This window comes from Microcoleus sp. S13_C5, assembly GCF_036700845.1.
Classification (GTDB): domain Bacteria; phylum Cyanobacteriota; class Cyanobacteriia; order Cyanobacteriales; family Microcoleaceae; genus Microcoleus.
This window is the reverse complement of sequence record NZ_JAUBPR010000021.1, coordinates 1-57,215: the sequence shown is the minus strand read 5'-3', so window position 1 is coordinate 57,215 and position 57,215 is coordinate 1. Positions and strand designations below refer to the sequence as shown.

General features: G+C 45.6%; 55 protein-coding genes (1 of these 55 running past the window's edge). 31 read left to right on the top strand and 24 right to left on the bottom strand.

The annotated features are described in order from the left end of the window. Positions 1–542: the 3' portion of a ribonuclease III gene (gene rnc, locus QUA04_RS08725; protein WP_333255761.1), read on the top strand. Its footprint begins 172 nt before the window's first position; only the last 542 of its 714 coding nucleotides appear in the window; its start codon lies beyond the left edge, outside the window; the stop codon is at positions 540–542. Positions 543–782: 240 nt separating this feature from the next. Continuing rightward, the gene (locus tag QUA04_RS08720) at positions 783–1,211 is read left to right on the top strand and encodes a DUF1824 family protein (protein WP_333255759.1); all 429 of its coding nucleotides are present in this window, start codon (positions 783–785) and stop codon (positions 1,209–1,211) included. A gap of 250 nt (positions 1,212–1,461) precedes the next feature. Here the strand turns inward: QUA04_RS08720 and glgA are convergent, their stop codons facing one another. The 4 genes from glgA to hemC all read right to left on the bottom strand — a co-directional run bounded on the left by glgA (position 1,462) and on the right by hemC (position 5,469). Further along, entirely contained in the window at positions 1,462–2,889 is a 1,428-nt protein-coding gene (gene glgA, locus QUA04_RS08715) for a glycogen synthase GlgA (protein WP_333255757.1), read from the bottom strand. Positions 2,890–2,930: 41 nt separating this feature from the next. Beyond that, positions 2,931–3,125 carry a hypothetical protein gene (locus QUA04_RS08710; protein ID WP_333255755.1) on the bottom strand — a complete coding sequence of 65 codons (195 nt, stop codon included), beginning with the start codon at positions 3,123–3,125 and terminating at the stop codon, positions 2,931–2,933. 187 nt (positions 3,126–3,312) lie between these two features. Beyond that, positions 3,313–4,140, bottom strand: a complete 828-nt coding sequence (locus QUA04_RS08705; RefSeq protein WP_333255753.1) for a S1C family serine protease — start codon at positions 4,138–4,140, stop codon at positions 3,313–3,315. 357 nt (positions 4,141–4,497) lie between these two features. Next, entirely contained in the window at positions 4,498–5,469 is a 972-nt protein-coding gene (gene hemC / locus QUA04_RS08700; protein ID WP_333255750.1) for a hydroxymethylbilane synthase, read from the bottom strand. A 212-nt stretch (positions 5,470–5,681) separates the two neighbouring features. On the opposite strand from hemC, the gene QUA04_RS08695 reads away from it, so the two are divergent. Beyond that, complete coding sequence (locus QUA04_RS08695; RefSeq protein WP_333255748.1) at positions 5,682–5,846, top strand: hypothetical protein; 165 nt, start codon at positions 5,682–5,684, stop codon at positions 5,844–5,846. Positions 5,847–6,033: 187 nt separating this feature from the next. Here QUA04_RS08695 and QUA04_RS08690 read toward each other — a convergent pair whose 3' ends face one another. Continuing rightward, on the bottom strand, positions 6,034–7,038 hold the full coding sequence (locus QUA04_RS08690; RefSeq protein WP_333255746.1) for a hypothetical protein: 1,005 nt from the start codon (positions 7,036–7,038) through the stop codon (positions 6,034–6,036). 145 nt (positions 7,039–7,183) lie between these two features. Beyond that, positions 7,184–7,744 (bottom strand): hypothetical protein, encoded by a 561-nt coding sequence (locus tag QUA04_RS08685; protein ID WP_333255744.1) that lies wholly within the window; start codon positions 7,742–7,744, stop codon positions 7,184–7,186. A gap of 190 nt (positions 7,745–7,934) precedes the next feature. Here QUA04_RS08685 and QUA04_RS08680 point away from each other — a divergent pair, with 190 nt between their 5' ends. Both QUA04_RS08680 and QUA04_RS08675 read left to right on the top strand, forming a co-directional pair. Beyond that, positions 7,935–9,020, top strand: coding sequence for a T4 RnlA family RNA ligase (locus QUA04_RS08680; RefSeq protein WP_333255742.1), 1,086 nt, complete (start codon positions 7,935–7,937; stop codon positions 9,018–9,020). A gap of 170 nt (positions 9,021–9,190) precedes the next feature. Continuing rightward, positions 9,191–10,039, top strand: a complete 849-nt coding sequence (locus tag QUA04_RS08675) for a phosphatase domain-containing protein (protein WP_333255740.1) — start codon at positions 9,191–9,193, stop codon at positions 10,037–10,039. A 226-nt stretch (positions 10,040–10,265) separates the two neighbouring features. On the opposite strand, the gene QUA04_RS08670 is transcribed toward QUA04_RS08675, so the two are convergent. Next, a complete protein-coding gene (locus QUA04_RS08670; protein ID WP_333255737.1) occupies positions 10,266–11,801 on the bottom strand; it encodes a mercuric reductase in 1,536 nt (511 codons plus the stop codon). A 16-nt stretch (positions 11,802–11,817) separates the two neighbouring features. After that, positions 11,818–12,549 carry a TVP38/TMEM64 family protein gene (locus tag QUA04_RS08665; RefSeq protein ID WP_333255735.1) on the bottom strand — a complete coding sequence of 244 codons (732 nt, stop codon included), beginning with the start codon at positions 12,547–12,549 and terminating at the stop codon, positions 11,818–11,820. Positions 12,550–12,635: 86 nt separating this feature from the next. Between QUA04_RS08665 and QUA04_RS08660 the strand changes: the two genes are divergently transcribed. Together QUA04_RS08660 and QUA04_RS08655 are read left to right on the top strand one after the other, a co-directional pair. Further along, positions 12,636–13,664, top strand: coding sequence for an isochorismatase (locus QUA04_RS08660; RefSeq protein WP_333255733.1), 1,029 nt, complete (start codon positions 12,636–12,638; stop codon positions 13,662–13,664). 170 nt (positions 13,665–13,834) lie between these two features. After that, entirely contained in the window at positions 13,835–14,323 is a 489-nt protein-coding gene (locus tag QUA04_RS08655; RefSeq protein ID WP_333255731.1) for a hypothetical protein, read from the top strand. Positions 14,324–14,558: 235 nt separating this feature from the next. Here the strand turns inward: QUA04_RS08655 and QUA04_RS08650 are convergent, their stop codons facing one another. Beyond that, on the bottom strand, positions 14,559–15,581 hold the full coding sequence (locus QUA04_RS08650) for a cysteine peptidase family C39 domain-containing protein (RefSeq protein ID WP_333255729.1): 1,023 nt from the start codon (positions 15,579–15,581) through the stop codon (positions 14,559–14,561). A gap of 545 nt (positions 15,582–16,126) precedes the next feature. Between QUA04_RS08650 and QUA04_RS08645 the strand changes: the two genes are divergently transcribed. Beyond that, on the top strand, positions 16,127–17,485 hold the full coding sequence (locus tag QUA04_RS08645; protein WP_333255726.1) for a CHASE3 domain-containing protein: 1,359 nt from the start codon (positions 16,127–16,129) through the stop codon (positions 17,483–17,485). 259 nt (positions 17,486–17,744) lie between these two features. Further along, positions 17,745–17,918 carry a cation transporting ATPase C-terminal domain-containing protein gene (locus QUA04_RS08640; RefSeq protein WP_333255724.1) on the top strand — a complete coding sequence of 58 codons (174 nt, stop codon included), beginning with the start codon at positions 17,745–17,747 and terminating at the stop codon, positions 17,916–17,918. A gap of 92 nt (positions 17,919–18,010) precedes the next feature. On the opposite strand, the gene QUA04_RS08635 is transcribed toward QUA04_RS08640, so the two are convergent. Continuing rightward, positions 18,011–19,546, bottom strand: a complete 1,536-nt coding sequence (locus QUA04_RS08635) for a leucine-rich repeat domain-containing protein (protein WP_333255722.1) — start codon at positions 19,544–19,546, stop codon at positions 18,011–18,013. Positions 19,547–20,241: 695 nt separating this feature from the next. Here QUA04_RS08635 and QUA04_RS08630 point away from each other — a divergent pair. The 4 genes from QUA04_RS08630 to QUA04_RS08615 all read left to right on the top strand — a co-directional run bounded on the left by QUA04_RS08630 (position 20,242) and on the right by QUA04_RS08615 (position 25,816). Next, positions 20,242–21,642, top strand: a complete 1,401-nt coding sequence (locus QUA04_RS08630) for a CmpA/NrtA family ABC transporter substrate-binding protein (RefSeq protein ID WP_333255720.1) — start codon at positions 20,242–20,244, stop codon at positions 21,640–21,642. A gap of 64 nt (positions 21,643–21,706) precedes the next feature. Continuing rightward, positions 21,707–22,552 carry a nitrate ABC transporter permease gene (gene ntrB / locus QUA04_RS08625; protein WP_333255718.1) on the top strand — a complete coding sequence of 282 codons (846 nt, stop codon included), beginning with the start codon at positions 21,707–21,709 and terminating at the stop codon, positions 22,550–22,552. Positions 22,553–22,776: 224 nt separating this feature from the next. After that, a complete protein-coding gene (locus tag QUA04_RS08620) occupies positions 22,777–24,777 on the top strand; it encodes a nitrate ABC transporter ATP-binding protein (protein WP_333255716.1) in 2,001 nt (666 codons plus the stop codon). Positions 24,778–24,970: 193 nt separating this feature from the next. Next, positions 24,971–25,816 (top strand): nitrate ABC transporter ATP-binding protein, encoded by an 846-nt coding sequence (locus tag QUA04_RS08615; RefSeq protein WP_333255714.1) that lies wholly within the window; start codon positions 24,971–24,973, stop codon positions 25,814–25,816. A 599-nt stretch (positions 25,817–26,415) separates the two neighbouring features. Here QUA04_RS08615 and QUA04_RS08610 read toward each other — a convergent pair. Both QUA04_RS08610 and QUA04_RS08605 read right to left on the bottom strand, forming a co-directional pair. Then, positions 26,416–27,576: a DUF6745 domain-containing protein gene (locus QUA04_RS08610; RefSeq protein ID WP_333255711.1), complete on the bottom strand. Its 1,161-nt coding sequence runs from the start codon at positions 27,574–27,576 to the stop codon at positions 26,416–26,418. Next, positions 27,563–27,856 (bottom strand): hypothetical protein, encoded by a 294-nt coding sequence (locus QUA04_RS08605; protein WP_190661966.1) that lies wholly within the window; start codon positions 27,854–27,856, stop codon positions 27,563–27,565. The genes QUA04_RS08610 and QUA04_RS08605 overlap by 14 nt, the downstream gene beginning before the upstream one ends. Positions 27,857–28,116: 260 nt before the next feature. Here QUA04_RS08605 and QUA04_RS29920 point away from each other — a divergent pair, with 260 nt between their 5' ends. After that, complete coding sequence (locus tag QUA04_RS29920) at positions 28,117–28,245, top strand: DUF6888 family protein (RefSeq protein ID WP_445242302.1); 129 nt, start codon at positions 28,117–28,119, stop codon at positions 28,243–28,245. Continuing rightward, positions 28,245–28,451 (top strand): DUF6887 family protein, encoded by a 207-nt coding sequence (locus QUA04_RS08600; protein ID WP_333255708.1) that lies wholly within the window; start codon positions 28,245–28,247, stop codon positions 28,449–28,451. The genes QUA04_RS29920 and QUA04_RS08600 overlap by 1 nt, the downstream gene beginning before the upstream one ends. Before the next feature lie 59 nt (positions 28,452–28,510). Here QUA04_RS08600 and QUA04_RS08595 read toward each other — a convergent pair whose 3' ends face one another. After that, complete coding sequence (locus tag QUA04_RS08595) at positions 28,511–29,092, bottom strand: Uma2 family endonuclease (protein WP_333255706.1); 582 nt, start codon at positions 29,090–29,092, stop codon at positions 28,511–28,513. A 146-nt stretch (positions 29,093–29,238) separates the two neighbouring features. After that, a complete protein-coding gene (locus tag QUA04_RS08590) occupies positions 29,239–32,094 on the bottom strand; it encodes a diguanylate cyclase (RefSeq protein ID WP_333255704.1) in 2,856 nt (951 codons plus the stop codon). 531 nt (positions 32,095–32,625) lie between these two features. On the opposite strand from QUA04_RS08590, the gene QUA04_RS08585 reads away from it, so the two are divergent. The 7 genes from QUA04_RS08585 to QUA04_RS08555 all read left to right on the top strand — a co-directional run bounded on the left by QUA04_RS08585 (position 32,626) and on the right by QUA04_RS08555 (position 39,468). Next, complete coding sequence (locus QUA04_RS08585) at positions 32,626–33,309, top strand: class I SAM-dependent methyltransferase (RefSeq protein WP_333255702.1); 684 nt, start codon at positions 32,626–32,628, stop codon at positions 33,307–33,309. Between the two features lie 318 nt (positions 33,310–33,627). Further along, positions 33,628–34,173, top strand: a complete 546-nt coding sequence (locus QUA04_RS08580; protein WP_333255699.1) for an RNA 2'-phosphotransferase — start codon at positions 33,628–33,630, stop codon at positions 34,171–34,173. A 71-nt stretch (positions 34,174–34,244) separates the two neighbouring features. Then, positions 34,245–35,453, top strand: coding sequence for an AAA family ATPase (locus tag QUA04_RS08575; RefSeq protein ID WP_333255698.1), 1,209 nt, complete (start codon positions 34,245–34,247; stop codon positions 35,451–35,453). Positions 35,454–36,023: 570 nt separating this feature from the next. Beyond that, on the top strand, positions 36,024–38,234 hold the full coding sequence (locus QUA04_RS08570; RefSeq protein ID WP_333255696.1) for a PAS domain S-box protein: 2,211 nt from the start codon (positions 36,024–36,026) through the stop codon (positions 38,232–38,234). A gap of 26 nt (positions 38,235–38,260) precedes the next feature. Further along, positions 38,261–38,554: a TIGR03792 family protein gene (locus tag QUA04_RS08565; protein ID WP_333255693.1), complete on the top strand. Its 294-nt coding sequence runs from the start codon at positions 38,261–38,263 to the stop codon at positions 38,552–38,554. A gap of 45 nt (positions 38,555–38,599) precedes the next feature. Further along, entirely contained in the window at positions 38,600–38,857 is a 258-nt protein-coding gene (locus tag QUA04_RS08560) for a hypothetical protein (protein ID WP_333255691.1), read from the top strand. Between the two features lie 290 nt (positions 38,858–39,147). After that, complete coding sequence (locus tag QUA04_RS08555) at positions 39,148–39,468, top strand: hypothetical protein (protein WP_333255689.1); 321 nt, start codon at positions 39,148–39,150, stop codon at positions 39,466–39,468. 120 nt (positions 39,469–39,588) lie between these two features. Here QUA04_RS08555 and QUA04_RS08550 read toward each other — a convergent pair whose 3' ends face one another. Together QUA04_RS08550 and QUA04_RS08545 are read right to left on the bottom strand one after the other, a co-directional pair. Further along, positions 39,589–39,723: a hypothetical protein gene (locus QUA04_RS08550; protein WP_333255687.1), complete on the bottom strand. Its 135-nt coding sequence runs from the start codon at positions 39,721–39,723 to the stop codon at positions 39,589–39,591. A gap of 144 nt (positions 39,724–39,867) precedes the next feature. Continuing rightward, the gene (locus QUA04_RS08545; RefSeq protein WP_333255685.1) at positions 39,868–40,035 is read right to left on the bottom strand and encodes a hypothetical protein; all 168 of its coding nucleotides are present in this window, start codon (positions 40,033–40,035) and stop codon (positions 39,868–39,870) included. A gap of 143 nt (positions 40,036–40,178) precedes the next feature. On the opposite strand from QUA04_RS08545, the gene QUA04_RS08540 reads away from it, so the two are divergent. The 5 genes from QUA04_RS08540 (at position 40,179) to gmk (ending at position 45,074) form a co-directional block, all read left to right on the top strand. Continuing rightward, entirely contained in the window at positions 40,179–41,015 is an 837-nt protein-coding gene (locus QUA04_RS08540; RefSeq protein ID WP_333255683.1) for a hypothetical protein, read from the top strand. Between the two features lie 179 nt (positions 41,016–41,194). After that, on the top strand, positions 41,195–43,297 hold the full coding sequence (locus QUA04_RS08535) for a M3 family metallopeptidase (protein WP_333255681.1): 2,103 nt from the start codon (positions 41,195–41,197) through the stop codon (positions 43,295–43,297). A gap of 405 nt (positions 43,298–43,702) precedes the next feature. Continuing rightward, complete coding sequence (locus tag QUA04_RS08530; protein ID WP_333255679.1) at positions 43,703–43,846, top strand: hypothetical protein; 144 nt, start codon at positions 43,703–43,705, stop codon at positions 43,844–43,846. A gap of 313 nt (positions 43,847–44,159) precedes the next feature. Further along, positions 44,160–44,426, top strand: a complete 267-nt coding sequence (gene remA, locus QUA04_RS08525; protein ID WP_333166994.1) for an extracellular matrix/biofilm regulator RemA — start codon at positions 44,160–44,162, stop codon at positions 44,424–44,426. Between the two features lie 78 nt (positions 44,427–44,504). After that, positions 44,505–45,074, top strand: a complete 570-nt coding sequence (gene gmk, locus QUA04_RS08520; RefSeq protein ID WP_333255677.1) for a guanylate kinase — start codon at positions 44,505–44,507, stop codon at positions 45,072–45,074. Here gmk and QUA04_RS08515 read toward each other — a convergent pair. After that, positions 45,071–45,805: a hypothetical protein gene (locus tag QUA04_RS08515; protein ID WP_333255675.1), complete on the bottom strand. Its 735-nt coding sequence runs from the start codon at positions 45,803–45,805 to the stop codon at positions 45,071–45,073. The genes gmk and QUA04_RS08515 overlap by 4 nt on opposite strands. Before the next feature lie 236 nt (positions 45,806–46,041). Here QUA04_RS08515 and xseA point away from each other — a divergent pair, with 236 nt between their 5' ends. Then, on the top strand, positions 46,042–47,211 hold the full coding sequence (gene xseA, locus QUA04_RS08510; RefSeq protein WP_333255673.1) for an exodeoxyribonuclease VII large subunit: 1,170 nt from the start codon (positions 46,042–46,044) through the stop codon (positions 47,209–47,211). Then, the gene (gene xseB, locus QUA04_RS08505; RefSeq protein ID WP_333255671.1) at positions 47,208–47,435 is read left to right on the top strand and encodes an exodeoxyribonuclease VII small subunit; all 228 of its coding nucleotides are present in this window, start codon (positions 47,208–47,210) and stop codon (positions 47,433–47,435) included. The genes xseA and xseB overlap by 4 nt, the downstream gene beginning before the upstream one ends. Positions 47,436–47,660: 225 nt before the next feature. Here xseB and QUA04_RS08500 read toward each other — a convergent pair whose 3' ends face one another. From QUA04_RS08500 to QUA04_RS08475, 6 genes are all read right to left on the bottom strand, one after another. Then, positions 47,661–51,326: a CHAT domain-containing tetratricopeptide repeat protein gene (locus QUA04_RS08500; RefSeq protein WP_333255669.1), complete on the bottom strand. Its 3,666-nt coding sequence runs from the start codon at positions 51,324–51,326 to the stop codon at positions 47,661–47,663. Between the two features lie 319 nt (positions 51,327–51,645). Next, positions 51,646–52,509, bottom strand: coding sequence for a DUF1822 family protein (locus QUA04_RS08495; RefSeq protein WP_333255667.1), 864 nt, complete (start codon positions 52,507–52,509; stop codon positions 51,646–51,648). Next, on the bottom strand, positions 52,509–53,483 hold the full coding sequence (locus tag QUA04_RS08490; protein ID WP_333255665.1) for a hypothetical protein: 975 nt from the start codon (positions 53,481–53,483) through the stop codon (positions 52,509–52,511). Before QUA04_RS08490 ends, QUA04_RS08495 begins: the two co-directional genes overlap by 1 nt. 294 nt (positions 53,484–53,777) lie before the next feature. Next, entirely contained in the window at positions 53,778–53,987 is a 210-nt protein-coding gene (locus QUA04_RS08485) for a CsbD family protein (protein WP_333074046.1), read from the bottom strand. Positions 53,988–54,187: 200 nt separating this feature from the next. After that, positions 54,188–55,015 (bottom strand): PHP domain-containing protein, encoded by an 828-nt coding sequence (locus tag QUA04_RS08480; protein ID WP_333255663.1) that lies wholly within the window; start codon positions 55,013–55,015, stop codon positions 54,188–54,190. 218 nt (positions 55,016–55,233) lie between these two features. Next, positions 55,234–55,515 carry a hypothetical protein gene (locus tag QUA04_RS08475; RefSeq protein WP_333255661.1) on the bottom strand — a complete coding sequence of 94 codons (282 nt, stop codon included), beginning with the start codon at positions 55,513–55,515 and terminating at the stop codon, positions 55,234–55,236. A 474-nt stretch (positions 55,516–55,989) separates the two neighbouring features. Here QUA04_RS08475 and QUA04_RS08470 point away from each other — a divergent pair, with 474 nt between their 5' ends. Continuing rightward, positions 55,990–56,316 (top strand): hypothetical protein, encoded by a 327-nt coding sequence (locus tag QUA04_RS08470; protein ID WP_333255659.1) that lies wholly within the window; start codon positions 55,990–55,992, stop codon positions 56,314–56,316. 151 nt (positions 56,317–56,467) lie between these two features. On the opposite strand, the gene QUA04_RS08465 is transcribed toward QUA04_RS08470, so the two are convergent. Continuing rightward, positions 56,468–56,935, bottom strand: a complete 468-nt coding sequence (locus tag QUA04_RS08465; protein WP_015176387.1) for a hypothetical protein — start codon at positions 56,933–56,935, stop codon at positions 56,468–56,470. Positions 56,936–56,990: 55 nt separating this feature from the next. Here QUA04_RS08465 and QUA04_RS08460 point away from each other — a divergent pair, with 55 nt between their 5' ends. Further along, a complete protein-coding gene (locus QUA04_RS08460) occupies positions 56,991–57,155 on the top strand; it encodes a hypothetical protein (RefSeq protein ID WP_333255655.1) in 165 nt (54 codons plus the stop codon). Positions 57,156–57,215 lie beyond the last annotated feature (60 nt).

Here is a 57,215-nt window from a genome sequence, read left to right as displayed (position 1 = left end):
TCAGCGGCGAATATCTCTATCAGCGTCACCCAGAAATGGGAGAAGACCAACTGACTCGCCGACGTTCTGCATTAGTAGATGAAAAACAATTAGCCAGATTTGCTACTGAAATAGGTTTAGACTTAAAAATGCGGCTCGGAAAAGGAGCTTATCGAGAAGGTGGGATTACTAATCCAAATTTGCTCAGCAGCACTTTTGAAGCATTTATTGGCGCTTACTATCTCGACACGCAAGACATGGACAAAGTTCGCAACTTTGTGCAACAAATGTTTGATTCTGTTCCCGAAAATGTTGTGGAAACTCGATCGACTGTAGACTCAAAAAATCGCTTTCAGGAATGGGTACAAGCCAACGGTGACACGACTCCACCCAAATACGTGACAGTCCAAGCAGGAGGCACACCCCACAAGCCGGAATTTCTCGCTAAAGTTTATGTTGCAGAGAAACTTTATGGAGAAGGTAAAGGCAAAAGCAAAAAAGATGCTGAGAAAAATGCGGCTGAAGATGCCCTAGCAAAGCTGAAAAAACGCGGACTGATCTAAACTTGAAAACATTGGTAAAAACTACTAGCTTTTTTGTGCGATACGGGCGTTAGCGTTAGCGAAGCGATCCGAAGGAAAGCGCTCGAAGACGATCGCCCGAATTGATTGCCAGAGCACACAATCGGCTATAATCAGGACTTGGGCAAGTGTTACCGCCGTCGATCGAGGGTTGTAATGGCAGAAATTCGTTGACGAGTAGCCGAGTGTCGATCGTAATTTTGGGAAATATCAGAGCAATTCATGTCTACTCACAACCCGACTACCCTAACTGTTGAAGAAGCACAGCAAATCCTCAAAGATTTCACTTGTCTGGATATGCAATCTGTAGCATCGCCGCTGGAAAAACAGGCACTCCGTCAAGCGATTTTGCTGGTAGCAAGTTTGTCGGATTATCAAATGTTGGGAGTGTGCGCTTCTTCGACGGATGAGGGGTTTTTAGCTTTAGAAGCTTATTTAAAAGCTTTGGGATATCAAGCTGTTTTAGATCCCAATGCTGTCTCGACCTTTGCTGGTTCGGTTTATATTAAGTTCAATACTTTGAAGGGGTCGTATTATGTTGACGGCTATCCTGGAACTTACCGGGGCGTTTTGGTATCGTGTCAATCTTCCTTAGAAGGTGGAGTTAGTGGCACTTACGGTCATTTACCTCTCGATTTATTTGTTGATTAATTTGTCAGTAGTCAGTAGTCAGTAGTCAGTAGTCAGTAGTCAGTCGATCGATTAAATTGAATCAAAAACCGACTGAAAGCATCCAGGATACAAGCCCCCGAATTTATCCGTGGCGTCAATGCTTCAATCTAAAATCTAAAATCTAAAATCTAAAATCGATTGACTGACTGCTGACTAAGCTTTCGGGTGCGTCAGCCGATCGCCCTTCGATTCAGTCGAATCAAACACCGACTGACGCACCTTACTAAGATTAACCCTTACCAACGATCAATTCTGGCTCTTGTTCCGGTGCGATTCCTTCGGGTGGCAGTCCCAAAATATCGCTGTACAAGTTAACGTATTTCCGGGCCGAAATATCCCAGCTAAAATCTTCTCTCATGCCGCGCTGTTGCAGTTCTCTCCACTTATCTTTGTAGCGGAAACCTTCCCAAGTTCTGATCATGCAGGTGAACAAGTCGAGGGGTTCGTAGCGATCGAAACAGTAACCTGTACCGGTATTGTCGATCGGGTTGTTGTGGGAAACGGTATCGACTAAACCGCCGGTGCGGCGAACCATTGGCACGCACCCGTAGCGGAGGGCGAGCATTTGGCTGATGCCGCAGGGCTCGAAACGGCTGGGCATCAGGAAGCTGTCGCAGCCTGCGTAAACGCGCCGAGAGAGGGCCTCGTTGTAAAGTAGTTGGGTGGACATCCTACCGGGATAGCGGGCTGTCATTTGCCAGAGTTGGGTTTCGTAGTAGCGATCGCCCGTTCCGAGTACAATAAATTGAGAGTCGGTATAGGCCATGAACAGATCGAGCATTTGAATTATCAAATCTAATCCCTTCTGTTCTACCAGCCGCGTCACCATGCCGATCAAAAAAGCATTTTTATTCACTTCCAAACCGACTTCTTCTTGCAGCGCAATTTTATTAGCGGGGCGCTTTTCAATAGTATCAACACTAAATTGTTGATGGAGGTACTTGTCAGTGGCGGGGTTGTAAGATTCTGTATCAATTCCGTTCAAAATGCCCGATACTTTGCCACCGATGTAAGACAGCAGGCCTTCCAAACTTTCCCCATAAGCTGGGGTTTTGATTTGCTCGGCGTAAGTGGGTGAAACTGTATTTACTCGATCGGCAAACTGTACTGCGGCAGCCATTGTATTGTGACCTTGCATATACCAAGGACACCAAGTCATCTGCTCCAAACGCCAGCGCCACGGCCCTTGATAAGCTAAATTGTGAATAGTAAAAACCGTGCTGATATCGGGGTCTTGGCTCATCCAAACAGGTATCATCCCCGTATGCCAGTCGTGACAGTGGATAATTTGGGGTTTCCAATGATTCCAGGCAAATTCAGCCGCAGCATTGGCAAAGAAAGTGAACCTCCAATCTTCATCTAAACCGCCATAAACGCGGCGTGGCAAGAAAGATGGATGTTGTAATAAGTATAAAGGTACATCGGTTCCCGGCAAAACAGTTTCAAACACCGAGAAGCTTTGGAACATGGCAGACCCATCCCAAACAGGTTTTTTGGGAACGTCCATTTTGTCGGGAACGAAACCGTAGTAGGGCATGAAGATGCGGACATCGTGGCCCATGCGCCGCAGAAATTTCGGCAAAGCGCCGACGACATCGCCCATACCGCCCACTTTGGCGAGGGGTGCTGCTTCAGCGGATACAAATAAAATACGCATTATTTTTTTGTGTTCCTTGAGATTGTTACTCTAGATTAAGTTTAAATGGCGAGTGCCACAATATTAACGCGCCTTCCAAAAACAAGTATAAATCTGAGTTGCTGTAGCGATCGCAGTTTACTCAAGAATGCGATCGCCCTTTTTCCATCCGCGTCGCTGTGCGGTGAACAAAAGAGCGATCGCCCGGACTCCCCTCCCGTGACAATTCTCACGATATAATCAAATTTATATGTCACTTTCTGATTGACGGTAAACATCAAAAATGGTAGAATTTTGATAACCTTTACGCATTAGTAAAACTGAACGCAAAGCCATCAGTAGGTAATTCAGTATGTATGTAATTAAGGAAATAGCGATCGCCTTTTCTATCCTCTCTCAAAAAAAGGGCGATCGCCCCAATGACATATTACGGACAACTCCCGACTAATTCTGAGAATTGTCCTCAAAAGTCTCCTCAAATCCCGCTAGAAAATCATCCAAAGCTTCAGAGGCGATCGCCAAATTAATATTATCAGCATCTTCCCATCCCCACGTATTCACCCCAACCACTTGACCTGCCATATTAATCAGTGGCCCGCCGGAATTTCCCGGATTAATCGCCGCATCAGTTTGCAACACCTTCACCTCAGCAACATCATCTTCTTCATCGTCGCCTTCTTCATATTCCTCGGGTTCGCGAATTGCACTCACAATACCTTGAGTTACAGTTGAAGCAAACTGCCCCAAAGGATTGCCCACAGCAATTACTCTATCTCCCACTTTCACATCAAAAGACAACTCTAGGGGAGAATATTCTTGGGGAGAGTCCACTTGTTCCCCTGTGTTCGGGTCGAAGGTAAAATCGCTAATTAAGAGTAATGCTAAATCTTCTTCGGCATTACCAGTAAACACCACCTCTGCCAATCTCAACTTTCCGTCGTGAGTTTCCACTAAAACCTGTTCGACTTCATCTTCTTCATAGAAGTAATCTTCATCGGCAATATCTTCTACCACGTGATAGTTCGTGACAATTATGTCCGGCGATACAAAGAACCCGCTTCCTGAAGAAATCTCTTCTTCTGTATCCCAATCCATGACGTAAATTGAAACTAAGGAAGGCAAGACTTGCTCGACTACATCCGAAAAACTTCCTGCTTGAGTTTTGAACTCTTTCAATTGCTTCTGCAAAGCTAGTTGGTCTGCCTGCATTTTGCTATAGAGTTGCTGAACCTTTTTCAATTCCAGCTTTAATTGAGTTTCTCTAGCGCTCATAGTGGGCCTTTACCTGAAATAAATTGCTGATTAATTTTGGATGTTTGATTGTAGATTGTGGATGGGGATGTTAAGAATTATAGGACTTACGAAAAAAAACCGGTTTTTACCATAAATCTTGGGCTATACAGCGAGACTTACATCAGAAACCGGGTTGCTTAACACCCGTGCGGAGCGTCCTAAATTAGTCAGATATTTTTGAAATCTATCGCGCAAGTCCTACTTAAAATCCCATCAAAAATCTACAATCAGACTGCTACTCTACCTGTTTTGCCGAAGCAAACCGCCTGTTATTTTTATTTTCCAAAAGGCGATAAATCGCGTCTAAAAGCATTGACAAAGAGATGCGGATCGGTTTTAGGAACCACGTTGAACTTGGACAAATATTTCCTCCAAAATTTCACTAGCTCCCTGTTGGCGCAAGCGGTGAGCAAGGTCAATTCCGATCATTTCAGCAGTCTCAGCGGCGCCGGAAACACTATCTTTGACGAATCGCTGGCCGTCGAGACTCGATACCATTCCGGTTAAGGTTAATTGACCGTTTTCTATTTTGGTATTGACGCCGATCGGCACTTGACAGCCGCCTTCTAATTCCCGCAGAAATGCGCGTTCGGCATAACATCTTTGGGCGGTTTCGGAGTGTTCGAGAGCTTTAATCACTGACATGATTTCTGTGTCTCCGGCGCGGCATTCGATGCCCAAAGCACCTTGTCCGACGGCGTGAAGGGAGATTTCAGCAGGGATAATTTGGTGGATGCGATCGCCCATTCCCAATCTTTCGAGGCCGGCAACTGCTAAAATAATCGCGTCGTAACCGCCCTCATCTAATTTAGCGAGTCTAGTATTGAGATTGCCGCGAATATCTTTAAATTCAAAATGAGGGAAATGATGCCGAAGTTGAGCCAGCCGCCGCAGAGAAGAAGTCCCGATTACTGAACCTTCTGGGAGGGTGTCGAGTTGCTTGTCTTTGTGCTTGGAGTGAACTACCAAGGCGTCAGCGGGATTTTCCCGTTCGGTGACGCATCCTAAAATTAAACCTTCGGGCAAATTGGTAGGCAAATCTTTGAGGGAATGAACGGCAAAGTCCGTTTCATTGTTAATCATTCCCGTTTCTAATTCTTTGGTAAAAAGTCCTTTATCGCCAATTTTAGCGAGGGCGACATCAAGAATTATGTCCCCTTGGGTGGACATGGTGTGGACTTCAAAAGTGTGTTCCGGGAAGTGTTTCTGTAGCTGTTCTTGCACCCAGTGGGTTTGCACGAGAGCGAGTTGGCTTTTGCGGGAACCGATGCGAACGGTTCGGGAAGGGGCAGATGTGGTTGGGGACATAAGATCGATCGGAGGATAGCTTGAAATCAGCCAATATATTCACCTGATCTAGCGTACCGCAGGTGGGGACTTTAATTGCTGGTTGGGATAATTCGGGCGATAAAATAGAAATACCAGGTTTTGACCGCCTGTTGGAAAAAAAGACGCAACGGTAGGCAAGCTCCAAACCTTTACATAATAAGCCCTTGCCAATCAAAAATCAAAAATCAAAAATGGTAGGACTGCCACTAGCAGTGATTCTGGATGATGTTTCCCATCCAGCATTGCGCGTCGCTGGCATGGGGGCGATCGACATTCTGAAGCAAAGGCTGCAGGCTATGTATGATTTACCTGGGGTCGAGCCGGATGAAGCTGGTGGGCATGAGGAGTTAGCTTAGATGCAGCGAGAAAGAATTAGCTCAAAAGTTGCGAGATTTGGGCAGAGAAATGTAGTAGCGAGGGGAAAAGGGCGATCGTATTTATTTGTAGCAGCTTCGGTGACCAAAGGGCGATTCCCTACCCTTCGGGAACTCCTGCGGGAAAATAGCTTCGCTCGCGCGTACCTTTTCCATTTGCCAGCAAAATTTAACGTTGCCCTGCTTGAAGTGCAGAATTTGCTATCTCGACAACTTCTTGCTGCCGTGCGTTTTTCCTTGTGACTCGGTACAGCACCCCTAGCCTTTGCCACTCAACAAAAGCAGTGCAGTAAGCACCGCAATTATTGAAATAAATCCCCCTGAATCCGCCCGCCAATTCAACGCTTCTGTAAGTATCCTGCGGCAATTGCGAAGGAGGCGAAAATGGTTCATTTTTTTTAGCTTCGATTGTGCCGAAATAACAGGCTCCCGCACGGCATCCTTTGCCTAAATACATTCCCACAATGTAACCGTGGGCACCTGCTTGCACATCAAAATCAAGTTGCTGAATGTCAGATAAAGGAAGTCTACTCGGAAGAAAAACAGGCACTCGCGTTTTGCCTTTGATTTGCCTAAAAATGTCCCTCGCAGGAAAACGACTGTTAGCTTGGTTTGCACCTGAATTATCGGGGATTGGGGGGAACTTTTGCACAAAATTCCTCCACTGCACCACTCTATTTTTAGCAATGTTTAAAGTGGGAATAGAGTATTTTTCTAGCGCAAAAGAAGGGCGACCATTTTTCATGTTGAAGCTGCGGCGAATCACTGTAATTTCTGGTTTTCCTAACCCGTAAGCTGTGGCTATGGAACGGGCGAGATTGCAGCTAATTTTGAAGCGTCCCATCTCAATACTGCCATTTTCCGCTTGATAAGACCAATTGTAACCCTCAGAAGCACGATCGCGATCGCACAGAAAATGAGAAATCTCAAACATCTTGGCAATATGAACATCGTACAACCGCAACTTACCGCCGTTGGCAGATTTTGCAGTATTGCGATCGGGTACAATAAATTGTATCGGTTGCCAGCTATCTTCAGGGGAATAATTAAACCAGCGGATTTCTGTAATCGGGAGTTCAGTCCTTGCTAATGCTGAGTTTGGTGTCAAAGGTGCGATCGTAAAAGCAGTCACCACACCAGCAAAAATCGCCGCAAATAGCCATCTTCCCCTCATCCTGATTTCCCCCTAAGTAGGTAAGCGCAAAAAAATATAGCATCTTGTAAGAGGCGAGTGCGAGTTAAGATATATCATACAATAACGGTAGGGTGCGCCCTTACGCACCCTACATATAGAAGTTGTGCCTCCCAGACTGCAAAACTTAACGCTTCCCAGCTTGAATAGCAGAATTTCCTATTAAAATTAAATCAGATTCTCGTCCGTTCTTAATGGCGACGGTATACATAAAACCCTGAGTTTTCCACTGAAGAGTTGCTGTGCAGTAAGCCCCGCAACCGTTATGATAAACTCCTTTCACTCCGCCCGCAAGTTTGACATTTTTTAACGTCTTAGTTACCCCTTCTAGTTTTGTAGTAAACTCCCCGCCTTTTTGACCTATAATTGACCCAAAAGAGCAAACTGTCGTACCGCCGCAATCGGGTTTAAACTCGATTGAAATACTATAGCTGTTTGCTTGTGCTGTAGTTGGATAGTACATTTTTCCCGAAAGCGGAATCCTGCTGGGAATAAAAATAGGCACTTGCGTTTTGCCTTTTAACTTTTGCAAAATTTGATTTACCGGAACCGCAGTGCCTCCTTGAGCAATTTGTGTTGTTCCCGATTGTCGCTGCGACAATTGCGAAGAGCCAAAAACAACCGAGGGAGGTACTAAAGCAGTCAATACACAAGCAGAAGTAGCCAAAAGTAATAATTTCTTCTTCACGGTCTTTTCCCTTAATATTCCAATAGTTTAGTTGGGCGGCGAACCGCATTCACGTATGTACAACCATAATTCAAAATACCAAATTAACACTCGCTTTTCCGGGAAAAATGTTTTTTGACTATCTTGACAAGGTTGGCAGAATATGAAGTCATCTATAATATAGAGAAAGCGAGCAATTTAGGAGTCGATCGTGGAACTGCAAGAGTATTTGCGCCAGCACGGATTGGAAACTTTGTCCGAAACTTATCATATCAAAGTTACCCGCCACCGCCAATATCCCGATTTAGTCTGTCTGAAATACTCCCAGATAGAATCTCCTCTAGGCGAAAAGATAGTCCAGCAGTGCCGAGGCATTATTTTAGATTCATCTCAAAATTGGCAGATAGTTTCTTATCCCTACGACAAATTTTTTAATTACGGAGAAATTCACGCCGCTGCAATTGATTGGAGAAATGCCAAAGTTTATCAAAAACTAGACGGTTCTCTGACTGTAATGTATTTTTATAAAGGAGAATGGAGAGTGCAATCTAGTGGCACTCCCGACGCCGCCGGCGAAGTTAATGGTTTTGGGTTCAGCTTTGCGGAACTTTTTTGGAAAGTCTGGCAAGAATTGGGATATCAATTGCCACAAGAAACCGACCAGTGTTTTATATTTGAGTTGATGACGCCTTACAATAGAATAGTTGTCCAGCAACAAAACAATCAAATCGTGCTGCACGGGGTTCGCAACACTCAAACTCTGCTAGAAACAGACCCGAGTATTTGGGCAAATAAATACGGCTGGGAGTTAGTAGCATCCTATCCTTTAACTAGCTGGAAAGAAGTGGTGGAAGCGGCTCAACATTTAGATCCGATGGATTCGGAAGGGTATATTATCTGCGACGCTAACTTCAACCGAGTTAAAGTTAAGTCTCCGCAATATGTCGCGATTTCCCATCTGCGCGAAGGGTTTTCTACCCGCCGGATGATAGAAATTGTTTTGACTAATGAAGGAGAAGAGTTTTTAGCTTATTTTCCTGAATGGATTGGGTTGTATCAAAAAGTTAAGGATAAATATGAATTGTTAGTTCAAGAAATCGAGGAGGTTTACCGACAGCACGAACATATTGAAGTTCAGAAAGATTTTGCGTTAGCTGTAAAACATTTGCCGTATTCTGGGATTTTGTTTTCTTTGCGGGCTCGCAGAGTTGCGGGAGTGAAAGAAGCTCTCCGCGATGTTAATATGTATAAAATAGAGGAGCTATTGGGTTTAGATTACATCCATCTAGGTTTGTAGTAACGACTACAGTCCTTTCTTGAATGAGGACTTTAGTCGTCACTACTAGCGAAGATTAACATTATATTTTAGGTGGCAGAAGAAAGAAATGCACCTAATTAAACCTAAGATACAGCTAAAAAGCTTGCTGTACGAGCATTCTTCCTTCATCCTTCTTCTTTCTAATTACCATGAAAAGAGTTATTGTACTTGTCGGTTTACCTGCTTCGGGAAAATCTCAATTTGCTAGGGAATTGCTGCTGTCTGAACCTGCAAAGTGGGTGCGTAGCAATAAAGATTTGCTCAGAGAAATGGCTCACGCTTCTCATTGGTCGCCGGCAAATGAAAAGTTTATTTTGCAGTTGAGAGATACGATTATTTTGATGGCTTTGGAAAGCGGCAAGCACGTCATTGTTGATGATACTAATTTTGGGTCTCACATCGAGCATATCAAACAGTTGGTAAAAGGTAAAGCCATCGTCGAAGTTAATGATTCTTTCCTACAAGTTCCGGTTGAGGAATGTATTAAACGGGATTTGAAAAGGCTTAATTCTGTGGGCAAAGATGTGATCATGAAGATGTACAATAAGTACGTGCGGGTTCCCGTTGCTCCGCCGGAATATAACCCGGATTTGCCGGATGCAATTATTGTTGATATGGACGGTACATTAGCGCTTCTCAATGGCAGAAATCCTTTTGATGCTTCGACGTGCGATCGCGATTTGCCCAATCCGCCAGTTTTAGATACCGTTCGCAAGTGGCAGTCCAGCGCCCATATTATTGTAGTGTCGGGCCGCACAGATGATTGTCAGCCTCAAACTGAAAAATGGTTGCAGCAGTACGAGGTTAATTATGCGGCTCTTTATATGCGGAAAACCGGAGATATGAGGAAGGATGCGATTATGAAGGAAGAATTTTATCGGCAGCATATTGCAGGGAAATATAATGTTAAATTTGTTTTGGACGATCGCCAGCAAGTTGTTGATATGTGGAGATGCTTGGGATTGACGGTATTCCAAGTAGATGAAGGGGATTTTTAATGCCGGGTTTGTTGGCGCAGGCGCTCTCCTAACTCCTAATGCTAAAATCAAAGTAACCCGGAATTGCTCTAATTCATCTGCGTTAAGCGGTGTTAATCTGCCTATATCTGCGGTAAAAAAGAGAGAATGTATTAACCGCAGATAGCAAGGGATTGAGGCTGATTCGCGCAGAGGTCGAGAATAGAGATAGGAATAATTCCGATTAAACAAATTTGAGATTATTTACTTATCGCGTCCAAGCCAGCCAGCGATTAAACAAATTTTTCACAAACGGCGTCAAACGAGTGCGATTGTAAGCATCTCCGGCTTTCCGAATTGCATCAGCTTGTGTCGGATACGGGTGAATTGTGCTAGCAATCTTTCCTAAACCAATATTGTTAACCATTGCCAAAGTAATCTCGCTGATCATATCCCCAGCGTGGCGCGCTACAATAGTTGCACCTAATATTTTATCGCTGCCTTTCTTGACGTGAATTTTCACAAATCCTTCCTCTTCGCCGTCAATAATTGCCCGATCGACTTGACTGAAAGGAATTAAAAATGTATCGATATCAATGTCTTTTTCCTTAGCCTCGCGATCGCCCAATCCGACACGCGCAATTTCTGGGTTAGTGTAAGTACACCAAGGTATCGTCAAAGCGCTGAGCTTTTTGCGCCCGAAAAATAGAGTGTTTTGAATTACCATTCTCGCGGCAAAATCAGCAGCATGAGTAAATTTATGTTTCATGCAAATATCGCCGGCGGCATAAATGCGGGGATTAGTAGTTTGCAAATTTTCGTTGACAAATACACCCGTGTGTGTATCGTATTCAACGCCGATCGCCTCCAGATTCAATCCTTCGACGTTGGGCGATCGCCCTGTACTCACAATAATTTCATCTACTGTTACCGATGCTTCCTTACCTTGACATTTATAATAAATTACTTTGCCTGCATTGGTTTTCTCAACGCGCTCAATTTGGGATTCTAGTATTAGTTGAATTTCTTCGCGTACAAAAGCCTCCTGCACGATTTTAGCAGCATCCGCATCTTCCTTATCTAAAATCTGAGCATTTTTGTGCAGCAATACGACTTCCGATCCCAGCCGCCGAAAGGCTTGAGCCAATTCGCAGCCGATCGGCCCTGCGCCAATTACTGCCAAACGTTGAGGTCTTTCTGTCAGGTTAAAGACAGTTTCATTTGTCAAATATCCAGCTTCTTGTAAACCGGGAATTTGTGGTTGTAGCGCCCTTGCACCTGTGGCAATTACTGCTTTTTTAAAGCGCAGAGTTAGACCTGCAACTTCTACTGTATTATTGCTAGTAAAACGACCTGAACCTAAGAAAACATCGACTCCTAATTTGTGCTGGTAGCGTTGAACAGAATCAACATCGCTGATTTCCGCCCTGATGCGGCGCAGCCGTTCCATCACAGCGGCAAAATCCACTTCTACACTGTCAGAAACATTAACACCAAATTTATTTGCTTCCCAGATATCGCCAACCGTGCGAGACGATCGAATTAAAGCTTTTGACGGCACGCAACCGACATTCAAACAGTCGCCGCCCATTAAATGTTTTTCAATTAAAGCAACTTTCGCGCCCAAACCTGCGGCACCGGCAGCCACAATTAATCCAGCGGGCCCCGCGCCAATTACTACTAAATTATAAGAACTAGCCGGCTGCGGATTTACCCAATCGGGCGGATGCAAATAGGAGACTAATTTCTGGTTGTGTTCGTCCATCGGGGGGACAGTTACGCGATCGACTTTTGACTGCGACATTGGCAAATCCTGCTAATTAAATACTTTCATCCAAAGCTTTGCGGGCAATCCGAGTGATATAGACAGTAACAGCGACCGTAGCACTAAAACTGATGATATTAATCAACCATTTTGCAGCTTCTGCTTGCGGATTGACAGGCTGATTAACCGTGCATATCGCAGCAATATCCCCTACCAAAGAACCGCAGTAAACATACAAGATTGTTGCCGGAATCATGCCGAAGGAACCTAGCACATAATCTTTCAAAGAAACCTGAGTAATCCCTAAAGCGTAATTTAATAAATTAAACGGAAATAAAGGACAGAGACGAGTCAAAAAAACTATTTTTAATCCTTCTTGGGAAACTGCGCGATCGAGAGCTTTAAACTTAGGATGAGCTTCCATGTATTTTACCACGCGATCGCGCGACAAGTATCGCCCGATCAGAAAAGCAAACGTAGCACCTAAACTTGCCGCGACAAACACGTAAACCGAACCCCACCACAGACCAAAAATCACCCCCCCTCCCAGAGTTAAGACAGAACCTGGTATAAATAGTACAGTAGCTAGGTTGTAGGTGACAATAAAAGCTACTGGGCCCCAAGAGCCTAGATGCTCGATCCGCCTTAAGACATTTCTTAATAAATCTTGAACATAAAAAGACCTTGTTGCTAGAATTAAGATAGCAACTAAAGCTGCGATGGAAAAAAACAATAATATTCGTTGAAAACTTACGCTAGCAAAATCTTGAATTTGTTTGGTTGGCATGACTCACCCGCAAATAGCTCTCAGCATTATACTACTCTTCAATCTAAAATGTAAAATCCGATAGCTCACCCCCCAATAAATCAGCCATGACAGCACAAACCCAACTCCCAATCCCCGATCATTTCGACACCAAAAAAGTAGATCAAGTCTGGCGAGTTACCTACCAACAACGCGCCGCTGAAGCTAAACAATGGGCGAAAAAATACAGCATCCAGCCCGCCACCAGCGACACCAATCAGATTTGTTTGCTGATAATCGATGCCCAAAATACCTTTTGTTTGCCCGAATTTGAACTATTTGTTGGCGGGCGTTCCGGTAGCGGTGCAGTTGATGACAACCTGCGGCTGTGCGAATTTATTTACCGCAATTTAAATGCAATTACAACCATTGCGCCCACAATGGACACCCACACCGCCATGCAAATTTTTCATCCAATCTTTTGGATAAATGAAGCTGGCGAACACCCCCTCCCAGCCGCCACATCAATTACTTTAGAAGACGTGCAGCAAGGCATCTGGAAAGTCAATCCCACCGTCGCCGACAGCATCGCCAATGGTAACTATTCGGCACTGGAAAAACACGCACTCCACTACGTGCAGAAACTCAGCGACGAGGGCAAATATCCCCTGACAATTTGGCCGTATCACTCAATGCTGGGCGGCATCGGACACGCCCTGGTTTCCGCCGTGGAAGAAGCAATATTTTTTCACAGCATCGCCCGCAACAGCCAGGCACTTTTTGAAATCAAAGGCGGGAATCCGCTAACAGAAAACTATTCTGTTTTGCGGCCGGAAGTTTTAGATGGTTTCGACGGCAATCCGATTGCGACAAAAAATGCTAAGTTTATTGATAAATTGCTCGATTTTGATGCAGTAATTATTGCCGGACAAGCGAAAAGTCACTGCGTTGCTTGGACAATTGATGATTTGTTAACGGAAATTTTGGCGCGAGATCCGAATTTGGCAAAGAAGGTTTATTTGCTGGAAGATTGCACTTCGCCTGTGGTTGTTCCGGGTGTTGTTGATTTTACGGAACAAGCAGATGCAGCTTTTCAAAGATTTGGGGCGGCGGGAATGAATGTGGTTAAATCTACTCAGTTAATTCTTGGCGATTAAAGACGAGCGTTTTCTGTTGGGGTTTCCAGTACCAAAAAAGTATACACTATTAATCATAGGCGGTAAGTTTTGTGGGCTTGGTAGTCGGCTGCGATCGCATTTAACTGATTAGTTATGATATCATATCCGCTAAATCACTTACTAGAGAAGTGTAGTCAAGGAGTTTCCCGATGATTGAAAGCGAAATTTATAGTGTTGTTCTTTTTCGGGATGCGAGTGTGCCCGCAATTTCAAAACTCTCGGTGGCGATCGCCACGACTCTTCTGAGCACAGTTGTAACTGCAACCCAAGCCTACGCAGTTCCCGTCACCTACGATTTCACCATCACTGTTACCAAAGGCGGGTTAGCGGGCCATACATTCAACGGTTCTTTCAGCTACGATGATGCTAAGTTGAAGGGAACGGGAGTCGAAGAATTGGGAATTACTGACGGATTAACAACCTGCTTAAATTACCTGGGACGGACTTATCGCGAAACCGATGATACCAGTTATCCTACCTTTCCCACACTCAGATTTGAGGATGGCAAGATCACGCAACTAAACTTTTGGATTCAGCCGAATCAGCGAGTTAATTGGTGGAATTTACCTGGATGGGAAGTCAAGCTGTCTGAGCCTAAAAAGAGTGATTCAACTGTTCCTAATTGTCAAAAACAGTGATGCGTAGCCAACGTGCGATCGACCGTATAAATATAGGAGGAATTAGATGCAACTGCCTACGCTTACGGTAATTTCATGCAGCCACGCTACCAAGGTGCGATCGTCGCTCATCTGCTGGGGCGATCAAATCTTTGCGATCGCTATGAACGAATGACTCAAAGATTGTTAAAAAAAAACGCATGATTCCTATTTTCTGTCGGTCAAGAGGGCCTCTGCCCTTGATGATTTTTAATAACTATTTCCCATCCAATCGGGGGACTCCTTCCAAAAAAATACCGCTCAACATTAACTCAGTCATCCGGTCTAAGTTGCCGCTGATTTTTAATTTTTTATCTCTTTGGAAGCGCTCAATATCTGCTTTTAAATCGCCACTATTATATCCTAATTTACTCAAATAGTCAATAGCTTGCTTATTGCTTAACAAGATATCCGCAGACCGGAAAATCGGCACGTATTGATCGCGCCAAATGTAGGCAAAAGTTTCCCTATCTAAATAGAAAATCCTGCCCCGCGCCGGGTCTCCAATGGCAGCTACACTGTCATTCATTCCCAGCAAAGCGACCGCGTGGGGTAGCTTCCGAGGGCCGTCAAACAGCCAAACTGCTAGCACTCCGGGGCGATTAATTTGCTGAATTTGCTCCCAAGTTGGCGTTAGTTCGATCGCATTTACGCCCAAAGCTCTTGCTGCTATAATTAACTGCGGCATCGAAGTTCCCAAGCGACTCGTGCCGGCAAAACGCGCTACACTCGATTCCGTCGCATCGATTCCCCAACGCCTTAACACTGTTGCTAGGGCGGCGGGGGCGCAACTGCTGTTAGATGTTTGCCGAAATACACCGTTTGGCTGCAAATTATCTATTAAATCAGCGTAAATTGGTGCCATGAAATAGTTTTCAGCGCCTGTAAATCCTCCCACTCCCAACAAGCAAATTAAAATTACTGCGATTACTTGCGATCGCGCTGTCAACCAACTTATACTAAAGCCAATACCGCAGACTCCCATTAACATCACTCGTAGCAAAGTCCAAGTAACTCGCATCCCGTGAAAGCGCCACTCGATCGGCAAAACAGGCATTTGAGGCATATTTAGAGCCAGTAGCAGCAAGGCAATATAAAAACCCAAAAAAGCTAGGGCGATCGAATTTCTGCCCTTAAACAAATCGTTAGCCGTCACTCCAGAGCGAACTAACACTCGCCCGAACCGCATTCCCCAGACAAACAGCACCGAACCCAGCACCAGCGTCACAAATATTTCCATAAGTTCAGAATTTGATCGCTTAACTAGGTTGTAACATTTATGCGATCGACTTGAACCCCAATCAATAGTGGGAGAGAGGAAAAGTGGGGGAGATAATTTGACGATTTTTGGGTTTGGTTCCTGAATTTCCAGCTACAATCGAATAAACAGGATTTATCCAAAATGGAAGCAGGCAAAACAACCATCAATTCTAAAGACTTTGACCTGCATCGCTTGCTCGACATTAAGTTTTGGCAGATTTTTCTTGCTCAGTCCGAGTCAATGGTTGAGTTGGTAAAGTAAAGAAAGCAAAAAGAAGCGCTGGAAGTTTTTCCACGAAAAAAGGGGGATTAATTATGAATTACTATTAGGGATTAAATAACTACTTTGGTAAAAAATAGCAGGAAATTATTGACCCTGCAACTTACCTACAAAATTCAACAACAACTCAAGGAGTAGAAATTGAAATGTGGCAAAATGTTATTCGGCTTAGTAAAGTAGTTCCGCTGGGCTTTGGGTCCATTTTTTTGTTAATGATTAGCATCGGATTTGCCACTAAATTGAGTATGGATAATTTAGCCGAAGCTATTGAGTTGCAAACCCACACTTATGTAGTTAAAACAAATTTGCAAGCTATAGAAAAAGATTTATTGGATGCTGAAACAGGGCAGCGGGGGTTTATCTTTACTGGTAAGGAGGAATTTTTAGAACCTTATAAAAAGGGTATAGGAGCATTTTATAAAACAGTAAATGAGACAAAAGAGTTAATAAAAGATAACCCTGAACAAGTGAAAAATTTGGAGCAAGTAGAAAATTTTGGTCAGCAAAAACTAGATGAGTTAGCAGAAACTATATCCCTGAAAAGGGCTGGTAAAGAACCAGAGCTAAGAGCCTTGGTGATTTCAGGTAAAGGCAAGATATTTATGGATGAAATCAGGGATGAGCTGGCCCAAATGCTTAAGGTAGAAGATGCTTTACTGGTTCAACGAACAAAATTAGCAAAACAGTCGGAGCAATTAGCGACTATTGTTTCTATAGGAGGTACCGTTGTTGCTGTAGTATTGGGTTCATTTATTGTATTATTTATTTTTGATAAAATTATCCGACCAATCAATCAGGTAGCAAATACGATCGCCAGTTCTTCCACAGAAATTGCGGCCACAGTTGAACAGCAAGAACGCACAGCCGCACAGCAATCTAGCTCTGTAAATCAAACTACAATCACAATGGATGAGTTGGGCGCGGCTTCCCAACAATCAGCCCAGCAAGCCCAAGCTGGTGCGGAATCTGCACGGCAAGCTTTAAAGAGCACTGAAAAGGGAACCCTAGCAGTGGCGCAAACCCTGGAATCGATGACAATATTGAAAGAAAATGTCGGGGCAATGGCGGCACAAATTCTGCAATTGAGCGAACAAACCCATCAGATTGGGAATATCTCTACTGATGTCACCGATTTAGCCAATCAAACAAATATGCTGGCACTGAATGCCTCAGTAGAAGCAGTTCGGGCGGGCGAAAACGCCAAAGGTTTTACTGTCATAGCCACAGAAATCCGCAAATTAGCAGATAAAAGTAAGAAATCAGCCGAGAAGATTAACCGCCTTGTCTATGATATCAAGAATTCGATCAATTCCACCGTAACGGTGACAAATGAAGGTACTAAAACAGTAGAAGAAGGAACCAAAATTAGTCAAGAAACGGCAGCAGCTTTCTCGGAAGTAGCAAATGCTGTTAACAATGTGGTATTGAACAATCAACAAATTTCTCTAACTGCTCAACAACAAGCAGTTGCCATTCAACAAGTAGTGGAGGCGATGAACAGCCTCAACCTATCGGCAAAAGAAACCGCTAGTGGTATTACTCAAACCAAATTAGGCACTCAACAATTGAACGATGCAGCCCAAAATCTCAATTCAATTGTCTAATTGTCTAAAGGGCGCTCAGTCTTTTGGGCGAGCAGACTAGCAATTGATAGCATTGAGTCATGAGTTGATCTGGCAGCCCTCCCAGCTTGTCAAACCGCCGACATCCAAGTCAAAACGATCGCACGCGAGTGCATCGCCAAAGCCAGGGCGATCGAATTTCAGCCCTTAAATCAATTCTTAGTAGTAAAGGACGATCGAACTAACACCGCAATTAGCTTCATTCTCCCAGTCAACAGCGGAGAATCGATGACAATTCGGTGTGGGAATTGTCGTGGCGGTGATTTTGCAGATGATCTTTGCTAATTCTCCGTTTATCAATCGCATATTTGAGACGGCTCCGATGAATCTGGATCAGTGGCTGATTTGTTTCGGCGTAGCGCTACCCGCGATCGGTGTTGCTCTTTCGGTCAACCGTTTCGATCCGCCCAACTAATCGAATTTGTAGGTACAGCCATGAGTAATTTCAGATGTTCAGAAACCCGGTTTCTCTGTTTTACAGAGACTGTAAACTTTGAGCATTTAATTTCAGGGTTGCCACTCACAGATAGACTCTGGCTTGAGAGGGCAAGTTTTGGGAGTGATCGGATTTCCACTGAGGTTGAGCCCAGTCAGGTTAGTCAAAGATGCTAGCGGTTTAATGTCGCTGATTTGATTTTTGCTGAGTTCTAGCCAAGTCAGTTTAGTCAAAGATGCTAGCGGTTTGATGTCGCTGATTCGATTGTTTTTGAGATAGAACTCAGTCAGGTTAGTCAAAGATTGCAATGGTTTGATGTCGCTGATTTCAATGTCGCTGAGTTCGAGCCGAGTCAGTTTAGTCAAAGATTGCAATGGTTTGATGTCGCTGATTTGATTGTTTTCGAGGAAGAGCCAAGTCAGTTTAGTCAAAGATGCTAGCGGTTTAATGTCGCTGATTTGATTTTCGCTGAGGGAGATCTCAGTCAGGTTAGTCAAAGATTTTAGCGGTTTAATGTCGCTGATTTGATTGTTGTAGAGGTGGAGCTTCGTCAGGTTAGTCAAATATTCTAGCGGTTTAATGTCGCTGATTTGATTTTTGCCGAGGTTGAGTCCAGTCACCTTTGTGAAGGATACCAATGCTAGGAGCTCGTCGCTTTGACTGTCGCCCAGGCCGAGCCCAGTCAAGGATTCTAGCGGTTTGATGTCGCTGATTTGATTGTCGCCCAGGCCGAGCCCAGTCAGCTTAGTCAAAGATGCTAGCGGTTTGATGTCGCTGATTTGATTCTCGCTGAGGTTAAGCGAAGTCAGCTTAGTTAAAGATACTAGCGGTTTAATGTCGCTGATTTGATTGTCGCGGAGGGAGAGCTCTGTCAGTTTAGTCAAAGATGCTAGCGGTTTAATGTCGGTGATTTGACGGCCGCGGAGGGAGAGTTCAGTCAGGTTAGTCAAAGATTGTAAGGGTTTGATGTCGCTGATTGGATCGTTGTCGAGGACGGGTTCAGTCGGGTTAGTCAAGGATTCCAAGGGTTGGATGTCGCTGATTGGATTGTTTTTGGGGACGAACTCAGGCGCGGGGAATGCTGGCTCAGGCGCGGGGAATGCTGGTAAGTATATCGGTGGAAGGTAGTCGAGGGAGAGATGAGTCAGCTTAGTCAAAGATTCCAAAGGTTTAATGTCGCTGATTTGATTGAGGCCCAAGTCGAGATGAGTCAGGTTGGTCAAGGATTGCAATGGTTTGATGTCGCTGATACCATTGTTGATGAGGTCGAGTTTTATCAGGTTAGTCAAAGATGCCAGCGGCTTGATGTCGCTGATACCATTGGCGCCGAGGGAGAGATCCGTGAGAAGAGAAAGTTTCCGATCGGCCGCATCACACTCAGTAGTCTTAGCTTCCTTCAACAGCACCTCAACAGTATGTTTAGCTTCAGGACTCAAATCAGCTTTTTGGCGACACCAATCGGCAAATGTTCGTCTACTGTTGGACGATCGCGTTTCGGCGGCATCAGCAGATAGTCCACTTCCACATAATGCTAGGACGATTGCGCTACAAGTAATTGCGATCGACTTTTGTAAATTAATGTGTTTGTCTGCAACTATAAGTGTCATAATCTTGTACCTCTAATTTTCTGAACTTTAAAGTTTTAGGATTTAATATTTAGTTTGGTAAATCACTTACGATTAAGCGCCAATTTTAGTCCACCAATGAAAACCAGTTAACCCTTAGAAAACAGCATCATCGTAAAACAGTAATTATTTCTGTATCTTAAAATACAATTAACCGCCACTTTAAAAAGACTAGACATTAACAAAATAAATATGCCCCTGCGGCGATATTTGTCCCTTATTGATAATAAATTTGAATGACCCCCGATCGCCATTGGCTACAACCTTTACCTAGCAAGTCTTAATTTGAACCAGCTTTGATAATCAAACCAGAGCGCCCTTCCCAACGGCTCCTTATCGAGAGCGCCCTACTAAAAGATTTACTTATCAATTAAATTTAATAATTGTTTCATAATTTACGCAAGAGTACGGTAAGCTAATAACGAAGCCAAGAAAACGTGCGGCTCGCAAAAAGTGAGCTCACACAACTCGGCCGATCGAAATATCGATATTAATCAAAAAAGTCCAATCTGCAGGGATAGTTTAAAGACTTATGCTAGCTATAAATCTTTTGCTCCCTCCTGCCAACCTGCGCTCAAAACTGTTCGCTAAATTCCCTTAGCGAACAGAAAAAAAGCGCATTGATAAACTTCAGTGATGTCGTTACAGAAGATTACGAATTGCAGCGAGGCTAGACTATGACAAAATTTTCAGAGCAATTTTCTCGGCGTAAATTTATCGTTACAGCAGGTGCATCTGCTGTAAGTTCTATACTGCTCAAAGGGTGTTTGGGAAATCCCCCAGAACCCGGTGCTAGTGCTGGCGCAGGTGCTAGTGCTGGCGCAGGGACAGCACCCGCTGCTACCTCAGTAGTGGCTGTTGCCAACGAGAAAAGAGTCGAAGGAATTGAAAGCACTAAAATCACATTGGGATATATCCCGATCGTCGAAGCAGCACCTTTAATCATTGCCCAAGAAAAAGGCTTTTTTGCCAAATACGGCATGACTGAGGTAACAGTTGCCAAGCAAGCAAACTGGGGTTCGGCAAGAGATAACGTAGAAATCGGATCTGCAGGCGGCGGCATTGACGGCGGTCAGTGGCAAATGCCGATGCCTTATCAAATTAGTAAAGGTCTGATCACCAAAAACAGCGTCCAAATCCCGATGTATGTTCTAGCCCAGTTGAACACTCAAGGAAATGGAATCGCGATCGCCGGAAAACACAAAGGCAAAGGCATCGGGCTCAAACTAGACCAAGCGGCCCAAGACTACATGAAAGGCCTCAAAAAAGCAGGCACGCCCTTCAAAGCAGCCTACACCTTCCCCAAAGCCAACCAAGACTTTTGGATTCGCTACTGGCTAGCAGCTAACGGCATCGATCCCGACACAGAAGCCGAGTTGCTAACAGTACCGTCAGCTCAAACCGTAGCCAACATGAAAACCGGCAGCATGGACGGTTTCAGTACCGGCGACCCCTGGCCCCTGCGGATCGTTACTGAGGACATCGGCTTCATGTCCGCCCTCACGGCCCAAATCTGGAAAGATCACCCCGAAGAGTATCTAGCAATTCGTGGCGACTGGGTAGACAAACACCCCAAGGCCACAGAAGCCCTGCTAGCAGGACTAATTGAGGCACAGCAGTGGTGCGACAAGCCCGAACATCGAGCCGAATTGGTCGCCATTGTTTCTGGCAGAAACTACTTTGACGTACCTCCGGCAGTTTTGACACCTCCCTACCAGGGCAAGTACCTCATGGGTGACAGCCAACCACAGATCGACGATTTCAAGATGAGTCCGCTGTACTGGAAAGACGGCCTCGGCAACGTTTCCTATCCTTATAAGAGTCACGACTTGTGGTTCTTAACCGAAAGCGTGCGCTGGGGTTTCTTGCCAACAACAACCTTGGCAGATTCTAAGACAATCATCGATAAAGTCAACCGAGAAGATTTGTGGAAAGCCGCAGCAAAATTAGCCGGAGTTGCTGATGCTGATATTCCCACAAGTACGTCTCGCGGCATTGAGAAGTTCTTTGACGGCAAAGAATTTAATCCGGCTCAGCCAGAAGCTTACCTCAATAGTTTGGCAATTAAAAAAGCGTGATGGGGTCTTAGCTTCGCATAATTTAGTCTCGAAAAAAACAGCAGAAACATAGGAGATTATCAAGATGGCTGTCAGTACAAATCGGAGAGGCGGAGTCGATGTCCAAGGAGCATTTGGCGAATTTTGGAAGAAGAATTCCCCAAATATCTTGCCGCCAATTTTAGGAGTTTTGGGGTTTCTTTTTGTTTGGCAATTCTTGTCAAGTACGGGACTGATAAAACTGCCGGGGCCGATCAGCGTTTGGACTGACGAACGGACGCGAATTTTGTTGCTGTATCCTTTCATGAACTCCAAAACCTACGGAATTGGCTTATTTTGGCAGACTTTGGCGAGTTTGGAACGGGTGGCAAAAGGCTACACTCTCGCGGCCGTTGTGGGAATTGGTACGGGTGTTTTGGTAGGTACAAATCCTTTTCTAAACCGCGCTTTAGATCCGCTTTTTCAGTTTTTGCGGATGGTGGCACCTTTGGCTTGGGTGCCGATCGCCCTGGCTGCACTGCAACAAAACGAACCTGCTGCTTTGTTCGTGATTTTTATCACCGCAGTTTGGCCGATTTTGATCAACACCGCTGAAGGTGTCCGCCAAATTCCCGACGATTACAACAACGTAGCGAAAGTGCTGCAACTGACTCGGAAAGAGTATTATTTAAATATTTTGTTTCCGTCGGCACTTCCCTACATCTTCACGGGATTGAGAATTGCGATCGGGCTGGCTTGGCTGGCGATTATTGCAGCGGAAATTGTGATGTCGGGGATTGTTGGTATCGGCTTCTTTATTTGGAACGCTTACCAGCAAAACTACATCAGCGAAATTCTGTTAGCAGTGTTCTACATTGGGGCTGTTGGTTTGTTGCTAGATCGCATGATGGCTTGGTTGCAGCAAAAGATTGCTCCTTCTCAAGGAAAGTAGTTTTGAGTTACTTCTTTGGGGTCGGAAGAATTAGGATTATTTAACCGCTAAGACGAGTTAGCGAAGCGGCGCGTAAGCGCTAGGGCAAGAAGTAAGAAGAGGGAAGAAGTAGATAATCTTATACTGGGAAGCGAGTAAAAGTTTTTCTACTTCCAGGCTCAGCTAGGGAACCAGTTAATTAGCGGCTAGCAAAACAACAAACATACAAAAAAGGCAAGAAAATCATGTCTGTTTTGATTGCAGTAGAACAAGTAGAAAAAGTTTTTAATTTATCAGACGGTGGGACATACATTGCTCTCAAAGGCATCGATCTGGAAATTAAAAGAGGCGAATTTGTATCATTAATTGGACACTCCGGCTGCGGCAAATCTACGCTGCTCAATATGGTGGCTGGTTTGGATTTGCCGACATCAGGATTGGTGACAATTGAAGGGCAAAGAATCACCCAGCCAGGCCCCGATCGCATGGTAGTATTCCAAAACTATTCCCTGCTACCTTGGCGGACGGTCAGAGAAAACATTACTCTAGCCGTAGACTCGGTAATGAGTGGCTTACCCAAAGCCGAACGCCTCGAAATCATTCAAAAACATATCGATATGGTGGGCTTAACTCCCCACGCCGAGAAACAACCTGCATTGCTATCAGGAGGACAAAAACAGCGCGTGGCGATCGCCCGTGCTCTGGCCCTGCGCCCCAAACTGTTACTCTTAGACGAACCCTTCGGCGCTTTGGATGCTTTGACTCGCGGCAACTTGCAAGAAAAGTTGATGGAAATTTGCCAAGAGTACGAAATCAGCGCCCTGATGGTAACGCACGATGTGGATGAGGCCGTGTTGCTGAGCGATCGCATCGTCATGCTCACCAACGGCCCAGAATCGAAGATTGGCGGGATTCTCGAAGTAGACATCCCCCGCCCCCGCAAACGGATGGAAGTAGTCTCACACCCCAGCTACTACGCTCTACGTAGCGAAATGATTTACTTCCTCAACCAGCAGAAGCGCGTCAAAAAACTGCGGGCACGGAAAGTACCCGCGATCGCCCGCCACGGTCTGGAAAAAATCAACCTCGAACTCGGCTTTATTCCGCTGGCAGCCTGTGCTCCCCTCGCTGTCGCCAAAGAAAAAGGCTTTTTTGCCAAGCACGGCCTCGATGAAGTCCACCTCGTGCGGGAAACAAGCTGGCGCGGCATCGTAGACGGCATCGCGGCCGGTTACTTAGACGCAGCTCAAATGCCCTCTGGGATGGCGATGTGGTTGAGCTTGGGAGGCCACCAAGAGAAGCCGATTCCGACGGTTACAGCCCTCACCATGAGCCGCAATGGCAACGCAATTACCCTCGCGAGGCGGTTTTACGACCAAGGGATCTACACTCTGGCAGACTTTAAAGAAATGCTCCAGAGAACGCCCGCGCAAACGCACCGTATGGCGATCGTGCACCCTTCTTCGATGCACAACCTGTTGCTGCGTTACTGGCTGGCTTCCGGCGGCATTGACCCGGATCACGATGTGTTGCTGAAAAATATCCCACCGGCTCAGATGATCGTTGACTTGCAGAGCGGCACGATTGACGGTTTCTGCGTCGGCGAACCTTGGAACTTGCGGGCCTCGATGGAAGGAGTCGGCTTTACGGTGGCGACAGATTTGGAACTGTGGCCCGGACACCCCGCGAAAATTCTCGGGGTGCGGGAAGACTGGGCAAATGCTTATCCCAACACTCACATTGCTCTAGTCAAAGCTTTGCTCGAAGCTTGCCACTATTGCGCCGATCCAAATCACGCCGCCGAGGTTTCGGAAATTGTCGCGGGACGGGAATACGTCGCTACTGATAAGAGTTTCATCCAACTCGGCGATCCGAAATCTAATGCTTGCAACCTGACTTCTCCGATGCGGGAATACGCCCACCACTTGTTTTCTGGAGATGGGGTGAATCGCCCAAGTCGCACCGAACAACTCTGGCACATGGTGCAGATGGCACGCTGGGGCGATACTGTGTTTCCGCGCAACTGGGTGGAAATTCTGGAACGGGTGGTGCGAGTCGGTGCGTTCAGCACGGCGGCACGAGAGCTGGGGATGGCTGATATTACTTACACTCGCGGTTCTCTCAGCTTGTTTGACGGCTCGGTGTTTAATGCTGACGATCCGATCGGCTATCTCAACAATCTGGCCATTAAACGCGATTTCACGATGGCGGAAGTTGTACTCGATTCCGGTCGCAGAGCTGCTTAGAGCGGTTTTTAGTAGGATAAAAACAGGGTAATTGCTAATTGTTAGTTGTTGGTTTTTAGCTGTTTATTGTTAATTTTCAACTGCTAATTGCTAGTTAGTAATTCCCTCTTTATGACCTCCGTGACATCCGTTAAATCAGTTACCTAATTTCCTTCTTTATTGGCGAATCACCCACTCACAATTTCCTAAACCCATGCTCAACACCACGAAAAATCAGACGAACACCAAAACTCAAATCCAGCCGGGAAAAGGCCGCCGCCAACCTTTTTTGGTGATGGACAATGTTTATAAAGTATATCCAAACGGTTACAAGGCTTTAGAAAACGTCAATCTGAATGTAGCTGAGGGAGAGTTTATTACTCTGATCGGACACTCGGGCTGCGGCAAATCAACACTCTTAAATATGGTGTCCGGTTTTAGCCATCCGAGCCAGGGCACCGTGTCGATTAACGGGCAGCGGATTACGCAGCCGGGCCCCGATCGCATGGTGGTGTTTCAGGGTTACGCTTTGCTGCCTTGGCGGACGGTGTTTGAAAATGTTTATCTGGCGGTTAATGCTGTATTTCCGAATAAGTCGAAGGTCGAAAAAAATGCGATCGTCAAAGAGCATTTGGCGATGGTGGGATTGACAGAAGCTGCTGAGAAAAGACCCCCGCAAATTTCGGGGGGGATGAAGCAGCGGGTTTCGATCGCTCGCGCTTTGGCAATTCGCCCGAAAGTGCTGATTTTAGACGAACCTTTTGGTGCTCTGGACGCAATTACTAAGGAGGAATTGCAAGAAGAGTTGCTGAAAATCTGGAACGATCACCGCTGTACGGTGTTGATGATTACTCACGACATTGATGAAGCGCTGTTTTTGGCCGATCGACTGGTGATGATGACTAATGGCCCGTCGGCGACAATTGGCGAGGTTCTGGAGATTCCTTTTCCGCGTCCGCGCGATCGGGTTCAAATGATGGAAGATCCGGAATACTACAATTTGCGGAACTACGCCCTAGATTTCCTGTTCCGTCGTTTTGCACACGATCACGATGCCTAATCAGTTGGGAAATCAAAGTTAAAGAGGAGAATTATGAGACTTCTCGAAAAATTTTAATTCTTGTGCGGAGTAGGATTTGGGCATCCTGGCGGCCCAAGACGAGCTTTTTTGCAGAAGTCTATTGAAAATTTGAAGCCCCAGTGTTCCCCGATTTCAGGGGAACATCGCTACGGGCGCAATTTTCCCGATCCGGTTGGGTAAACTGAAGCTTAATGGTGGACGAGAAGTTTTTTCGGACGTTCGGATCTTTTTCCGATATTTTACGTCTACCAGCGAAGAGACCCGATTGCCTAGCTGTCGGTAAGCTGGCATGAACAGAGCCCACCTTCGATCGAGGGTGGGCTTCTTCTTGATGTTATTAACCGTTTGTGGGCGATCGGTGGTTGGTGCATTCCACCCTTGGAACTGGCACACTGCAGGAACGCTTATCGGTGTTTCATGGATTAAGGCTGTTGTCAATATAGCTGTTTTCAGTTGAGTAAAGTACAGAGGATCGGGTAGGGAAACGGCTGATCATAAGTCCGGCGCGGGGCTCTGTGACTTTTAACAATTGGTATAAGACTGATGATTGTAGCAAGACTTTTTTAAATTCGTATTACTCAGGTTTGCACGAAAAACTCCTCGGGGTCAATATCCCAATTTACCCAGCGAATTGCTTCTTGAGCCGTTAGCGAAGCCCTCGAAGAGGATCGCACATTTGGCGGCACGCGCAAAGCGTGAATACATCCCGTGCTCGGACAGGTCATTTTTAACAAATAAACTGGCTTTGCATTACCCACATTATCAAAATCATCGTCAAACTCGATGCTTAATAGAGTGTATTCCTGCCAACTATCTAATTCTGTCACCGCTAATTCTTGACAAATGCGATCGTAACCAATTCCCTGAATTAATGCCCGCCGAACTTCTGCATTCTGTTCCTTCAACACCCACTTAGACTGCCACTGGTCCGGGTGCAGCCTGCCGTACCATTCGGGCAAAATCACGCCGTGGTAGGCGTAAATCGAAAAACCGTCGGCAAATTGTACCGCTGGTGTTGCTTCGGCGTGCAAGCGGTGGTTGCTGTCTGCAGAAAGTGCGATCGGCTTTTCGCAGACAATGCAAACTTTGTCATAGGGATAAATCCAGCCGCAATCCCGGACAATCGATTGAAAAACAATCCAATTTCTGGCGTAGGAATGAGGTAAATTAAGAACCGAAATGCAAAAATCCAACAAACTGCCATAAGCAGCCCACAATTCTGGTTGAATGCAATTATTAACTTGTTTTCCTAGTGTCTGCCAGTTGATTTCTCCAGTCCGCTCATCGAGCAATTGTTGCGGTGGCAATTTGCTGGCTATTTCACGGACTAAATCCTCGCGCTGCGCCTCCCACAATTGCGTTTGCAGTTGAGTATAAAGTCTTTGTTCTAGTTGAGTGGCCAGTTGGTTTTGAAGTTCGGTTTCTAGTTTGCCCCGCAGATAACTCCGCAGTTGTTTTTCTAGTTCTATCCACAGTTTTGTCTCGAATTGGCTCCGCAGTTGGCTCCTGGGATTGTCAAATCGACTGAGGATGAGATCGGCAGCTTCGTAGGGTCGATCGACAAAAATGATTTCCGCTGCTTTTAGGCAGATCGCACTATAAGCCGATTTTATTGTTTCCGCAGCTTGCGAGCGATTTATCGGGCCAGTGGAAAGCGAGATCGCTCTCCACTTTTCCCGATAAACTGGAATCAAAGCTGCTTGTTGTGGCGTTAGTTTTTTAACCTTAGTCTGTGACATACCTCCAACCTTGTGGCTCATATTCCCGCTGAATTCGCACCATCCAATTACCTTCGGGAATTGCGATCGCATGGTGTTCTTCGTGACTCAATAAAGCTGTCGGTGAAAGCACCCGCAAATACAGAGTGCCGTCTTTTTCGTACAGTTCAGCTTGTCCCTCAATAATCTGGTGAGAATGTCCCGTGACTTCACCTTCGGCGAGAGTTAGGTGAGGTTTTTTTTCTCCTTCGATTTTCGGTACGGGGGTGAGAATTACGTCGCCTTGTCGGATGGGTTGCATAGGTTTTTTCTAAATTTTGTTTGCTGGTGTCGATCGATCGACCTTTTCTACCGTAAGTCTATACTACATACGTAATACATGGCTGTCAAGAGCCACAAACAAAATTCCATAACTATTTGCTGTACTGACAGGCGTTATCTTGGAGCGTGAAAGTGCGATCGCAAACAGGAATGCTACAATAGATGCCAGTTTCGAGAAAGTTTTAGGTTTGAATGCCTATCTACCCGCCGCTAGAGGGTTTGTATCGAATCACTTATTAATTGACCTATTTGGCATTGCAACCTCTTCACCTCGTCTGTGTTGAGGAGAGAAGCAAAAACTTGTTCGTATTGGCTGGATATGACGAGGAAATTGAGATTGAAATTGCTCAAAATGGGGAGGTATTTTAATGAACCCAGTAGATTATACTGCAATGTCAGATGGAGAATTAAAGCGTTACTTTCTTAAAAATCGCGGGGATAAAGCTGCACAGCGAGCCTACTTAGATAGGCGGAAAAAGCGATCGAATTCAATCATAACAAAAGTGGGAGATTCGGATTTTGATACTAAGATTGAGGCAGCCATTTGCCAGCAAATGAAAGAAGACAAAGATTAGTCTTGTATCCTAACAATATATTTATAAATGGGGGAGCGATCGCCCAAACCACTTTTTGTCTAAACCCCAGAAATCCCGCGCCGAAACTCCTTAACTGCTTCAACCCTAGAAGCCATCAGCAACCAGCGAGACAGCAGGTTGATGTCTAAACCGGGCAGAACTTCGCTTTGGTCAATTTTTTCATATCCGTGCGATCGCAAATGATACAGGCCAAATACTCCATCCTCCCAAAACCAAACTTCGGGGACTCCCAAGGCTTGGTAACGATGCAACTTGCTTTCATTGCCGCTAGTAAATACAACTTCGATAGAGAGGTCTGCAATGCCTCCCGATGCTCTGCCAATTAAGTAAGATTGGTCTGCTTGTGCGGAGGCTTTTCCTTCTTTTTCCTGGGTAAAGCTTCCTGTGGGAGTAAAATCGATTTCTTTTTCTACAAAATACGTACCCAGCAACAGAGCGATGACTCCGCTGTAAACTTCCTGTTCTTGCGAAACTGCCAAGATTTCTACCTCACCTTTGAAATAAAAAAGTCGGATGCCAGGGGAGTCAGAAAACCCCTGCTCGATTAGCTTGAATTGTTGCCAATCAATCCCGGAGTGAATTAGGCGCTGGTCTTTTGATTTGTCTAAAGTTGCTGTCATGGCACGACATCCTTTAACTATTTTATAGCAATTTGAATTCCCACAAGTTTGCAAGCTCATTGTTATGGTGCGTCCGATCCAAAAAACCTGTTTAAATCGAAACGATCGATGTCAGACGAACCATACAAGTTGATTTAACTATTATATTACCCTTCCAATGTGGCAACCGAAACTCGATCGCGCCCTGCTTCTTTCGCCCGATAAAGCGACTCATCGGCGATCGCAATTAGCTCCTCCGGCTGCGACCTCGCCCCCGGAATGCAGCAAGCTACACCCAAACTCAGCGTCACATATTCGCTGACAGCAGACTTAGCGTGAGCTATGTGCAAACCCCGCACCTGTTGTGCAATCATTTCAGCTACGCAAGTGGCACCTTCAATATCCGTATTCGGCAAAACAACTACAAATTCTTCTCCACCGTAACGCGCTACTAAATCTGCCGCTCGCTTTACCGAATGCTGGATCACCGCCGCCACTTGCCGCAAACATTCATCCCCCGCTTGGTGACCGTAAGTGTCGTTGTAAAGTTTGAAATAATCAATGTCGCACATAATCAAAGACAGCGGTGCTTCTTCCCTGGCCAAACGCCGCCATTCCGTATCGAAGTATTCATTAAAAGAATGGCGGTTTCTTACCTCAGTCAAACTGTCGTAATTTGCCAAATAATGCAAGGCTCGATTCACTGTTTCTAACTGCTTTTTCTGCTGCAGCAACTGACGGTTGAGTTCCGACAACTGCTGTTCGGCTGAGTGCGAGCGCAACAAATTTCTCACCCTCGCCAGCAATTCCCTCTCCTCAAAAGGCTTTGAAATATAATCGTCAGCACCCGCATCCAAACTTTCGATCCGAGCTTCCATCCCCGATCGCGCTGTCAAAAAGATTACCGGAGTAGATTTCAATTCTGGCGTGTTCCGAATCTCCTTGAGCAAATCCAGCCCGTTTTGTCTGGGCATGATTTGGTCGCTAACAATCAAATTTGGCTGCAAACTTTTGGCTTTTTCTAAACCTTCCACCCCGTCACTCGCGAGGGCGACTCGATAGTACGGACTTAATAAATTTTGGAGGTAAGCCTGCAGAAAATTGTTGTCTTCTACTACCAGCAACAGCGGTAATTCTCGGCTGTCACTTGTTAATTGTTCCAGATGATTTTTGTCGTCAAAACTGTTAGGTTCCGGCAGCGGTGCCTGGGGTGTGGTCGCCCGGATATTTCCCGAACCCCACTCTCCGGAGCCGAATCCAGTCAGTCCAGCTAATTGGGCGATCGCGCTCACCAACTGATTCGCTTCCACCGGCTTCGACAAATGCCTCTGAAACCCCGCCTCCAGCGCCGATGCCGAATCTTCTTCCTCAATGCCTCCCGTCAGTGCCACGGCCGGCAGCAGTTCCCTGTGCTCGGACATTTCCATTGCTCTGATGCGGCGGATCAAATCGCAGCCGTCGGCTCCCGATACCGTCATATCGCTCACCAACACGTCGGGTCGCGACTGTTGCAACTCGGCCATCGCTTCGCAGGCGCTACCCACCGCTATTACCTTGGCTCCAAATGCTTCGAGACCAGTTTTGAGAAATTGCCGGATCTCGGCGCTGCTTTCCACCACCAGGACTTGCTTTCCCGCTAGGGGTTTGGAAACCGATCCGGGTCTGCTTTCCCTTTGGACGATCGCAGCAGTGCTATCACCCTGTGCATTTTTGTTGGCGCTCGGTAGCAGCACCCCAAAAGTCGCCCCCTGACCGAGGCCGGGACTCGAAGCCCAAACACTTCCCCCGTGCAGTTCCACTAACTGCCGCACAATTGAGAGCCCGAGCCCAAGCCGATTTTGTTCCTTGTTCTGGAAGTTGTCTGCAGGGCGGAAGTAGTCAAAGATGTGCGGCAGAAATTTGGGGTCGATGCCGCAACCGCTGTCGCTGACCCGAATCAAGACGCCCGACTGAGTAGACTCGATCCGCACTTGAACCGGGTATGGTGTCGATTCTGGGGTGAATTTGATGGCGTTTGCAAGGAGGTTCCAGACTACTTGCTGCAAGCGTTCTGCATCTGCCAAAACGTAGCTGACGGCGGGGTCGAAATGTTTTTCTACGCGGAGGTTTTTGGCATCGGCGGCGGGACGGAGGGTCTCGATCGCAGATTCTATGATAGACGAGAGGTGAACTGGGCCGATGTTCAGGCGCACTTTCCCTCGCAGCAACCGCGAGAGGTCGAGGAGATTGTCTATTTGCCGGTTTTGTAATTTGGCGTTGCGCTCGATGATTTCTAAAGCGCGGCTGGTGGTGGCTTCGTTGAAATTGCGCGATCGAGCTAGCTGCGCCCATCCCAAAATCGCGCTCAGTGGCGATCGCAGTTCGTGGGAGGCGATCGCCAGAAATTCGTCTTTTGCCCGGTTGGCTTCGGCTTGGGCTGCTTCAACGGCTTTGCGATCGGTGATGTCGAATCCGAGCGCCAAATACTGACAGGGTTTTCCCTTACAGTCCAACAGTGGAACTACTGCTGCGTACACCCAATAATCACTTCCATTCTTGGCTTTATTCTTAATGTCTCCTTGCCAAACTTCACCTTTGGCAACAGTTGATAGCAGATTTTTGATTATTTCCGAAGATTTATATTCCGAATGGAGGATGCCGAAGTGGCTGCCGATTAGTTCGGTCTGGGAATAGTTGGAGATGGAGCAAACTCGTTCGCTGACATAGTTGATAATTCCTCGCGCGTCAGTCCTCACCGCCAGTGCCGATCGGTCGATCGCTCTTTTAAAATCTAAACACTCTTGTAGCGACGAATCTAGTTCTTTTGTCGTAGAAAATTGACCGAGCCGATCGGGCGCGTTGTGTTGCTGGCGATCGGGCTTATCCTTACTCCGTTGTTGGATTTCCATTGCTTCTATTTTCCCCTGACGGCTGACACCTAATCTACTCGCATCCTGATTCATTATCACAATTTTCTTTCCCCCGCCGGCGGGTGTAATATTTTGTATCTCTTCATCTTCCTGAAAAATTGGCAGGTACCACATCCACCCGGAAGTCAACTCAATTTTTGTTTATAGTTGGCTAAAGTTTGTCAATCTGAGGGCTGATTTTTTCATATCTAGCCGATCATCGGCTGCTGGCTCATTCCTTTTTATCTTGTTATCTTTTATATTTTACTAGGGGGAATCACTGAGAAAATTATGGTGGGGAGCACACACCGACAGTTGCATTCTTGTTGGAAACGGGTATCATAACCGTCAACTTTTTTCTCACAATTACTCCTAGTATCTGGCACAAAGTCTCGTCTTCGGCAGGCTTTCGGGTATGTGGCATTCTGCCTCATCTGCACTGAAGGAGATATATGTGCACGGCTAGAGAGTTCCGAAATCACGGGCGGGTTTGGGCGCACAAAGTCCCTAGCTGGCGATCGTCCATAACTTCTTTTAAATAATTTTCCTCAACATCTTGACAGCTCTGTATATTTTTTGTATTATAAATGTAATATACTTTCAGACAAGAGAACCACCCAACTGTATTGGCGCACTCAACTATTAACAATTTGAGGAAAATCGTCTGTGAATTTAGACGCTGTACGCGAGCAATTTGAACAAAGAGCATTTGATTATGACGGCTTAATTCCCCGCCTCATTCCGCGCTATGGCGAGCAACACGATGTAATATTGCAGCTAATCCCTTATGAAACTAATGCTAACATAAAAGTTCTGGATTTAGGCGCGGGAACTGGCATACTGTCGGCTGTGATTCTGTCAGCGTTTCCTCAAGCAAAAGTCCTAGCCTTTGACATGGCAAAAAATATGCTAAAAACTTGCCAAACTAACTTGTATGCTTTCCGAGAACGGCTGACCTTGCAGCAAGGAAACTTTGCCGAAGATGATTTCGGCAGCGGTTATGATTTGGTAGTTTCTGGGTTGGCAATCCACCACCTCGACAGCGCAGGTAAACAACAGCTATTTCACAAACTTTTCCACTCGATGAATCCAGGGGGAATCTTGCTAATTCGAGATATTGTGACAGGTGCTAATCCCCGGCTGACTGAGCAATACGAACAGTTGTGGCGGCAGTACATGAAAGCTAACGGAGAAGACGATGCAGCCTGGTTTCAAAAATATCGAGAAGAAGATATTCCCTCCTCTGTGGAAGAGCAGACAAAGTGGCTTGCAGAAGCTGGTTTTGCCGACGCCGGATGTCACTGGCGCCATCTAAATTTTGCTGTTTTTGGCGGAGTTATCCCAAGGTAGAAGGGATTCGGTAGAAGGCAGAGTTTTTGATAATTATCAAAATATAAAGCTCGGGAAAAATGGCACACCAAATACTTTTTTATTGCCGGACGCAGAACCTACTTTTCTAGGTACTGAAGGGCGCACCTTACCGCTATAATTCGCGCGTAAAACTATTTTTTACTTCTGAAAATTATTTGTCGAAAACCTGTACAGGCGGGTTCCCTCAAGCGCCGTCTGGCAGTGCAAACAGATTCAACCAACCCGCCTTCCACCAACGATATAACCCGCTCTTGACATTTTGTAAAAGGTGGTTTAAAAGCTAAATAAAGTAAAATCATGAATGATTCTCGCGTAGTAAAAATCAGTCGATATCTCAGCAAACACCTGCGTCACACGCCCTCGTGCATCGGCATTGAACTCGCTCCCGGTGGCTGGGTTCCTGTTAGCGAACTCCTCGATGCGTGCCAAAAAAATAACTTTCCCGTCCAGCTTGCAGAACTCAAGAAAGTAGTCGCGCAAAACGACAAGCAGCGCTTTTCATTTGACTCCACAGGCGCTCTAATTCGTGCCAACCAAGGACACAGCGTAGAGGTTGACTTGCAGTTAGAACCCGCTGTTCCACCGGATATTTTATATCACGGAACAGGTAGCACTGCCGTCGAGTCTATTCTCAGTCACGGAATTAGGAAAATGTCGCGGCATCATGTTCATTTGTCGGTGAATATCCAGACGGCGCGCCAAGTAGGTGCAAGACATGGTATCCCGGCAGTCTTTACTGTAGATGCCGCAGCCATGCAACGTGATGGCCATACATTTTACTGCTCGGAAAACAAAGTTTGGCTAGTAAATTTTGTGCCGCCCACTTATCTCAAAATAAGTTGATAAATTTCACTTTTTTTGTAGAAGGTGTACCACAAAAACTGTAAAATAAGAGTAACTAGGAGTTTTGCAAAATGAGTGCGGAAGATATGGGCGATCGCGAAAACAATTTTCATCAAAACAATTCTCCAAATAGAGGTCTGCTAGGCTCGGGGTGGCGACCTCTTTACCGTCAATTTGATTGGGAACACCTAGTACATTTAGCATCTAGCGATCCCTTAGAACTAGCTCAAAAAACTTTAGGGGCAGCTAGCGACATTGCCGACGCAATGGGACGACACCAATATACTTGGTGGGCAAATATTTTAAATGTATTCTCGGAAAATACTCGCTACGAAATTGATGAATTTTGGGATTACATTACTCCGCAGCCAGTTTACCCGGATTACCGCTACAAAGATGTTTTAGTTACCGAAACGCCTGTGGTGCAATTGGTCAGCCGCGCTAGCATTCCCATCGATTACGTACTCAACAAACTCCAAGAGATTACTGTTTTTAAAGTTCTCGATTTGCTGGGAAAACCGGATGCGATTACCCAGTTTTTTATGGAGCGACATTTTTCTTATCCCCCGGAGCGGTTTGTTAGCTGGGAACGCTTGGAAGTTTTAGGTACTGTTTATGCTTCTTGGACTCGATTCGGCTGCTGGCTGCAAATTGACAGCTACGACAGGGGAAGACGCTGCTACACTCTGATTTGCCAAGATATTGCGCCGCTTGTTAGCAAGGCAACTTACAATTTAGCGGTGATTCTGGGCGGGTACAAAAGCCGCGTCGGACAAGTTCACAGCCAGTTCCCAATTCGCACGTTTTCTGCGGAGGTTCAAAGTTTTACCGATACTGTTCAGCAGGCAATTCTGGATCAAAATCAGTTAGCTGTTTTGGTTAGTGGCGAACCGGGGACGGGAAAAACTGCTTGGACGCAAGCGGTAGCAAAGGAAATTTTAGTACCGCTGGGTTATGTGATTTTTATCTTAGATCACGATGCTGTGGAAAATTTTGTGCCACCGAGTTATTTAGAGCGGATTTGTATTATTATCAATGAGGCTGATAATTTGGCTCAAGATCGATCGACTGCAGAGGCCCAACGCACTAACAAAACTGAACATATTTTGAGTTTGCTGGATGGAACTTTGTATCAAAGCGTCATTGATGATCAAGGTATTCAATTTCAGCAAAAACTCGTGGTTTTGATGACTTGCAACACGACTGAAAGATTAGATCCTGCAATGTTACGGAAAGGGAGAGTGGATTTTACCAGTGAATTTACGCACAAATTTGTTTGAGCGATATCTTTAATTCTCAAGCTATCTGGGCGATCGCACTGATTACACGATCTCATACCATGTTCGATTTTCGATGGAATGACTGATGAAGCTCAAGGTTTGCATCGCGGCTCTAAAGTTGCGTTCTTTTGGAAAATTGTATAAACTATCCCACAATTACCAGGAAATCTTCTGACTCTCAAAGTGTGGGGGAAACTTTCTTGAGTACCTATAGACCATGGGTGTCAACAATCGCCTAAAACCCTTTTTCTCTCTCGTTTTTTGCCTAGTCTGGCTACCCTCCTGCACCCCGGAATAGTCGGGGGACACAACAGATCACTCCAGTCCCCTCCGACTATTATTCGGGGGACGGTTACGCGATCTATGCCTAATGGTCAAACAGCAACCGGGCACTAGCTTTGGTCTTAAATTGACACTAATGCCTATAGACATATCCCCATCAAAAATGATATCAATGATGGGTGATACCCTCTAAGGGTATCGTCCGAGAGAGCAAATCAGGGGAACACAGCATTTTTGGTCTCAAACAGAATTTTTCAGACTTGACAGCTATGGAGGAAATCCCAAACCGTGCAAACTAAGCCAGTTCAGCAAAAAAGTCAGGGACTGGGAAGGTACGCCGACGGGACTTTCCCGATCGCCCAACAACCTGCAGAGGCAGCCGTGTCCGAGAGTAAAGACAGATTTCGGCGGTTTGTGGAGCGCTCCGCCGAGGCCGTGGCAATGGTAGATTGTGAAATGCGCTATCTGTCGGTTTCTCGTCGCTGGGAAACAGATTGCGGGTTGGGCGACGGCGAGGCCATCGGCCGATCTCATTGGGAACTGTTCCCGAATCTCCCGGAATATTGGGAGCAAAATGCCCAGGCTTGTTTGACGGGAGTTTTGGAATACAGCGAGTTTGTGGCAGGGCGATCGATCACATCTGTAACCGGAAAAATCGCAAGCGGCTCTGTCAGCGAGTCGGTAAGATGGGTATTTCAGCCTTGGACAAATAGCGAAGGTGCGATCGGCGGTTTGATTTTGTTTGCATCTAAGATAGCTGAGGCTCCCGCTCTAACCAATTGCTCTAATAAATTTCAGTCCGAACTCAAAAGCAAGCAGTTAGAAACAATACCACAACTAACTCAAATTGCCCTCGAAAATGCTGCTGATACAATCTTTTTTAGTACCTCCGACGGTCAAATTTGCTACGCGAACAAAGCCGCTTGCCATCTTTTCGGCTACTCGGAATCGGAACTGCTAAACATGAGGGTTAGCGACATCGATTCGCAGTTGCCAGCATCGGATTGGCGAGAACACTGGGATCAACTCAAGCAGCAAACTAACCTCACTTTTGAAAGCAGTTACAAAACCAAAGACGGCGCCAGTTTTGCCGTCGAAGTTAAAGTCAATTATTTAGAATACGGCGGCTGCGAATACCGCTGCGCGATCGCCCGTGACATTTCCGCTCGCCTCGCAGCAGAATCAGCACTTGTAGAGGCAAAAGAGCAACTTCAAGCCGTTTTGGACGCCGTGCCGGGATTAGTTTCTTGGGTAAGTTCCGATTTGCGCTACTTGGGAGTAAACCGACATTTAGCTAGCGCTTACAAAATGCCTGCCGAACTATTTATCGGTCAAAAAGTAGGTTTTTTAGATACAAGTCCCAAATTTAACGATTTAGTATACGATTTCTTTGCCAACCATAAAAAGAAGACATCTCAAGAAGTAACAGCGAGCATCAGAGGAGAAAATAAAACTTATCTAATTGTCGCTCAAAAATACCATAACAGTACGGCGGCGGTATTTGTGGGATTGGACATTACAGAAAGCAAGCAGTCTCTTTTGGCTTTGCAAGAATCCGAAGAACGCCTGCGGCAGCAAGCGGCTAGATTAGAGCAGACGCTGTTAATTTTGCAGCGAGCTCAAACTCAACTGATTCAAACAGAAAAGATGTCATCCCTGGGGCAGTTGGTAGCAGGAATAGCGCACGAAATTAATAATCCAGTTAGTTTTATTTCCGGCAATGTCAGCCACGCCACCGGCTACATTCAAGAACTGCTGCGAACGATCGACCTTTACCAAAAGTATTATCCCCATCCCGTGCCGGAAATTCAATATCTGATGGAGGAATTAGACTTAGCCTTCATCAAAAAAGACTTGCCAAAACTGCTAAATTCAATGAAAGTCGGTTCCGAAAGGATTCGGGATGTGGTGCGATCGCTCCGCTTGTTCTCGCGTACCGACGAAGCCCAAATGAAGCCTGCAGATATCCACGAAGGTTTGGAAAGCACTTTGCTGATCTTGCAAAATCGCCTGCAAGCTAAAGGAGGACGGCCGGGGATTTCTCTAGTTAAAGAATACGGGGATTTGCCGCGAGTCCGCTGCTATCCGGGACACTTAAACCAAGTGTTCATGCACTTGTTGACAAATGCGATCGACGCTTTGGAAGAAGGGGGGAGAAATCCCGAAAAGTATGGTAAAATTCAAAATCAGCCTTACTTGTCTTCAGGCAGGTCGAGCTCTGAAGTATTCAATCCCGAAATTCGGATTCGGACTTCTGTGGTAGGGGACAACGAAGTTGCGATCGCCATTAGTGACAACGGCCCTGGCATGACTGAAGAAGTCCTCGACTGCATCTTTGACCCTTTGTTTACCACTAAATGTCAGGACACGAGCACAGGTTTGGGTCTAGCAATATCCCAGCATTTAGTAGTAGAAAAGCACGGCGGTAAGTTGCACTGTGTTTCGCGTCCGGGAGAGGGAACTGAGTTGATAATTAAAATTGCGATCGGCAACGATTAATTAGCTCTTTATAAATAGGAAATAATATGGTAATTGAGTGGCTAAAATTTAAAGTACCTCAAGAGAAGTGGGAGCAGTTTATTCAGCGAGATCAGGAAGTTTGGACGGCGGGACTAAAAAGTTTGGACGGTTTTTTAGGCAAAGAAATTTGGGTAGATCCGGTGGAAAATGAGGTGGTGATGTTGATTCGCTGGGAAACTAGGGAAAAGTGGAAGTCGGTGCCACAAAGCACAATCGAGGAGTTGGATGCCAAAATGGGGGATTTGCAAATTGCGATCGCCGAAAGTCGCGAATATCAAGTTCGCAAGTTTTTGCATTAGTTAGTCAGCACTCAGTTGAGCGTGTGAATTTTTGAAAGATTAATCATGAGTTTTACCTTGATTGTACCGCAGACATCGATTCGGTATTTGGTGTCAAGGGCGCTCGCTCTTTCATTTTACGAGATCGAGCCTCAGAAGCAAGAAAGGGCGATCGATCTTTTTTACTCAAGCATCGATCTGGGTACAATCATCGCAGTGTTTGGTATTTGGTGTGAAGGGCGATCGATCTTTTTTACTCAAGCATCGATCTTGGTAAAATCATTGCAGTGTTTGGTATTTGGTGTGAAGGGCGATCGCTCTTGATGCGTGATGGGCGATCCCTGTCAGTACAATCGTCGCAGTGGAAGGGTGGCTGTGGATAAGATTGTGATGAGAAAAAGAGATGGGACTTTGGCGTTGCTGAATACAGGTAGGAATTCAGATTTCCCAATTGCTATAAGCTAAGTATGGTGAGTTTTGTAACCTCCGAGAAAAGTTGATTCATACCATGAATCAACAACGCCGAAATTCTCCAAGATAAAGGATTAACAGAAATTGATAACTGCGAAGCGCTCATTCACCGCTACCAAGGCAACCCGTTATGGTTAAAAAGCGTGGCGACTCTGATTCAAGAGTTGGGAATCGGCGCGAGTGAGGTATTAATAGATGATACCATATTGCTACCCGAAGATTTGAAAGATGTTTTACAGCAGCAGTACGATCGCACTTCCGAACTAGAAAAACAACTCATATCATTGTTGGCGACAGAAAACCAGCCAGTCAACGTCGCCAAATTGCTACAAAACGGACAAAGATCATCATCAGATTTGCTAAACGCATTGCAATCTCTATCATCGCGGCGCGGCTTGATCGAAAAACAGGAAAGTCTTTACACTTTGCCACCTGTACTGAAGCAATATATCAAAGGGTTATAAGCAAGATAGTCCTGGACGCATAAATACCAAAGAAACCTGGTTTTTTACCGAGTCGGCTGGCGGCGACGAAGTATTTTTGTAAAAAAACCAGGTTTATGAACCCATGCGTAAGCCCTAATTTTAAGAAAGTTTTGCAGAGAGAGCTGAAATAAAATTAACGCTTAAAAAGCCTACTGCTAGTACGAGAATGATAAAGATGGCGATACTGAAAATAGACTTGAGCCGATCGCCAATTCCGGGTTTTTCTGAGTTCATTAGTCAATTTTTACAGTAAATTTGAGAGGGGCAATTGAGAAAGAGTAGATTATACCAATGCGCGAACAAAAAGGCAACTCCCGACAAGCTCCAAACGACGATCGCCCTCAGTAGGTCGCCTTTTTTTTACTTTTAATCTAAAATCTAAAATCTAAAATCTAAAATAGTCTTGGGCATTTTTCGGTTAGCCTGGACAGCTATTGCCGATCGCCCGAACCTGATGGCGCTAACTCCTGTAAAATAGAGGGCGCGTTGGGGCGAACCTTTTAACAGCCGGAATTGGGCGCGATCGCCGCAGGCTCCCAAATACATAATAATATGGCAGTCATCCTTAACTTACTCACAAAGGTAAAAATAGAAGAGTGCCAAGAAATAATCTAAAACATATAACTGAAAAAGGATAGAAATCGATGCTCCACCCAGTCTCGCAACCTTACCAACAACGAGAAAATACTATGACCCAAAGAGCCGTGCGGAAGCCAAAACCCTCTGTAGCAAACCACTTGAGGCCAAGTTTTCCTCAAAGGCACTGGCTGGAGCTGGCAGAGTACGCCTCTCTGGCGGCCTCTGGTGTGGGTTCCCTGGCGGTGGCAGTGTCGGGTCAAGCTTTTTACGGGGTGGCTCCCTTAACCTTGGCTTTGTCGCTGAATGTTGCTAACCGGTATCGGTTCGAGCAGCAAGTGCGGGTGCATCAAAATTCGGAAATGGCCCAAGTCCAAAAGTCTGTCAATAAAGTCGAAAAAACGGCGGTGACGGTAATTGTTAAATTACGCAAGCAGTTGTCTGCAGATATTGCAGCGCTGCGCCAGCAAATGGCTGCACTGCCTAGGGCTGAAGGCTTTGAGGATTCGATCGATATCCAGCGGCAGTTGCTGAGTTTAGGAGAGTCGGTAGCTTCTTTGCAAGAAATCGTGGCGTCTGCTGTGCTCGATGTCCGCCAGCAGGTGAGCACACAACTGCAAGATTTATCAGTTGACCAATCGGCGCATCTCCAAGCTGTAGAACAGGCTATAGAGCAACTGCAAAGCGCGACACAAGGCTTGGTAGAAACTTCTATCACCCGAGACGACTGGGAAGCAGTAAATACTCGATTTTTGGAAATCCAGAAAGTCATGGCCAATTTGCAAAGCCAACTGCAAGCTCCCGCGCACCAATCGACTGCGGATTTGTCGATCGTGCAAGCTCAAATCCACCGTTTGGAACACGAGCAGCAAGAAGTTGTCAAACCTCACCTCAAACGCTTAATCACGGTTGTCAAGGAGTTGCAGCACACACAAGAGAACCGTCAGTAGTAATTAGTCAGCAGTCATTAGTCATCAGTCAGAAGGAATACTTTCCCCTCGGACACTGAGACACTCTCCGACTCTCCGACTCACGCCCGATCGAGTCCTACTTTTTCGACAACTGTGTTAAAAGATTAAAAGCTAATCTGTCTAGTTCACCTGTTTTCAACCTGTTACAAGAAAAATCAATGACTGCAACCGTAACTATTGCTGATAACCCGTTACTAATCGGTCAAGGATTGCCTCCATTTGACGCGATCGAACCAGAACACGTAGTCCCCGCTGTTACCCAACTGCTGGCCGAACTAGAAGCCTCGCTAGCTGACTTAGAATCGTCTGTAGAGCCGACTTGGAGCGGCTTAGTAGAACCATTGCAGCGGCTCGGAGAGCGTTTAAATTGGAGCTGGAGCATTGTCGGACATTTGATGGGCGTGAAAAATAGCCCGGAACTGCGATCGGCTCACGAAACAGTGCAGCCGGAAGTAGTAAAATTTTGGAGCAAGCTCAGTCAAAGCAAACCGCTTTATGAAGCTTTTAAAGCGCTGCGGGCCAGCGAAAATTGGGATAGCTTAGAATCAGCTCAAAAGCGAATTGTCGAAGCAGCTCTCCGAGACGCCCAACTCTCCGGCGTCGGTTTAGAAGGCGAGCAAAAAGAGCGTTTTAATGCCATTCAATTAGAATTGGCCGAAATTACTACCCAATTTTCCAATCACGTCCTAGACGCTACCAAAGCATTCAGCATCACCCTCACAAACAAAGACGAAATTGACGGTTTGCCACCGAGTTTGTTGAGTTTAGCAGCTCAAGCGGCTCGCAGCGCCGGCGAAGAAAATGCGGATGCCGAAAACGGCCCTTGGCGGATTACTTTAGACTTTCCGAGTTACGGCCCTTTCATGCAGCACAGCACCCGCCGCGACTTGCGCGAAAAGTTGTACAAAGCTTTTATCGGCAGAGCAAGTAGCGGAGAATTGAATAACTGGCCGTTGACCGATCGCATTTTGGCTTTGCGCCAGGAAAAAGCTGCTTTGCTCGGGTTTAGTAGTTATGCCGAATTGAGCTTGGCGAGCAAAATGGCTCCCGACGTTGCAGCAGTGGAAGCTTTGTTAGAAGAATTGCGCCAGGCTAGTTATGATGCTGCTGTCAAAGATTTAGAAGAATTGAAAGCTTTTGCGGCCGAAAAAGGCGCGGCGGAAGCTGGAGATTTAAAGCACTGGGATATTGGTTTTTGGTCGGAACGGCGCCGGGAAGAAAAGTTTGCTTTTAGTGCCGAAGAATTGCGACCTTATTTTGCTTTGCCACAGGTATTAGAGGGGTTATTTGGATTAGTAAAACGGCTGTTCGGCGTGACAGTAACTGCGGCGGACGGTCAAACTCCTGTCTGGCACGAAGATGTGCGCTATTTCCAAATAAATGATGAAGCAGGAAATACGATCGCCAATTTCTATTTAGACCCCTACAGCCGCCCCGAGGAAAAGCGCGGCGGTGCTTGGATGGACGAGTGCGTGGTGCGCGCTAAATTTGTCGAAGCAGGAAAAACAACTACGCGGTTGCCGGTGGCTTATTTGGTGTGCAACCAAAGTCCTCCGGTTGACGGCAAACCGAGTTTAATGACGTTCTTGGAAGTCGAAACTTTGTTTCACGAATTCGGTCACGGTTTGCAGCATATGCTGACAACGGTAGACTATCCGGGGGCTTCCGGCATCAATAATGTTGAGTGGGATGCGGTGGAATTGCCCAGTCAATTTATGGAAAATTGGTGTTACGATCGCGCGACTTTGTTCGGGATGGCAAAGCATTACGAAACCGGGGAAACTTTGCCGGAACACTACTACCAAAAACTGTTAGCAGCGCGCCACTACATGAGCGGCAGCGTCATGCTCAGGCAAGTACATTTTAGCAGCGTTGACATCGAATTACACCACCGCTATCGATCGGGCGGCAGCGAAACTGTGGCAGATGTCCGCAACCGCATCGCTAAAACTACCACTGTTTTGCCTCCTCTGGAAGAAGACGCATTTTTGTGCGCTTTCGGACACATTTTTGCGGGCGGCTATGCGGCGGGGTATTACAGTTATAAATGGGCGGAAGTGCTCAGCGCTGATGCTTTTGCGGCGTTTGAGGAAGCGGGTTTGGAAAATGAAAGTGCGATCGCCTCTACAGGCAAGCGCTTCCGAGATACAGTGTTAGGATTGGGCGGCAGTTTGCACCCGATGGAAGTGTTTAAAAATTTCCGGGGACGCGAACCGAGCACTAAAGCTTTGTTGAGACACAGCGGTTTAGTTGCGGCTTAATCTGCCTTAATCTACTGTGGAACAACTGGGGATTAATGCGGATGAATTTATCTGCATTAATCCCTGTTTTTTGTTAAACAAGATTTAAGCATATCCTGTATGTTTAGGGGTGCGGTGTGCATGAAGTCTTACCGCTATCCAGCAGATTCAACGCTTATGAAGTACACCACATCTCCTTCGATACCCGTAGGGGCATCGCGAAAGCCTTTGTCCCTACACTTCATAAACCGGGAATACGCTATAATTCATGCGTAAAACAACTTTTTGCGTAAGTTGTATGGTTATAAAATTGATAATTAGAGTCCCACTTTTTATGGTATTAATAAAACTAAAATTTTCACTACCAACCGATTTTATTGTATAACATCATGCAAGAAACATCTGTAGTTTTGCAAATCATCCCCAATGTTTGTGTGGAAAATCGGGCAAAAAGTGCGATCGCCAGCAGCTTTTAGTTTAGGTTGGAAAGCTCATCAAAGCAGCATCAGTCTCAATACTGTTAGTATAGACTTCGATTTGCGAATATTTACTGTCATTTATCACGGGTAATACTTAAAATTCCCTCTTGCGGTAAGTAAATTTATATTTCGCAACATTTACGGGTTGTTTTCTCGATACAGCTAATGCTTTTATTTGCAACTAAAAATCGATGGTTTTACGGAATCTTTAAGATAGAGCGGCAACAGCGAGTCTTTTTTAAATTTTTTATAAAGAACGGGGGACTCGGCGTCAAAATGGTAAAAAATTAATCTCAACTAAAAAACTTAGTTGAGATTAATTTTAGGAGTGTAATAAAAAATATTTGTATATAATAAAAAGTAAGGATTGATAGTTAATAGTTCACCTACAGATTAAGATTTTCATGGATATTCAATTAATTAATATCGGTTTTGGTAACATTGTGTCTGCTAATCGAGTGATTGCCATTGTCAGTCCCGAGTCAGCGCCAATTAAGCGGATTATTACTGATGCGCGCGAGCGAGGACAACTGGTTGACGCAACTTACGGCCGCCGCACGAGAGCGGTAATTATTACAGATTCGAGTCACGTCATCCTCTCCGCGATTCAGCCGGAAACGGTTGCTAATCGTTTTGTGATCAGCAAAGACGCTCAAGGTCGGGATGATTGAGGTTTTTCAGTTGCAATTTGAGCGCTTACAGTTTAGAGTAAGCGAAAACTTGAATTGTTACACGTTTCTATTCTAAAAATGAAATCTGGTAAATTAATTGTTCTGACGGGGCCTAGCGGTGTGGGGAAAGGCACCTTAGTACGATCGCTCCTCAATCGCCATTCCGAATTATATCTTTCGGTATCGGTGACAACTCGATCGCCCCGTGAGGGAGAAATTGAGGGAAAGCATTATTATTTTGTCAGCCGCAGCCGCTTTGAACAAATGGTTGAGGCTGGAGAGTTGGCGGAATGGGCCGAGTTTGCCGGCAATTTTTACGGTACTCCCTATTTTGCTCTCCAGCAAGGAATTGGTGAGGGAAAATGGGTATTGCTCGAAATTGAGCTCGAAGGGGCTAGGCAAATTAGAAATAAGTTTCCAGAGGCGCTGCGAATTTTTATTTTACCTCCTTCTTGGGAAGAATTGGAGCGGCGGCTGCGGAGTCGGGGTCAAGATTCCGAAACTGCCATCGCCCGTCGGTTGGTGCGGGCTAAAGAGGAAATTGAAGCGGCAGGGGAATTCGATTTCCAAGTTGTTAATGACGATTTGGAAGTTGCTTTGAAAAAGCTAGAATCAATACTTAATTTGGTTGAGCTTTCTGGTAACTAATGGCTAATTACCCATTTCTCCGTCCTGGCTAAAACTTCGCTACTTTGTTTGATAGCAACACAAACTTTTAAATTCAATTCCAGAATATTCGATGAAGGCGTAATTTTTCTCAACGGTTCAATTTCGCGAGCAGAACAGCCCAACATTTCCATATAAGCTAGCGTCCAGCCAATAGCTGCAATGTCCCCTACAGTGCCTTCTCCGGCGCAAAGGTAACAATCCAATTCGCCCTCGGACCCACACTCAGGACAAACCCAATTGCCCAGTTGTGAATGGGGCAGATTTATGCGGGAGGCGGATGCAATTGTTAATGCTTTAATATGATTTTGAACTACTTGTTTAAAACCTCGGTTTTGGTTGCTGCGGTGGTCGGAACTACTGTGCGATCGCCCGATTGCTACTGCTTGCTGTTGTGGCGAAGCAAGAGAGGCTGTTGGATTCTCCCTGGTTACTCTAGATTCGCCTAGATTAGCAGTTAGCTGAATACCATAGTCTTTCGACTCTTCAGTCTGAGAGTGGTTGAGTGCGCTGGAAGAATCGGGTTCGGAAGTTGTGAAGGATTGTTCTATGCGATCGGCAAAATCTTGCATTGATAGGTGATGTTCGATCGCCAAAGACCAAGTTCTTTTATGTCGGAGGTCGCCATATTTTCTGGCTTCTTCCTCAGTAATGCCGATCGCCGCAGCCTCTTGGCGCAGCACATTCATCGAAGTCATTGTATCTGATATCATTAGTTTGTTTGCAGTTAAAATTACTATCGTCCGCTCAGCCTACCAATAAATTACCTTAGATATACTACAATAGTCCGGACTATTTTGAGATCCTAGTCGGAAACCCTGGATTTTCCGTTAGCAAGTCGATTCTGCCATAGCCCTGACACCCTTATTTTACGCTTGGCAATCGCACACTGTCCGAAGCATTGATAGTAGCCTAAATCTAAAATCTAAAATCTAAAATCTAAAATTGGATGACTTCAATTCTTCCCGATACAGCTTTATCTGTTGCCGGACTAACATCTTACCTGCAAGACTTGTTGGAGGGCGATCGCAACCTGCAATCAGTTTGGCTGACAGGCGAGGTGTCGAACGTTTCGCACCACCCCAGCGGCTGCTTTTTCACTCTGTGCGACACCGACAAAAGCGCTGCTATTCGCTGCGTGGTGTGGAATTCTCAGCGGCAAAAATTGGTGCAAATCCCGGAAAAAGGGGAACAGTTGCTGGTTTTGGGAAGCATCCGGGTTTACAAAAATCGCGGCGAGTACCAGTTGACTGTTGTGCAATCGCTACCGGCTGGGGAAGGATTGCAGGCTTTGCGGTTGCAGCAATTGCGATCGCGCTTGGATGCTGAGGGTTTCTTCGATCCCGCCCGAAAGCGCCCGATTCCCGCACACCCGCAAATTGTGGCCGTGGTGACATCCGATACCGGTGCTGCTTGGGGAGACATTCAGCGGACTCTAGCCCAAAGATATCCGGGTTTGCAGGTGTTGCTGTCGCCGACAGGAGTGCAGGGAGAATTCGCTGCTGCTGCGATCGCCCGCGCGATCGCCCGCGTAGAATTGGACGGTAGGGCTGATGTGATCATTTTAGGGCGGGGCGGCGGTTCTGCGGAAGATTTGGCTTGTTTTAATGATGAGAGAGTTGTCAGGGCGATCGCGAATTGTGCGATTCCAATTATTACAGGTATCGGGCACGAAAGAGACGAATCTCTCGCGGATTTAGTAGCAGATAAACGAGCCCACACTCCAACAGCGGCGGCGGCTCAAGCTGTACCAATTTTGGCAGATATTTACTTTGAACACAAGCAGCGAATGGTCAATTTAGCAAGTGCTGTGCGGGTCAGATTTCAGGCAGAAGAAGAGCATTTGCAACTGTTACAAAATCGATTAAAACGTTTGCCTGCGACATCCCGAACTTTGCGGCAAGCAACTGGTAAACTGGAAGTATTGCAAGAAAAGTTATCCGCACTGAATCCGGCAGCGGTATTGCAAAGGGGTTATGCGGCGGTAATCCAAAGTGACGGTACGATCGTTCGCACAACTGACGGTTTGGAATTGGGAGAGGAATTGACTGTGAGGTTGAGTCGGGGCGTGCTGAAAGTTAAGATTGTAGAAGTATTGGATGCGGAAGAAAAGTTATGATTGATTCGCAGTTGCGCCAGTCTGACTGGAATTATGAGGAAACGGTCGATCGAATAGAAGCGATTATCGATCGGGTGGAATCGGGAGAGTTGCCTCTAGAAGAGGTTTTCGAGCAGTTTGCGGTGGCTGTGGAGTGTTGGCAGGAGTGCGACAGCTTTTTGGCGCGGGGGAAGGAACAGATGGATTTGTCGATCGAGCTTTTGGCCGCTGAACCCGATTTTTAACCGGAGATAAACTCGGATTAATGTGGATGAAATAGCGCATTTTGCCGAAAGTCCGACAGGGAATTAATGCCCTGTCTCATAGCGAAAGTCCTCGCTATTAGGAGTGTTAAACTCATAGGATTTAGCATGGGAGCCCAGAAACCGGGTTTTTCTACGAAAAGACGCATTGCAGCCGAAAGATTCGGTAAAAAACCCGGTTTCGTCAGCCGGAGCGCCTAAGTCTTGTCAATGCAAACCCTGACAAATAAACCCCGACCAATAACTCAAATCATCAAAAGGATTTGACATAGTGTAAATATTTTCTTTCAAACTTTCATATCCTTTCTTCTGTTTCTGAATCTGATTCTCCCGCTTCGTTATTTTCTTCAACTCCGCCCCCAACTTATTAAACTCATCCGTCTCCTTGCGGTAGGATTTCTGCCGCAATTTTAACTTTTGTTTTTCCTTTTGAACCACCGCCAATTTTGACTTTAAATCCCCAATAATTCTCTGAAGCAATGGATCGATTTGCGCTTGATAAAGCTCTTTCAACTCCGACCCCGAAATTTTCCGCAACCTCACCTGTGCCCGCCACAAAGCCTCTGGACGACTCAAACCTTCCCGACGATAGTGATAGTAAAAAATCGACAACAGCGAAGTAGCAAAATCATCCACCGCCCACAAAGTGCTGACCACACTCCGAGCTCCCGCACACAAAAACCCCGTTCCCAAACTAAGAAGATTATCGGTAATTTCCGTCCCTCCTAAATTAGTTTCGCAGCAGGACATAAACACATCGGATAACTGCGGCAAGCGCCAACCAGGTGTCATCAATTCCCCTAAGGTGATACTCCCGTCTCCTAAAAACAAGCGCGATTCTAAAGGATTGTCTAAACGCGAGACAGCGTGGTGACTGGAGTGGATTATATTCACATTTTGGGCGAGGTTTCGATAGGCTGCGACTGTTGCTTCTTGACTTCCTTTTAAGCGCTCAGGTTTGGTCACAATTTCGGCAATTTGTTCGCACTCAAAAAGAGTGAAGTACAAATCATCAGTGGCATTTTCCACAATCCCGTATTTCGGCGATTCGATGGTTGGGCGTTGATTGCAATACTCCAAGATTCGGCAACTGGGCACGTAACGAATTAGGAATTTGTCACCAAGGAACACCCTTCGTAGGGGCGGTGCCCCCGTGCCCGCCCTCGGTTGGGGGGGTTCTATCGGCAATGCCGCCAGCGGAATCTGATGCAAAAACAGATGCGGAATCACAATCAATTCCTCAATCCCCTCCAAACAATTACCAATCAACTCATCAACTTTCAACCGCTGCGACAACTGAGATAAAAACTCACCCATCCCCTGTTGCCAAATTTTCCTATCCTGCAAATAAGGCGACAACCAACTCTCAAAAATCCACTTCTGAAAATTTCCCCAACCCTCTCCCTGACAAGTGTGAATCTGCGGCGCTTTATCCTTGTAAATCACAAAAACATGAGTGTCATCAGTCGTGGTATAAAAACAGAGAATCGCCGTCTGCGAATTGTCAATGAGTTGCTGCATCGCCGCAAACTGCATCGGATCGACTTGAACTTGTCCCGCTAAAACAGGATCTAAACTGCGAATATTTTCCCAGATTTGCTGTTTCTCCCCTTCCAATTCTTGAATTTTCTCCGTGTAAGCAGACAAATCTGCCCGACTGCGGGACTGACTCCCCACACCTGCTAATTCTTTATTGCCTTCAGAAGGTTTGCGGAGTTGTTCAACTTCTGCGTCAATTTCCCGCTGCTTCGCCTCAAATTCCTGCAAATACTTTTGCACTGCGGGTGGAATTTCGCTGCTAGCATACAAATCATTGCTGTGCATTAAATCGACTAACCGCTGAGCACGGGTTCTGTCGCAATATTCTATGGCTTTTTCCAGTTGGTTGTTGTTGACGCAAGCTTGAATTGCCTTTTCGTAAACACCTATAGATTCAGCTAAAATCTGCTGGCGGATATCGTCGGAAGTTGCCCAACTTCTGCTTTTTTCTACTGCTTGAATTGCTTTCTCGAATCCTTCAAGGGCGATATCCCAAAAACCAGCAGTGAAAGCGGTATTGCCGAGGTTTCTACCTGATTGCAAGGAGTCTAAAGGGAAAGCAGTAGGAGTGCGAATTTCTAATGCTAAGCGGAAACAGGCGATCGCCTCTTCTATATTCGCCGCCCTGACTCCTTCTATTCTATCACTATAGGCATTCCCCAAATTGTTTTGAGTCCCTGCCCACTTTTCGGGATAATTCTCAGGGGTATACACTTTTAAAGCTTCCCGAAAACAGGCGATCGCATCTTCTATATTCTTTGCCCTGACTCCTTCTCTGTCACCATAGGCAGTACCCAAATTGTTTTGAGTCATTGCCCAATCTTCGGGATAATCCTCGCGGGTATAGACATCTAAAGCTAGCCGGAAACAGGCGATCGCCTCTTCTATATTCGCCGCCCTGACTCCTTCTATTCTCTTTCTATAGGCAATCCCCAAATTGTTTTGAGTCATTGCCCATTGTTCGGGATAAGCCTCGCGGGTACGGACTTTTAAGGCTTCCCGATAACAAGCGATCGCATCTTCTATATTCTTTGCCCTGACTCCTTCTCTGTCACCATAGGCAAAACCCAAATTGTTTTGAGTCAATGCCCATTTTTCGGGATAAGCCTCGCGGGTATACACTATTAAAGCTTCCCGATAACAGGCGATCGCATCTTCTATATTCTTTGCCCTGATACCTTCTATTCTGTACCTATAGGCATTCCCCAAATTGTTTTGAGTCCCTGCCCATTGTTCGGGATAATTCTCGGGGGTACGGACTTTTAAAGCTTCCCGAAAACAGGCGATCGCATCTTCTATATTCTTTGCCCTGACTCCTTCTCTGTCACCATAGGCAGTACCCAAATTGTTTTGAGTCATTGCCCATTTTTCGGGATAATCCTCGCGGGTATAGACATCTAAAGCTAGCCGGAAACAGGCGATCGCCTCTTCTATATTCGCCGCCCTGACTCCTTCTATTCTCTTTCTATAGGCAATCCCCAAATTGTTTTGAGTCATTGCCCATTGTTCGGGATAATCCTCGCGGGTATAGACTTTTAAAGCTTCCCGAAAACAGGCCATCGCCTCTTTTATATTCGCAGCCCTGACTCCTTCTATTCTATTACTATAGGTATTCCCCAAATTGTTTTGAGTCATTGCCCATTGTTCGGGAGAATTCTCAGAGGTATACACTATTAATGCTAGCCGAAAACAGGCGCTCGCCTCTTCTATATTCGCCGCCTTGACTCCTTCTATTCTGTCACTATAGGCAGTCCCCAAATTGTTTTGACCCATTGCCCATTGTTCGGGATAATCCTCGCGGGTATAGACTTCTGATGCTGCACTATAACAAGCAATGCCTATTTCTAAATTCCATGCCCGCCGCCCCAGGGGAAACTGCTGAATTAAGTTGCCAAAATTGCCAATAGCGGCTGCAATGGATGCAGCTTCTTCTGAGGTAACTTCTGTGAATGTGGATGTAGCCCAAGCTTGTAAGATTCGAGCAAATTTTAAATCCAATTTGTCGAAATTTTGCTGTAAAATACGATATGCGACTTGAGGATCTCCGCCACTGTCTGACGTTGCTTGCAACACCTCCATCAAAAAAGAAAAATACTCTTGAGGAGTTGCTGTACTGCCGACAAAGTTTGCCAATTGTGTCGCTAGATTCTGCAACCAAGCTGCCTGGGAGTTGCCCTCTGCTGCCATCTTCTCCGCTTCCGCTTCCATGACTTGCACAAAATTGGCATCAACTAACTCTAGATTGGCGTTGAGAATATCATCCTCTTTACCGCTAGCCCACTCAAGCAGGGCTTGAATCAGTTCGAGATAGGCGGCGAGGCGTTGTTCGTCCATTGGAGTTTCCCTTTATTCTGTATATATCTCTATCGGCAATTTGGGGGATAATTATGCAGATTCCTGAAAAATTCTAGATATTTGTCTTTGGAATGTTGTAGGGGCGGGTTCACCAACCACTAGCGCCAAAAACAAATAAACTCGAAAACCCGCCCCCACCCCATGCAAAAAACCCAAAAACGCAATATTTTAATTTTTTTTTCGTATTGATGACTTGTAGGGGCGGTTTTTTTTAATTTTTGATTTTTATCAGATATGGTTAGTGAAGCCGCCCCTACAAGTCATGGAAATTTATCCATATTTCTGGGAGATTGCCGATTTATGACAAGGCAAAATCATCACCATCTCCCCAAATCTCCGCTAACTTCTCCAACAAATCTTCAGCAATCAGATTCAGTTCCGCTTTCACATCCTCCTCAATATCTGAAGCTTTCTCAACAGGTGAAGATTTATCACGAGAGAAAGATATATCTCTATTTCCCAAACCTCCACTGCTAGAACCACTTCCCGCTAAAGCCTTCCCCCCTTCATATCCCCAGTCAGATTTCTCACTACTGTGCAAAACTTTATTCAAAATTGCCACTATTTCAGAAATAGATTTGTTTTGCAAATTCTCCCGAACTTGTGCTTGTACGGGGTCATCTTCTCCCAAATCAGATAGCAACTCTTCAATTTCACCTTGCAACAGCGGAATCGCCAACTCAATTCGATCCAAATAATCCCACAATTCCTCAAGGGGTTTGAGATTAGTTAGAGAAATCTCTTGAATTTCATCATGAATTTCCACAGCCGGAATAAAGCCCAAAAGTTTCACCTTATCGAAAGGTTCGGCAAACTGAACGACGATATATGCAATGCGGTTTCCTCGCACTTGCGGCAGAGAAATCGCCGATTCTCCAAGCTGAACCGGACAGCATTCTATCTTGCCAATCCCCGGCAAAACCAAATCGCCGACATCCAAAACCGCCCGCATTGCTGGATTCCAACTATCACCGCCATCAATATCGGTTTCCATTTCCATCCATTCCAAAAAATAGTTAACTGCCCAAACCGCCAGGGTATTGAAATAAACCCGCTTGCCTTTTTGCGGATTAGCTTGCTCTGAAGCAAATTGCAGAGCTAAATTGCGGGCAGTTTGCTCCAGAGGAATTTGTAACAAATAAGTATCCATGCTATTCACCATTATTCCTCCGGTTGATATCCACATTCTTTAGCAATTCTATTGCCAATCTCTTTGACGAGCTCAAAACCTGTTCTTTTCCAGTGAGAGTTGAGAGTTTGATAGTCAATATTTAACTCTCTGGCAATTACCGATAATTTATCAGGAGGGTCTTTCAGCAGCAATCGCACTGCCAGTATGTGACAATTGGCATCCGGTCGAGGGCGACGATTTTCGGGAGTGTTTGGCTGAGTCTTATCTATTTTTTCATTGGGATAACTGTTTCGCAGTTCTCCCGTCGGATCGTCTTCAATACACTGCCATAGTTTGCGACCGATGCGATCCTTCTTTTTAACTTGTTCTTGCTCAATCAGTTGCTCAATTCCTATGACCGTAGTATCATCAGCCACTCCTTCAGAATCAAATTCTTCACCTATTTTGCTCTTAGTTGGAGCATCCAAACTAAAAGTAAAAGGCTGCCGATCTAACTTGCTGTATTGGTCATATACTTTGCGTTTAACAATTGTATTGAACCGCTTAACCACTCGGGTTTGCAACGCATCATCAGCGATATTATCGAGGTCAATTTCCCGAAAAAATCTCGGCAGCGTTTTGAAAAAACCCCCATAGGCCTCATTCACTGCGCCGTCAAAATCAATATTAGGATTGGCATCGCGATTCTTGCGAATTCCGGGCAAATGGGGAATGAGTTGGCACAATTTATTTTTGAGTCTTTCTTGTTCCTTACTCCCCTCTTGCGAGTCTTTCAAGAGTTGTAGAAGTTGGCGTAACTGTTCGTCGGTGTTCACAGGCACGTTCGGATGACATCGAGATAATTCGATTATCTCAGGGAAAATAGTGCTGTAACCTGCCAACAGTAACAAAGTCAAGGAAATCGGTTTGAGTTCCCAACCCGTGGGTGGAAGCAACAAGTTGAAACTTGCCGCTACAGGAACTAAACCTGCTAAGGGTTCGACGGGGGTATCATGTCTCGTCATAGTCCAGTTTTTGCGTGTTGATACTCTGATATCGCAGGTTTTGGCGGCTTTATGCAGAATTGAGCAAAAATTTTTCGTAAAGGCAATGCGATAAGGACTGAAGTCCTTACTACGAAATTAATCCGGTGTAAAATTAACAATCGTAGGGACTTCTCCACTGCGCTTTTGAAGAGATATCGCAGGAGTCACCCAGTTTATGCACATTCCAAAAATAAATCATATCAAACCCTATTGATACCCAAGGATTTGATATGAAGCGAATTGTATTAGCCAGGATTTGGTATAACGCAGTTTCTACAATTTGTCGATCGACCTTTTGGCTTGATCTGCCAGATTTTTCACCGCATTTTTTGCATCTTCTGCTGCGTGGCGGGCGGAGGCTTCCGCTTGCTTGGCTTTGCCTTCAACCTGGTCTTTTCTGTTGCCCGTAATATTACCGAAAATTTCCTGAGCTTTGCCTTCTAAATTTTTGCCGATCGCCTTTGCTCTGTCTTCTGCACTCATAATAAGCTCCGTTTGGCAAGTTCCTTTAGTAACATTGTAAAATCAACTCCCCTGCAATTGCCTTTAACTTCATATTAATTTATATTCTGCTTGACCTCGGTCTTCTTCTGATGACTTACTGCGTGCAAATCCCTCCCTCAAAAAGCGAAGGATTCCTTTTTTTTACAAATGTATACGTCAGCAATATTAGTTCTAAAAAACTATTTCAAACTCGCCGCAGCAACTTTAATCGGTTCGAGCAATTCTAAGGGCAAATGCAGCATATTCAATTGGGTGCTATCTGCTGCTTTCCTTTCCGGATCGGGGCCGTGATAATCGCTGCCACCAGTTGCCAGCAAACCGTAATGAAGGCACAAATCTTTCAATTTTTGGATTTGGCTATAACTGTGGCTGGGATGGTATACTTCAACTCCCATTAAACCAGCATCTACTAATTCTTTTAAGACTTCCTCAACAGCGCCACCGCGAAATAAATAAGGGTGAGCCCAAACTGGTACTGCGCCACAACTCTTCAGTAAATCGATGCCTTCGACGATCGAGAATTTCTCGTAATGCACATAAGCCGGGCCGTCATCTCCCAGCCAGCGATCGAATGCTTCCCGCGATGATTTCGCGTGACCGGCTTTTACAAGTGCAGAGGCAATATGAGGCCTTCCCGGTGCCATTCCTGGGGATGTTTTGGGCAGTTCGATCGCGTATCCCATTGCTGCTAATTTTTCGACCATTTCCTGCGATCGCCGAAACCGTCCTTGCAGGCGATCGTTCAAAGGAACTCGCAACTTATTTGCATCGGGATAAAAACCTAAAATGTGCAGCGATCGACCGTTGTGAACGGTGCTGAGTTCGAGTCCGGGGACTATTTCGATACCGTGCAAAGCAGCGGCGGCGAAGGCTTCATCCCAACCCGACATCGTATCGTGATCGGTGACGGCCAAGGCGCGAACCCCCGATGAAGCGGCCGCGGCTACGAGTTCGGCAGGGGTGAGAGTGCCGTCGGAATAAGTAGTGTGACAGTGGAGTTCTAGCATTTTTTCTGGTAAGTCAAAGTCTGCGAAATCTGCAATTATTCCCCTCACTCACGCGACATATACCGTCCCTGAGATCGACAAGTTTTTGGGTAATTTTAATCTGTTAGCTGTAATAAGTTGTCGCGCCTTTAATTGGGACATTTATGTTTATTAAAAGCTGGCGTGGGGTGGGCATCTTGCCCGCCTTTTCAGTTGAATTTAGATGCAGAACACCTTAGCTATATCTTGATTTCTCGCATTGGGTGAAGGACACCCTCTGGCAATTTGGAAGGAATGGGCGATATTTCAATACTTTGTATGTTGTGAACTGGGATAACTACCAGTTTATCTGCCAATTCGAGAATTATCGGGTCTGCTGTCAACATTTTGTGCAGGCGAGTGCCTAAAGTTGCTTGCTCTCCTACTGTTCCCTCTGGCGCAATGAACTGGAAGTGTTGCTGTTTGCCGTTGGTATAGTGGATTGTCAGATCGATAATTCTTTCTTGGTTGGTTGCTTGCATAATTTTTTTCCCTAACAGTCGATCGGGACTTTGCAAAATTAACAACAATAAATCAAAACTGGCGATCGCACCACGCTTGGAAAGCTCGTTGGAAAGCTTTTGACTAAACCAGGGTGTGGGTACGAAAGTCTGGTTACTACTAATTTTACCACAAAAACTGTACTGAAACTCGCCAATTTACCAAGTATACAATTGGCAGTCCGGCTGTCTTCGCTCCTTAATGCGCGAGATCCCTCGCCAACAATATTTGGTCGATCGGGCTTTCTTCTATGCCAGTTGGCAAAGTGGCTCAATTTAGCCTCTGTAGCGACTTAACTCAAAGCGGTCTAAAGTCATACAGCAGAGGCATTTGAGCGCTTTGGGTGTCAAGGTTTTTCGAGGGGGGAACTGTGGAGGTTAGGATAGTGGCATTCTGCTGTCACTGCCGTAGAGGATTTTTTTATAAATTAATAACATAACATTCAGGTACAGCTTATGAAATCCACACTTTGTTTTCCCGAAACTTCTCTTCACTCTAACGCAGTCACTGTTAATAATAATGCTATTGACTCTTGTATCCTTGCAGCTTGGATTGACTTAGTAGGAGGAGATTTTGAGAGCTTGGGAGGAGATGATTGGCTTCCCTTGTGCGGCGACATTGATGACGGCGAAATTTACCGGGAATGGTTTTTTTGGCAAGACAGCGAAGTGACTCAAGAGTGGGAAGCTTACGATCCAATTACTAATTATCGAGTTGTGGCCTCTAGCCGAGAAATGCTGATTTCTAAAATTGACCAAATAGAAGATGCCAGAAAAGTTTAGCTGTTCGGGACAACGTTAAATCTTGATGTTCAACTTTAATAAACATTCGGTAAACCAACCCGGTTTCTTCGCCGAAAGGCCTTAAAGAAACCGGGTTTTTAAGATCAAAAATCTAGGTTTGGGTTTAGTTCCACTGGCAGAACATAATAATTTATGTCGCTACTGCTTTTTGTTTTTCTCGTTCTAATTTGCGCTGCTTCAAGGCTGCCAGATTTTGTTTAATCGTGTCGATCGCAAATCCAGCCCCCTGCTGTTGGTATAATTCGCTGGCACGGATCAAATCTGCAACAGCCTCGTCATCCGATCGCAAATTTGCAAAAGCTAAGCCGCGATTGTGGTAAGCTTCTGCTAAAGTTGAAACTTGTTCTACAGCGCTGGTAAATTTATCTTTGGCTTTGCGGTACTTTCCAGACTGATAAGCCTCAATTCCTTGTTGAAAATAAACGGAAGCTTTGCTGCCGCTGTCGGTATCCGGAAATTCTGGGTAAGTTAAAATTGGTTCTTTAAAGAGTACAGAAATGCTGCCCTTGCCGAAGTAAGCCCAAGTCATTGTTCCAAACCCAATCCCTAGCACGAGGGCAATAATGACAGACAGAGCAATAAAATTGGTGAGTTCCATAGAGCAATATTTGTTGTATTATAGTATGATAAGTTAATTCCTAACTTCTGCAACAATGGCTGCGCGGATTTACCTCAACTGGAAATGGTTTTTCGGGTCGCTAGCTTTAGTATTGTCGATCGGCTTAATTACTGCAACTGCAAGTTCTGACGCAGCAACCAACGCGCAAACTCAAGCAGGGTGGCAATTGTTGCAGCGGGGTGATACCAATTTAATATGAAGCTGCATAGAATAGGGCTTCAAGAATAAAATTGTAAGATGACAACGAACTAATTTGCTC

What these genes read in the sequence shown, in the direction of transcription:
- QUA04_RS08720 (WP_333255759.1), top strand. Translation starts at nt 783, where the DNA reads ATGTCTACTCACAACCCGACTACCCTAACTGTTGAAGAAGCACAGCAA.
- glgA (WP_333255757.1), bottom strand. Translation starts at nt 2,889, where the DNA reads ATGCGTATTTTATTTGTATCCGCTGAAGCAGCACCCCTCGCCAAAGTG.
- QUA04_RS08705 (WP_333255753.1), bottom strand. Translation starts at nt 4,140, where the DNA reads ATGAGCGCTAGAGAAACTCAATTAAAGCTGGAATTGAAAAAGGTTCAG.
- hemC (WP_333255750.1), bottom strand. Translation starts at nt 5,469, where the DNA reads ATGTCCCCAACCACATCTGCCCCTTCCCGAACCGTTCGCATCGGTTCC.
- QUA04_RS08695 (WP_333255748.1), top strand. Translation starts at nt 5,682, where the DNA reads ATGGTAGGACTGCCACTAGCAGTGATTCTGGATGATGTTTCCCATCCA.
- QUA04_RS08690 (WP_333255746.1), bottom strand. Translation starts at nt 7,038, where the DNA reads ATGAGGGGAAGATGGCTATTTGCGGCGATTTTTGCTGGTGTGGTGACT.
- QUA04_RS08675 (WP_333255740.1), top strand. Translation starts at nt 9,191, where the DNA reads ATGAAAAGAGTTATTGTACTTGTCGGTTTACCTGCTTCGGGAAAATCT.
- QUA04_RS08670 (WP_333255737.1), bottom strand. Translation starts at nt 11,801, where the DNA reads ATGTCGCAGTCAAAAGTCGATCGCGTAACTGTCCCCCCGATGGACGAA.
- QUA04_RS08665 (WP_333255735.1), bottom strand. Translation starts at nt 12,549, where the DNA reads ATGCCAACCAAACAAATTCAAGATTTTGCTAGCGTAAGTTTTCAACGA.
- QUA04_RS08660 (WP_333255733.1), top strand. Translation starts at nt 12,636, where the DNA reads ATGACAGCACAAACCCAACTCCCAATCCCCGATCATTTCGACACCAAA.
- QUA04_RS08655 (WP_333255731.1), top strand. Translation starts at nt 13,835, where the DNA reads ATGATTGAAAGCGAAATTTATAGTGTTGTTCTTTTTCGGGATGCGAGT.
- QUA04_RS08650 (WP_333255729.1), bottom strand. Translation starts at nt 15,581, where the DNA reads ATGGAAATATTTGTGACGCTGGTGCTGGGTTCGGTGCTGTTTGTCTGG.
- QUA04_RS08645 (WP_333255726.1), top strand. Translation starts at nt 16,127, where the DNA reads ATGGATAATTTAGCCGAAGCTATTGAGTTGCAAACCCACACTTATGTA.
- QUA04_RS08635 (WP_333255722.1), bottom strand. Translation starts at nt 19,546, where the DNA reads ATGACACTTATAGTTGCAGACAAACACATTAATTTACAAAAGTCGATC.
- QUA04_RS08630 (WP_333255720.1), top strand. Translation starts at nt 20,242, where the DNA reads ATGACAAAATTTTCAGAGCAATTTTCTCGGCGTAAATTTATCGTTACA.
- ntrB (WP_333255718.1), top strand. Translation starts at nt 21,707, where the DNA reads ATGGCTGTCAGTACAAATCGGAGAGGCGGAGTCGATGTCCAAGGAGCA.
- QUA04_RS08620 (WP_333255716.1), top strand. Translation starts at nt 22,777, where the DNA reads ATGTCTGTTTTGATTGCAGTAGAACAAGTAGAAAAAGTTTTTAATTTA.
- QUA04_RS08615 (WP_333255714.1), top strand. Translation starts at nt 24,971, where the DNA reads ATGCTCAACACCACGAAAAATCAGACGAACACCAAAACTCAAATCCAG.
- QUA04_RS08610 (WP_333255711.1), bottom strand. Translation starts at nt 27,576, where the DNA reads ATGTCACAGACTAAGGTTAAAAAACTAACGCCACAACAAGCAGCTTTG.
- QUA04_RS08605 (WP_190661966.1), bottom strand. Translation starts at nt 27,856, where the DNA reads ATGCAACCCATCCGACAAGGCGACGTAATTCTCACCCCCGTACCGAAA.
- QUA04_RS08600 (WP_333255708.1), top strand. Translation starts at nt 28,245, where the DNA reads ATGAACCCAGTAGATTATACTGCAATGTCAGATGGAGAATTAAAGCGT.
- QUA04_RS08595 (WP_333255706.1), bottom strand. Translation starts at nt 29,092, where the DNA reads ATGACAGCAACTTTAGACAAATCAAAAGACCAGCGCCTAATTCACTCC.
- QUA04_RS08590 (WP_333255704.1), bottom strand. Translation starts at nt 32,094, where the DNA reads ATGTGGTACCTGCCAATTTTTCAGGAAGATGAAGAGATACAAAATATT.
- QUA04_RS08580 (WP_333255699.1), top strand. Translation starts at nt 33,628, where the DNA reads ATGAATGATTCTCGCGTAGTAAAAATCAGTCGATATCTCAGCAAACAC.
- QUA04_RS08575 (WP_333255698.1), top strand. Translation starts at nt 34,245, where the DNA reads ATGAGTGCGGAAGATATGGGCGATCGCGAAAACAATTTTCATCAAAAC.
- QUA04_RS08565 (WP_333255693.1), top strand. Translation starts at nt 38,261, where the DNA reads ATGGTAATTGAGTGGCTAAAATTTAAAGTACCTCAAGAGAAGTGGGAG.
- QUA04_RS08560 (WP_333255691.1), top strand. Translation starts at nt 38,600, where the DNA reads ATGAGTTTTACCTTGATTGTACCGCAGACATCGATTCGGTATTTGGTG.
- QUA04_RS08550 (WP_333255687.1), bottom strand. Translation starts at nt 39,723, where the DNA reads ATGAACTCAGAAAAACCCGGAATTGGCGATCGGCTCAAGTCTATTTTC.
- QUA04_RS08545 (WP_333255685.1), bottom strand. Translation starts at nt 40,035, where the DNA reads ATGTATTTGGGAGCCTGCGGCGATCGCGCCCAATTCCGGCTGTTAAAA.
- QUA04_RS08540 (WP_333255683.1), top strand. Translation starts at nt 40,179, where the DNA reads ATGACCCAAAGAGCCGTGCGGAAGCCAAAACCCTCTGTAGCAAACCAC.
- QUA04_RS08535 (WP_333255681.1), top strand. Translation starts at nt 41,195, where the DNA reads ATGACTGCAACCGTAACTATTGCTGATAACCCGTTACTAATCGGTCAA.
- QUA04_RS08530 (WP_333255679.1), top strand. Translation starts at nt 43,703, where the DNA reads ATGTTTGTGTGGAAAATCGGGCAAAAAGTGCGATCGCCAGCAGCTTTT.
- remA (WP_333166994.1), top strand. Translation starts at nt 44,160, where the DNA reads ATGGATATTCAATTAATTAATATCGGTTTTGGTAACATTGTGTCTGCT.
- gmk (WP_333255677.1), top strand. Translation starts at nt 44,505, where the DNA reads ATGAAATCTGGTAAATTAATTGTTCTGACGGGGCCTAGCGGTGTGGGG.
- QUA04_RS08515 (WP_333255675.1), bottom strand. Translation starts at nt 45,805, where the DNA reads ATGATATCAGATACAATGACTTCGATGAATGTGCTGCGCCAAGAGGCT.
- xseA (WP_333255673.1), top strand. Translation starts at nt 46,042, where the DNA reads ATGACTTCAATTCTTCCCGATACAGCTTTATCTGTTGCCGGACTAACA.
- xseB (WP_333255671.1), top strand. Translation starts at nt 47,208, where the DNA reads ATGATTGATTCGCAGTTGCGCCAGTCTGACTGGAATTATGAGGAAACG.
- QUA04_RS08500 (WP_333255669.1), bottom strand. Translation starts at nt 51,326, where the DNA reads ATGGACGAACAACGCCTCGCCGCCTATCTCGAACTGATTCAAGCCCTG.
- QUA04_RS08495 (WP_333255667.1), bottom strand. Translation starts at nt 52,509, where the DNA reads ATGGTGAATAGCATGGATACTTATTTGTTACAAATTCCTCTGGAGCAA.
- QUA04_RS08490 (WP_333255665.1), bottom strand. Translation starts at nt 53,483, where the DNA reads ATGACGAGACATGATACCCCCGTCGAACCCTTAGCAGGTTTAGTTCCT.
- QUA04_RS08485 (WP_333074046.1), bottom strand. Translation starts at nt 53,987, where the DNA reads ATGAGTGCAGAAGACAGAGCAAAGGCGATCGGCAAAAATTTAGAAGGC.
- QUA04_RS08480 (WP_333255663.1), bottom strand. Translation starts at nt 55,015, where the DNA reads ATGCTAGAACTCCACTGTCACACTACTTATTCCGACGGCACTCTCACC.
- QUA04_RS08475 (WP_333255661.1), bottom strand. Translation starts at nt 55,515, where the DNA reads ATGCAAGCAACCAACCAAGAAAGAATTATCGATCTGACAATCCACTAT.
- QUA04_RS08470 (WP_333255659.1), top strand. Translation starts at nt 55,990, where the DNA reads ATGAAATCCACACTTTGTTTTCCCGAAACTTCTCTTCACTCTAACGCA.
- QUA04_RS08465 (WP_015176387.1), bottom strand. Translation starts at nt 56,935, where the DNA reads ATGGAACTCACCAATTTTATTGCTCTGTCTGTCATTATTGCCCTCGTG.
- QUA04_RS08460 (WP_333255655.1), top strand. Translation starts at nt 56,991, where the DNA reads ATGGCTGCGCGGATTTACCTCAACTGGAAATGGTTTTTCGGGTCGCTA.